56 protein-coding genes, 1 tRNA gene and 1 other RNA gene (1 of these 58 running past the window's edge) are annotated in these 57,671 nt (G+C 44.2%); 5 read left to right on the top strand and 53 right to left on the bottom strand.

All coding sequences use genetic code 11. The annotated features are described in order from the left end of the window. The 14 genes from REC12_RS04250 to pth all read right to left on the bottom strand — a co-directional run. Positions 1-1,340: the 5' portion of a SpoIIE family protein phosphatase gene (locus tag REC12_RS04250; protein ID WP_308892566.1), read on the bottom strand. The gene continues 760 nt to the left of window position 1, outside the view; 1,340 of the gene's 2,100 nt are visible here — the first part of the coding sequence; it begins with the start codon at positions 1,338-1,340; its stop codon lies beyond the left edge, outside the window. A gap of 203 nt (positions 1,341-1,543) precedes the next feature. Beyond that, positions 1,544-1,933 carry a S1 RNA-binding domain-containing protein gene (locus REC12_RS04245; protein ID WP_308892565.1) on the bottom strand — a complete coding sequence of 130 codons (390 nt, stop codon included), beginning with the start codon at positions 1,931-1,933 and terminating at the stop codon, positions 1,544-1,546. Positions 1,934-2,035: 102 nt separating this feature from the next. Further along, positions 2,036-2,341 carry an FtsB family cell division protein gene (locus REC12_RS04240; protein WP_308892564.1) on the bottom strand — a complete coding sequence of 102 codons (306 nt, stop codon included), beginning with the start codon at positions 2,339-2,341 and terminating at the stop codon, positions 2,036-2,038. Then, positions 2,316-2,558 carry a sigma factor-like helix-turn-helix DNA-binding protein gene (locus REC12_RS04235; RefSeq protein ID WP_308892563.1) on the bottom strand — a complete coding sequence of 81 codons (243 nt, stop codon included), beginning with the start codon at positions 2,556-2,558 and terminating at the stop codon, positions 2,316-2,318. Before REC12_RS04235 ends, REC12_RS04240 begins: the two co-directional genes overlap by 26 nt. 147 nt (positions 2,559-2,705) lie before the next feature. Continuing rightward, the gene (yabQ, locus tag REC12_RS04230; protein WP_374214169.1) at positions 2,706-3,212 is read right to left on the bottom strand and encodes a spore cortex biosynthesis protein YabQ; all 507 of its coding nucleotides are present in this window, start codon (positions 3,210-3,212) and stop codon (positions 2,706-2,708) included. 38 nt (positions 3,213-3,250) lie between these two features. Continuing rightward, entirely contained in the window at positions 3,251-3,529 is a 279-nt protein-coding gene (gene yabP / locus REC12_RS04225) for a sporulation protein YabP (protein ID WP_308892562.1), read from the bottom strand. Positions 3,530-3,716: 187 nt separating this feature from the next. Further along, on the bottom strand, positions 3,717-3,983 hold the full coding sequence (locus REC12_RS04220; protein WP_308892561.1) for an RNA-binding S4 domain-containing protein: 267 nt from the start codon (positions 3,981-3,983) through the stop codon (positions 3,717-3,719). Between the two features lie 104 nt (positions 3,984-4,087). Next, a complete protein-coding gene (gene hbs, locus REC12_RS04215; RefSeq protein ID WP_308892560.1) occupies positions 4,088-4,363 on the bottom strand; it encodes a non-specific DNA-binding protein Hbs in 276 nt (91 codons plus the stop codon). Between the two features lie 83 nt (positions 4,364-4,446). Next, positions 4,447-5,904, bottom strand: a complete 1,458-nt coding sequence (gene yabN, locus REC12_RS04210) for a bifunctional methyltransferase/pyrophosphohydrolase YabN (RefSeq protein ID WP_308892559.1) — start codon at positions 5,902-5,904, stop codon at positions 4,447-4,449. Between the two features lie 124 nt (positions 5,905-6,028). Beyond that, a complete protein-coding gene (gene spoVT, locus REC12_RS04205; protein WP_308892558.1) occupies positions 6,029-6,595 on the bottom strand; it encodes a stage V sporulation protein T in 567 nt (188 codons plus the stop codon). Between the two features lie 158 nt (positions 6,596-6,753). After that, positions 6,754-7,722: a peptidyl-prolyl cis-trans isomerase gene (locus REC12_RS04200; protein ID WP_308892557.1), complete on the bottom strand. Its 969-nt coding sequence runs from the start codon at positions 7,720-7,722 to the stop codon at positions 6,754-6,756. 37 nt (positions 7,723-7,759) lie between these two features. Beyond that, positions 7,760-11,290, bottom strand: a complete 3,531-nt coding sequence (mfd, locus tag REC12_RS04195) for a transcription-repair coupling factor (protein WP_308892556.1) — start codon at positions 11,288-11,290, stop codon at positions 7,760-7,762. 159 nt (positions 11,291-11,449) lie between these two features. Beyond that, positions 11,450-11,626 (bottom strand): hypothetical protein, encoded by a 177-nt coding sequence (locus tag REC12_RS04190; RefSeq protein WP_308892555.1) that lies wholly within the window; start codon positions 11,624-11,626, stop codon positions 11,450-11,452. A gap of 56 nt (positions 11,627-11,682) precedes the next feature. Then, positions 11,683-12,240, bottom strand: a complete 558-nt coding sequence (gene pth / locus REC12_RS04185; protein WP_308892554.1) for an aminoacyl-tRNA hydrolase — start codon at positions 12,238-12,240, stop codon at positions 11,683-11,685. Between the two features lie 92 nt (positions 12,241-12,332). Between pth and REC12_RS04180 the strand changes: the two genes are divergently transcribed. Further along, positions 12,333-13,073, top strand: coding sequence for a PRC-barrel domain-containing protein (locus REC12_RS04180; RefSeq protein WP_308892553.1), 741 nt, complete (start codon positions 12,333-12,335; stop codon positions 13,071-13,073). A 16-nt stretch (positions 13,074-13,089) separates the two neighbouring features. On the opposite strand, the gene REC12_RS04175 is transcribed toward REC12_RS04180, so the two are convergent. The 8 genes from REC12_RS04175 to REC12_RS04140 form a co-directional block, all read right to left on the bottom strand. Then, positions 13,090-14,031, bottom strand: coding sequence for a ribose-phosphate diphosphokinase (locus tag REC12_RS04175; RefSeq protein ID WP_308892552.1), 942 nt, complete (start codon positions 14,029-14,031; stop codon positions 13,090-13,092). A gap of 2 nt (positions 14,032-14,033) precedes the next feature. Next, positions 14,034-15,407 carry a bifunctional UDP-N-acetylglucosamine diphosphorylase/glucosamine-1-phosphate N-acetyltransferase GlmU gene (gene glmU / locus REC12_RS04170; RefSeq protein WP_308892551.1) on the bottom strand — a complete coding sequence of 458 codons (1,374 nt, stop codon included), beginning with the start codon at positions 15,405-15,407 and terminating at the stop codon, positions 14,034-14,036. Between the two features lie 226 nt (positions 15,408-15,633). Continuing rightward, positions 15,634-15,888 (bottom strand): septation regulator SpoVG, encoded by a 255-nt coding sequence (gene spoVG, locus REC12_RS04165; RefSeq protein WP_014825186.1) that lies wholly within the window; start codon positions 15,886-15,888, stop codon positions 15,634-15,636. A gap of 114 nt (positions 15,889-16,002) precedes the next feature. After that, positions 16,003-16,833: a pur operon repressor gene (purR, locus tag REC12_RS04160; protein ID WP_308892550.1), complete on the bottom strand. Its 831-nt coding sequence runs from the start codon at positions 16,831-16,833 to the stop codon at positions 16,003-16,005. A gap of 5 nt (positions 16,834-16,838) precedes the next feature. Then, entirely contained in the window at positions 16,839-17,531 is a 693-nt protein-coding gene (locus tag REC12_RS04155) for a GntR family transcriptional regulator (protein ID WP_308892549.1), read from the bottom strand. A gap of 23 nt (positions 17,532-17,554) precedes the next feature. Beyond that, the gene (gene ispE, locus REC12_RS04150) at positions 17,555-18,415 is read right to left on the bottom strand and encodes a 4-(cytidine 5'-diphospho)-2-C-methyl-D-erythritol kinase (RefSeq protein WP_308892548.1); all 861 of its coding nucleotides are present in this window, start codon (positions 18,413-18,415) and stop codon (positions 17,555-17,557) included. A gap of 151 nt (positions 18,416-18,566) precedes the next feature. Further along, complete coding sequence (gene cphA / locus REC12_RS04145) at positions 18,567-21,224, bottom strand: cyanophycin synthetase (RefSeq protein WP_308892547.1); 2,658 nt, start codon at positions 21,222-21,224, stop codon at positions 18,567-18,569. A 90-nt stretch (positions 21,225-21,314) separates the two neighbouring features. Next, positions 21,315-22,115: a cyanophycinase gene (locus REC12_RS04140; RefSeq protein WP_308892546.1), complete on the bottom strand. Its 801-nt coding sequence runs from the start codon at positions 22,113-22,115 to the stop codon at positions 21,315-21,317. 132 nt (positions 22,116-22,247) lie between these two features. Between REC12_RS04140 and REC12_RS04135 the strand changes: the two genes are divergently transcribed. Beyond that, entirely contained in the window at positions 22,248-22,586 is a 339-nt protein-coding gene (locus tag REC12_RS04135) for a L,D-transpeptidase (protein WP_308892545.1), read from the top strand. 65 nt (positions 22,587-22,651) lie between these two features. Here REC12_RS04135 and yabG read toward each other — a convergent pair whose 3' ends face one another. Then, positions 22,652-23,488 carry a sporulation peptidase YabG gene (gene yabG / locus REC12_RS04130; RefSeq protein WP_308892544.1) on the bottom strand — a complete coding sequence of 279 codons (837 nt, stop codon included), beginning with the start codon at positions 23,486-23,488 and terminating at the stop codon, positions 22,652-22,654. Between the two features lie 279 nt (positions 23,489-23,767). Here yabG and REC12_RS04125 point away from each other — a divergent pair, with 279 nt between their 5' ends. Beyond that, entirely contained in the window at positions 23,768-24,685 is a 918-nt protein-coding gene (locus tag REC12_RS04125) for a glycosyltransferase family 2 protein (RefSeq protein WP_308892543.1), read from the top strand. A 21-nt stretch (positions 24,686-24,706) separates the two neighbouring features. Here REC12_RS04125 and REC12_RS04120 read toward each other — a convergent pair whose 3' ends face one another. The 9 genes from REC12_RS04120 to metG all read right to left on the bottom strand — a co-directional run bounded on the left by REC12_RS04120 (position 24,707) and on the right by metG (position 34,345). Beyond that, positions 24,707-25,300: a DUF8453 domain-containing protein gene (locus REC12_RS04120; protein ID WP_308892542.1), complete on the bottom strand. Its 594-nt coding sequence runs from the start codon at positions 25,298-25,300 to the stop codon at positions 24,707-24,709. A gap of 202 nt (positions 25,301-25,502) precedes the next feature. Next, positions 25,503-26,345 (bottom strand): 16S rRNA (adenine(1518)-N(6)/adenine(1519)-N(6))-dimethyltransferase RsmA, encoded by an 843-nt coding sequence (gene rsmA / locus REC12_RS04115; RefSeq protein WP_308892541.1) that lies wholly within the window; start codon positions 26,343-26,345, stop codon positions 25,503-25,505. Next, the gene (gene rnmV, locus REC12_RS04110) at positions 26,329-26,880 is read right to left on the bottom strand and encodes a ribonuclease M5 (RefSeq protein ID WP_308892540.1); all 552 of its coding nucleotides are present in this window, start codon (positions 26,878-26,880) and stop codon (positions 26,329-26,331) included. The genes rsmA and rnmV overlap by 17 nt, the downstream gene beginning before the upstream one ends. A gap of 163 nt (positions 26,881-27,043) precedes the next feature. Then, complete coding sequence (locus REC12_RS04105; RefSeq protein ID WP_308892539.1) at positions 27,044-28,213, bottom strand: glycosyl hydrolase family 18 protein; 1,170 nt, start codon at positions 28,211-28,213, stop codon at positions 27,044-27,046. Between the two features lie 110 nt (positions 28,214-28,323). Further along, on the bottom strand, positions 28,324-29,031 hold the full coding sequence (locus tag REC12_RS04100) for an N-acetylmuramoyl-L-alanine amidase family protein (protein WP_308892538.1): 708 nt from the start codon (positions 29,029-29,031) through the stop codon (positions 28,324-28,326). A gap of 285 nt (positions 29,032-29,316) precedes the next feature. Beyond that, positions 29,317-30,486 carry a resuscitation-promoting factor gene (locus REC12_RS04095; protein ID WP_308892537.1) on the bottom strand — a complete coding sequence of 390 codons (1,170 nt, stop codon included), beginning with the start codon at positions 30,484-30,486 and terminating at the stop codon, positions 29,317-29,319. A gap of 76 nt (positions 30,487-30,562) precedes the next feature. After that, entirely contained in the window at positions 30,563-31,579 is a 1,017-nt protein-coding gene (locus REC12_RS04090; RefSeq protein ID WP_308892536.1) for a G5 and 3D domain-containing protein, read from the bottom strand. 64 nt (positions 31,580-31,643) lie between these two features. Then, positions 31,644-32,408 (bottom strand): TatD family hydrolase, encoded by a 765-nt coding sequence (locus REC12_RS04085; RefSeq protein WP_308892535.1) that lies wholly within the window; start codon positions 32,406-32,408, stop codon positions 31,644-31,646. Further along, complete coding sequence (gene metG, locus REC12_RS04080) at positions 32,405-34,345, bottom strand: methionine--tRNA ligase (protein WP_308892534.1); 1,941 nt, start codon at positions 34,343-34,345, stop codon at positions 32,405-32,407. Before metG ends, REC12_RS04085 begins: the two co-directional genes overlap by 4 nt. 213 nt (positions 34,346-34,558) lie before the next feature. On the opposite strand from metG, the gene REC12_RS04075 reads away from it, so the two are divergent. Beyond that, positions 34,559-34,837: an AbrB/MazE/SpoVT family DNA-binding domain-containing protein gene (locus REC12_RS04075; RefSeq protein ID WP_308892589.1), complete on the top strand. Its 279-nt coding sequence runs from the start codon at positions 34,559-34,561 to the stop codon at positions 34,835-34,837. Between the two features lie 148 nt (positions 34,838-34,985). Here REC12_RS04075 and rsmI read toward each other — a convergent pair whose 3' ends face one another. The 21 genes from rsmI to REC12_RS03970 form a co-directional block, all read right to left on the bottom strand. Further along, positions 34,986-35,816, bottom strand: a complete 831-nt coding sequence (gene rsmI / locus REC12_RS04070) for a 16S rRNA (cytidine(1402)-2'-O)-methyltransferase (protein ID WP_308892533.1) — start codon at positions 35,814-35,816, stop codon at positions 34,986-34,988. A 34-nt stretch (positions 35,817-35,850) separates the two neighbouring features. Continuing rightward, the gene (locus REC12_RS04065) at positions 35,851-36,156 is read right to left on the bottom strand and encodes an initiation-control protein YabA (protein WP_308892532.1); all 306 of its coding nucleotides are present in this window, start codon (positions 36,154-36,156) and stop codon (positions 35,851-35,853) included. Beyond that, positions 36,153-36,965 carry a PSP1 domain-containing protein gene (locus REC12_RS04060; protein WP_308892531.1) on the bottom strand — a complete coding sequence of 271 codons (813 nt, stop codon included), beginning with the start codon at positions 36,963-36,965 and terminating at the stop codon, positions 36,153-36,155. The genes REC12_RS04065 and REC12_RS04060 overlap by 4 nt, the downstream gene beginning before the upstream one ends. Beyond that, entirely contained in the window at positions 36,958-37,836 is an 879-nt protein-coding gene (locus REC12_RS04055) for a DNA polymerase III delta subunit-related protein (protein ID WP_308892530.1), read from the bottom strand. The genes REC12_RS04060 and REC12_RS04055 overlap by 8 nt, the downstream gene beginning before the upstream one ends. Continuing rightward, positions 37,833-39,263 carry an aminotransferase class I/II-fold pyridoxal phosphate-dependent enzyme gene (locus REC12_RS04050; protein ID WP_308892529.1) on the bottom strand — a complete coding sequence of 477 codons (1,431 nt, stop codon included), beginning with the start codon at positions 39,261-39,263 and terminating at the stop codon, positions 37,833-37,835. The genes REC12_RS04055 and REC12_RS04050 overlap by 4 nt, the downstream gene beginning before the upstream one ends. Positions 39,264-39,424: 161 nt before the next feature. Next, the gene (locus REC12_RS04045; RefSeq protein WP_308892528.1) at positions 39,425-39,682 is read right to left on the bottom strand and encodes a sigma factor G inhibitor Gin; all 258 of its coding nucleotides are present in this window, start codon (positions 39,680-39,682) and stop codon (positions 39,425-39,427) included. A 30-nt stretch (positions 39,683-39,712) separates the two neighbouring features. Beyond that, positions 39,713-40,942 carry a Ger(x)C family spore germination protein gene (locus REC12_RS04040; RefSeq protein WP_308892527.1) on the bottom strand — a complete coding sequence of 410 codons (1,230 nt, stop codon included), beginning with the start codon at positions 40,940-40,942 and terminating at the stop codon, positions 39,713-39,715. Then, on the bottom strand, positions 40,939-42,030 hold the full coding sequence (locus tag REC12_RS04035) for a GerAB/ArcD/ProY family transporter (protein WP_308892588.1): 1,092 nt from the start codon (positions 42,028-42,030) through the stop codon (positions 40,939-40,941). The genes REC12_RS04040 and REC12_RS04035 overlap by 4 nt, the downstream gene beginning before the upstream one ends. Positions 42,031-42,032: 2 nt before the next feature. Further along, positions 42,033-43,604, bottom strand: a complete 1,572-nt coding sequence (locus REC12_RS04030) for a spore germination protein (protein ID WP_308892526.1) — start codon at positions 43,602-43,604, stop codon at positions 42,033-42,035. Between the two features lie 298 nt (positions 43,605-43,902). Further along, a complete protein-coding gene (locus tag REC12_RS04025; RefSeq protein WP_308892587.1) occupies positions 43,903-44,367 on the bottom strand; it encodes a CBO0543 family protein in 465 nt (154 codons plus the stop codon). A 47-nt stretch (positions 44,368-44,414) separates the two neighbouring features. After that, a complete protein-coding gene (locus REC12_RS04020; protein WP_308892525.1) occupies positions 44,415-45,293 on the bottom strand; it encodes a hypothetical protein in 879 nt (292 codons plus the stop codon). Between the two features lie 271 nt (positions 45,294-45,564). Beyond that, on the bottom strand, positions 45,565-46,518 hold the full coding sequence (locus REC12_RS04015; protein ID WP_308892524.1) for a DUF2935 domain-containing protein: 954 nt from the start codon (positions 46,516-46,518) through the stop codon (positions 45,565-45,567). A 173-nt stretch (positions 46,519-46,691) separates the two neighbouring features. Continuing rightward, positions 46,692-50,219 (bottom strand): pyruvate:ferredoxin (flavodoxin) oxidoreductase, encoded by a 3,528-nt coding sequence (gene nifJ / locus REC12_RS04010; protein WP_308892523.1) that lies wholly within the window; start codon positions 50,217-50,219, stop codon positions 46,692-46,694. A gap of 255 nt (positions 50,220-50,474) precedes the next feature. Then, positions 50,475-50,729, bottom strand: a complete 255-nt coding sequence (locus tag REC12_RS04005) for a pro-sigmaK processing inhibitor BofA family protein (RefSeq protein WP_308892522.1) — start codon at positions 50,727-50,729, stop codon at positions 50,475-50,477. A 299-nt stretch (positions 50,730-51,028) separates the two neighbouring features. Beyond that, a complete protein-coding gene (gene recR, locus REC12_RS04000; protein ID WP_308892521.1) occupies positions 51,029-51,625 on the bottom strand; it encodes a recombination mediator RecR in 597 nt (198 codons plus the stop codon). Between the two features lie 7 nt (positions 51,626-51,632). Beyond that, on the bottom strand, positions 51,633-51,980 hold the full coding sequence (locus tag REC12_RS03995; protein ID WP_308892520.1) for a YbaB/EbfC family nucleoid-associated protein: 348 nt from the start codon (positions 51,978-51,980) through the stop codon (positions 51,633-51,635). A 51-nt stretch (positions 51,981-52,031) separates the two neighbouring features. After that, positions 52,032-53,705: a DNA polymerase III subunit gamma/tau gene (dnaX, locus tag REC12_RS03990; protein ID WP_308892586.1), complete on the bottom strand. Its 1,674-nt coding sequence runs from the start codon at positions 53,703-53,705 to the stop codon at positions 52,032-52,034. A 248-nt stretch (positions 53,706-53,953) separates the two neighbouring features. Further along, an RNA gene (gene ffs, locus REC12_RS03985) (signal recognition particle sRNA large type) lies at positions 53,954-54,219 on the bottom strand. 59 nt (positions 54,220-54,278) lie between these two features. Beyond that, positions 54,279-54,370, bottom strand: a tRNA-Ser gene (locus tag REC12_RS03980). Positions 54,371-54,675: 305 nt separating this feature from the next. Then, complete coding sequence (gene spoIIR / locus REC12_RS03975; RefSeq protein ID WP_308892519.1) at positions 54,676-55,464, bottom strand: stage II sporulation protein R; 789 nt, start codon at positions 55,462-55,464, stop codon at positions 54,676-54,678. A 549-nt stretch (positions 55,465-56,013) separates the two neighbouring features. Next, complete coding sequence (locus tag REC12_RS03970; protein ID WP_308892518.1) at positions 56,014-56,481, bottom strand: DinB family protein; 468 nt, start codon at positions 56,479-56,481, stop codon at positions 56,014-56,016. Between the two features lie 548 nt (positions 56,482-57,029). Between REC12_RS03970 and REC12_RS03965 the strand changes: the two genes are divergently transcribed. After that, a complete protein-coding gene (locus tag REC12_RS03965) occupies positions 57,030-57,533 on the top strand; it encodes a hypothetical protein (protein ID WP_374214167.1) in 504 nt (167 codons plus the stop codon). Positions 57,534-57,671: the final 138 nt, after the last annotated feature.

The raw sequence follows: 57,671 nt of genomic DNA, 5'->3' as shown, positions 1-57,671 counted from the left end.
GACAAAGCCTCCTGGTTGAGAACTAAACGCCGTCGCCAGGTTTCCTGATTCTTCTCTTGTTCAAGGATAAACTGCACTCCCAATAGCATTTCCTTCAAGCGGCCGCAGTGCCGTTTCCACTCAACTGGCAAAGCCTGTAACTTCACATCCGGCTCATTTTCGACCAGTCTGAAAAGCTCGAAAAAAATATGATAGGTTTTGTAAAATTCCCGGTTCCAACAGGTATCGACTGTCGGACAGGTATGGCATACCCGTTCCACCAGAACATTCATCAGTTCCGGGACCTCCTGCCGCGCCTCAAAGGACTCAGCCTCTGCCGCCTGATAACTTAAAGCAATCTGATCAAAGATTTCGGCCAAGGCCTTTACTTTGGAAACGGTTGTTTCCACTACCGGTATGGCTTTGGGCTTTAAAAAATTTTTCTGGGGAGTGATACCTGGCCAGAGAAGAAACAACAATAAGCCAACAACCGAAGAGATAAGCTGGGAATAAACGTCTTGCTGACGCAAAAAAACGGTCAACATTAACATCACGGCTATAAAAGCGGTTCCAATACCTATTTTCCCCAAACGACGAAAAGCGCCGGTACAAAAGCCTGCGAGTCCATAAATACCAGCTGCCATTAGGTTTTCGTTGTTTATGGCTAACTGAGGTAAAAAGCCAAGAATTGCCCCTACTCCTGCCGAAGTACCGGCTCCATATCGTTCAGATACAAAGAGGGTGAAAAAGCTCAACAGGACGATCGAAAAGTTTATCTCCCTTATTTGGACACCTTGAAGCCCGCTAATGATCCCAATAAGAATCAGCAGCCAGGCTATCCCCTGTTCACGTTGAAATTCTCCCTTCCAAATTGCCTCTTTATGCCCCAGAGCAAACCAAATAATAATTCCAACCCCCCCTGCCAAAATACTTTGGAGAGCTACCAAAAAAAAGGCATAGGGATCAGGCTCGGACAAACTGATGGCCAGAGAAGAGACTACTGCCACCATCAGTCCAGTAAAGATTACTAAATAAATTCCTTCATGCTTTTTCCTGCGAATAAAGGGTAAAAACACAGACAGAGCAGCTAAAATTACAGTTACTTGAATTACAAAGGATAATTCGTTCAACGATCTTACGCCCAGTGAAATCGTTCCCAGGACAACCCCTAATAAGCCAAAAGAAAATCCGCGTTCACCATTTAAGATCAGAGCTGCTCCAAGAGCGACTCCAAAAGGATGGAGACCTAATATGGTACCCCGAGCTAAAAAACCTCCTAATATCAGGGGAAAGAACGTATTCTCCATCGAAACCCTGCTGCGCAGGCTTTGGTCTGCTTTTAACGTTGCCCATTCAGCCACAATATCACCTCTTACCTTTTTATGGTAACATTATAGCTTAACAGGATAGCAAAGCTTGTCTAGTAAGGTCATTTATGCGCAACAACTTTCGACGCCATTCATTTTATATCTCTGTAGGGCGCCGTCATCAGCCTATGATCTTTTAAATGTACCGGCATTTTCAAAAAATGGGCATAAAAAAAACCGCCTTAGGGCGGTTTTTTTTAATATCTGCTTGAGCCTCTTCCTCCACGTTTAGAATCTGTAGCCCGACGGAACTCTGTTTGACGCTCATCACTGTCTTTTATAAACTTGGCCAATTTATCTTCAAAGGAGACAGTTGGTGGAACCCGACGTTCACGGCTCGTATTGCGAACAGTAGGATTTGCCTGTTTAATAGAGAGTCCGATCTTTCCCTTTTCATCGACGTGAATAACCTTTACCTTAACATGATCCTGCTCCTTTAAATAATCTCGAACATCCTTGACATAGGCATCAGCAACTTCTGAGATATGTACAAGTCCGGTTACCCTATCCGGCAATTCGATAAATGCTCCAAAGTTCGTGATCCCAGTCACGACTCCTTCAACAATACTGCCAACGTCAATGGCCATACGAAGTAAACTCCTCCTTGTGATGATGATCTATCTATACATAGTTATATTATATGCAGTAAATTTCGTGCCTGTCAAGGTTTAATAAGACATTGTCTCGTACTAATTCTTGGGAGAAATAAGAATTTCTCCATGCTTAACAAGTCCCAACTGTTCACGGGCCAATTGTTCAATATAGCTGGGCGTATTAAGTTGAGCAATTTCCTCATGCAAGGACTTCTGTTGTTGCAATAGGGTTTCTTTTTCTTGATTCAATTGAGCCAGCTGCTGTTCAACTGAGACGTGGAGCTTCCATAGCTGCCAAGCAGAACTGCCAGCCCCTGCAAACACAAGACCAAGAACGAAGATGACACCGGGACGAAACCTTAACCGCTGTTTTGATTTAATCTTCTGATGAGATTTCTTCATCCCATTCCTCTCCCCCTAAACCAAGTTCTCCACTTGGAATGATACATACAATCTCGTACCCTTTACTTCTGGCACGATTTAACAAAGTAGCTACAGAGCTTGTACTCAGCTTAAGCTGCTTAGCGATGGTTTCTAAAGACTTTCCGCTTTCCTTAAGAATTACTGCCTGACGTTCCCGGAAGCTGAGTTTTTCCAAACCTCTAATCTCAATTTGCACTATGGCACACCCTTGCTCAGTAGTTATACACAACCTGTGTATAACTCTGTGGACAAAATATGGACAATTTATCTACAAAGACTCTACAAACAGTTATGACATCATTATAGCTACTCCCCCAAAGGTAATCAACCCCTTTTGTAAATTTTACCCATTGGTCCTAGGCGGCCAGCGTTGTCTCAACCATTCCTTTACACTAGCCTTCAGCCTGGAAATCGGTCTATAGACAACATGTTCTCCAAGGCGATAAAGAAGTAAACTCAACCAGCGCAAAATTGCGTAAGGCGGCCGCATCAGAAGGACAAGTCCCCGTATGGGAATTAGAATCCCTCGATAAAACAGTTTTAAGAGATTTGTAATCAATTGATACAGCTCAAAATAACATCGTATTAAATAACGGCTAAAAAACTTCAGATAAAGTATCAAGCCTAACAAACTGCCCCAGATATTATAAAAGCGAAAGGCAAGGGCATTGGCCCTGGCGAAAAGGCGATACAAAATAAACATTGCTATGAGCGAAAAGAGGATATCTCCGCCAAACGTTACAACCGGCCCCCACCCTTGCCAGCGTCTAAACGTTCGAAAAAAATCAAAGACTATTCCAACCATCACTCCCGCGGCAATAACCCAAAAAAATGTTACGAATTCTGAGATTGTTCTTCCTCCTTTCTTTAACTTAAGCTTTATTAATATTAACGGAAAATTCGCTGCATTAAACCCTGGCGAGAGCTCCCGCCTGCACGGCGATGGTAAATAAGCGCACTCACATATCCTTCGATGTCGACCATGCTTTCTTCAAGGTTGAGTTGTTTAATCCCTAGCTGTTCTCCCTTGATGCTTAGGATTCCAAGTTCTGTTTCGAGAATAATCTCCTTCGGATCAAAAGATTGAACCTTTTGGACCCCGGTGAGTGCAATCGTTTCTCGGTTTTCCATGACAAGGCGATGTCCTTTGCCAACTTTGTCCACCATGCCCTATCCCTCCAAAACATAATTCTTCTTAAACCCTATTCAGGCAGCCTATTCTTTAGACATTCGAAAAGTCCAATATGAAGAAAAGTTGCCTAATCTTCCTGAAACCAAGGAAGACGAGAGGAGCTTGCAAAAACTATTAACGAGATTGTACTTCCCGACATTAAAAACGAAAGACAGAGTCTTTTCAATCAGACTCTGTCTTTCGTTCATCTCTAATTAATTCATAGAGGGTTTGAGCTTCATTAGCCTTTATGCTATTAGGTGTTGCTAAGACTTTTACTTCGACAATGCGGTTCGCCATTTCCAGAATAATTCGGTCCCCCACTTTGACTTCCGCTGAGGGCTTAACAATTCGGCCATTGATGCTAATCTTCTCTCCCACACAGACATCTTTGGCTACTGTGCGTCGTTTGATCAAACGAGATACCTTTAAGTACTTGTCAATACGCATAGTTTACTGTCGCTAATCCTCCCTTTTGGCTGCTGGAACGATAATTTGTATAAAAATCAGGTCCCAGAAAACCCGGAACCTGACTTTTCACAAAGTCCAAAGCCTTACTTTTGGACTGCGTCCTTTAGAGCTTTCCCTGCCTTGAAACCCGGAACTCTAGCGGCAGGAATTGTAATTGTTTCTTTCGTTTGGGGGTTTCTTCCCGTTCTTTCGGCACGCTCTTTGACATCAAACGTACCAAAGCCCACCAATTGGACCTTTTCATTTTGTGCCAAGGACTCTTCAATTGTGGCGAAAACGGCACTTACGGCCTTTTCTGCGTCCTTCTTGGACATTTCCGCCTTCTCAGCAACTGCACTAACTAACTCAGCCTTATTCAAAATAGTCCCTCCTAAATAACAGATCTTATCTCGTAAACTATATTTCGCGATAAAAAATCAATCTCCTGCTTATTCAGCTAATATTACATGAATTTGCCACCTTTTTCTTGAGACTTTGCCATTTCCCAAAACACGTCCATCTCCTGGAGTGATAGTCTTGCGAACTCTCGACCTCCCTCGCGGCTTAGTTCCACCATTTTGAGAAAACGTACTTGGAACTTATGTACAGCGTCCCTTAGAGCTTCTTCGGCATCCAGTTTAAGAAATCTTGATACGTTGACAACCGCGAACAACAAATCCCCTAATTCCTCACGAATGCCTACCCCAGTCTTTGTGGCAGCCTGTAATTCGAGCAGTTCTTCCTGAACCTTGCGGTAAGGCCCTTCAACATCAGCCCAGTCGAACCCTACTCCAGCCGCTTTGCGTTGTGTTGACGAAGCCAACATAAGAGCCGGCAACTCCCTAGGATCGTTAAAAAAGGCTCTGTCCTCGCTTCTGTCAGCTTTCTCCTTTTGCTTGATCTTATCCCAGGCCTGAATCACATCATCTGCCGTTTCGGCCTTTTCCTCCCCAAAAACGTGGGGATGCCTGCGAATCAGCTTTTGGATAATCCCTTGCAAAACATCCTGACTTTGAAATTCTCCATCCTCCGCAGCGATTTGAGCATGAAATACAACTTGTAATAATAAGTCTCCCAACTCTTCACACAAATTATACATATCTTGTTTCTCGATTGCTTCTAATACTTCATAGCTTTCTTCGATCAAACAAGGCTTCAATGTCTGATGTGTCTGCTCACGGTCCCAGGCACACCCATCCGGAGAACGCAATACGGCCATCACCTGAACCAACTTTGACCAAGAGATAACCTCGGAACACGGCGGAAGAACAATGGTTGAGAGATGATCAAAAGTACCGTGATCCATCTCATAAAGCGGCAGCTTGTCCACCCGCTCATCTGAGGTACCCAGGGCTTGAACCACAAACACATCCGCATCATCAGGATATGAAGTCATCAGGTCAAGCTTAACTTCGGAAGCAATTAATTGATTATAAACCTGGGGAATAATCAGCCACTCCAGCCCGGATAATTCTGCGTTTCGGAGAGCGTCATAATTGCGGATAAGCACTCCCTCAATCGGGTCAAATTTTAGTACTCGGAAAATCTCATCCACAAAACTCATGGCCGGATGGACGATCACCTCATAGTCCTGCTCCAATTTTTCACAGATAAGTTGAATTGTCTTTTCCGCAACCATAGGGTGCCCTGGAACAGCATAAACGACTTCTGAACTCTTCAGCAGCTCTGTTCTCAAGTGTTCCACAATTTGCTGATACACTTCTTCGAAAGAAGACTTTGTGCTATAGACCTCATCAAATGATTCTACCTGAACCCCTTCGGCAATCAATTCTTGAACACAGGGATGCTGAGATGTTCTCACAAAGACTCTCTTAGCTTTACAGAGACGCCGGTAGTTTCCCACAGTTAGTTGTTCAAGCCCCGAGGGACCTAGTCCGATAACATGAAGACACGAGGACATTTTTTCACCTCCTTAAGCTAGTTTAGCATAAAGTAAAATAAAGCGGGAGTACCGCTTTATTTCATTTGCCAGAAAGTATGAACCAACCAACGTTTATGACCTGCCGGAGGCATCGGGGCTAACCCTATTGTTCCATCTGTTTGGCTAAGAATACAGCCGCAGTCTCGACCAGCTTGACCTCCAAGTCCCCCATTTTCACCGTAGGCTCTTTAGAAATGATCATAACGGCACCGATAGGATCTCCTTGAGAAATTATCGGTGCAATGACCTCACAGGTGGTTTTCGCTTTATCCTCTTCGTCATTGTCACTGCTTTTCGGCAAATTGTTCTCACCGGTACCGTTAATCCCGATTTGAATCGTTCTCCGTTCTTCCATAGCCTGTTCCACGGAGTGCCCTATGGGCTTATTTAAATATTCCTTCTTCGAAGCTCCAGCAACGGCTATGATTGTATCCCGATCCGAGATGCAGGTTATATGACCTGTAGCTTCAAAAAGCGAATCAGCATATTCTTTGGCGAATTCCCCCAACTCTCGAATGGGAGAATATTTCTTAAGTATAACCTCCCCTTCGCGATCTACAAAAATCTCTAACGGATCTCCTTCCCGGATACGAAGAGTCCGACGAATTTCCTTCGGAATAACGACACGACCAAGGTCATCAATTCTTCTCACAATACCTGTTGCTTTCATAGGCGCACATTCCTCCTTTGTTCCCGAAAACTCATTACATCCTTTTCTCTTGCTATTTAAATCAATGATAGTATATATCTAGAGATTGCCAATTATTCATTATTTTCCAAGGCAAAACAAAAGAAGGCAATAAATTTTGCCTTCTTGGAAATTAACAATTAACTTGCGGGCTGATAGGCTTTAGCATACTCAATCTTAGCGTTTTTACGCAAATTGTCAAAATAGGTCTGAAACTTGGCATCTTTGGCATCATTAAGAGCATCCTGGGCTACCTGGGCCTTTACACTTTCAAAATCCGGTGTGCTGGCAGGCGTGTGTGCCTGAACGTAAATGACATGGTATCCAAACTGCGTCTTCACCGGAGTTGTTGAAAAGGTCCCCACTTTTTGGGCAAAGGCAGCAGTTTCAAATTCCTGGACCATTTTCCCTTTGGTAAACGTGCCCAAATCTCCGCCGGAATCTTTTGCTCCCGGTTCGATCGATTTTTCTTTGGCAATTTGTTCAAACAAGGGAAGAATTTCTTGTTTATTTTTCTCTGCGGTTTGAAGCTGGGCAATGACCGCCTTAGCTTCGTCTTCCGTTTTAAGCAGTATATGATGGGCAGTGACACTTTCAGGCTGACCGTAGTTGGCTTTGTTTTTGTCAAAGTATGCCTTAACCTCACTGTCTGAAGGTTGTTTGACATCTTGGGTTTCTTTCGTATAGACGGCTAAAAAATTCTTTAATTCCGGTTCTGTCATCCCTTGTTGGCTTAGAGTATTTTGGAACTGGGTATCCGTACCCATATTTTTCTTGACAGCATCTTCCTGAGATTTTATAGAAGCATCATCCGTTTTCAGCTTAAGGTTCTTAACCTCTTGGGCCAGAAGCTTGCCTTCAATCATGCGGTCAAGTATTTGGCTTTTGAGCTGGGTCAGAGCTTGCTTACCTTGATCCGTGTCAAACTTCATCCCCTGAGTCTCATAGAGTTTTTGGGCCGCCGTCACACGATCATCATAATCCTTGATTAATATTGAGTCTCCATTGACCTTAGCCGCCCATTTGCCATCCACCAGCGAGGAACAGCCCATGGTTACAAGCATTAGCATAAGAACGCCCATTAATATCCCTATCCGGGACTTTTTCATTATGACACACCCTTTCAATTCACCTTAGTCCAGTATATCAAGGAGTTGTCCGCGAAGCAATATTACCAAAAATAACAAGCACGCGTCTTACTGCCCCAATTACTTCTTCTTGATCAAGGGTTCGGACACGAATCCTGCATTCCAAATTCCCGTTAGGCATGGTTTTAAAAGATAAAGGCAGGGGAGAGGCAGACGCTACGGCCATTAAACGCTCACCGCTAATTCCAAGGTCCGCTCCGAAACGAAGGCTTACATTTTGCTTTTCTTGTCGGATTAATTCCAGATGAATTGAGCTGGCCAGCAACTTGATCCTGATAATTTCAATGAGGTGTTCAACTTCCCGGGGCGGAGTTCCAAAGCGATCTACTAATTCGTCAACCATCTCTTCAAGCCCCGCTTCATTCCCCACCATTGCTAAGCGTTGGTACAAAGAAGCCTTAGTCTGCTTATCCGCCACGTAAGAATCCGGCAAGAAGGCATCCACTTGAAGCTCTATACTGGGCTCTTCGACCTCCTCAACCTTCTCTCCCCGCAATTCCTGAACAGCCTCTTTGAGCATCTGGCTGTAAAGTTCGAAGCCAACGGCTGCTAAATGTCCGTGCTGCTGAGCACCGATTAAATTTCCCGCGCCACGAATTTCCAAATCCCGCATAGCAATTTTAAAGCCCGCGCCAAATTCCGTAAATTCGCGAATGGCAGCCAAGCGTTTTTCGGCAACTTCCGTAAGAACCTTTTGCGGCTTATATAACAGATAGGCAAAGGCTTTGCGATTAGACCGCCCCACCCGACCGCGCAATTGATAAAGCTGAGATAAGCCCATTCTATCCGCTTCATCGATAATCAGAGTGTTGACATTCGGCATATCCAAGCCTGTCTCAATAATCGTTGTAGATATTAAGACATCTGTCTCTTGTTCCAGAAAATCAAGCATGACGCGTTCCAGCATAGTTTCACGCATCTGCCCGTGAGCCACTCCCAAACGCGCCTCAGGAACCAGTTGGCTTAAGAAATTCGTGACTTTGTCCATATCCTCAATGCGATTATGGACATAAAACACTTGGCCTCCGCGTTGAATTTCGCGGCGTATGGCATCTCTAACCACATCGGGACGAAATTCCGTAACATAGGTTTGAACCGGATATCTTCCTTCCGGCGGAGTCTCTATCACGCTCATATCCCGAACTCCCACCAAAGACATATGCAGAGTTCTGGGAATGGGGGTCGCTGACAACGTCAGAACATCAACATTTCCTTTCAAAGTCTTGAGCTTTTCTTTATGGGCAACTCCAAAGCGCTGCTCCTCATCGATGATCAGTAATCCTAAATCTTTAAATTTAACGGCTTCAGCCAGAATACGGTGGGTACCTACAATAACATCAATCCTGCCTTCTTTAAGACCCTGGATGATTTCCTTTTGTTCCTTAGGCGAACGGAATCGGCTCAACATATCAATGGTTATCGGATAACCTGTAAATCGTTCGCGCAGGGTGTTGAAATGCTGTTGAGCCAAAATAGTCGTCGGAACTAAGAAGGCCACCTGTTTGCTGTCCATAACCGACTTAAAGACCGCTCTAAGAGCAACTTCCGTTTTTCCATACCCCACATCCCCGCAAAGCAAGCGGTCCATGGGACGAGGAAGCATCATGTCCCGTTTGACATCGACGATACACTGAAGTTGATCCTGAGTCTCAACGTAGGGGAACTTCTCTTCAAATTCGATTTGCCAAACGTTGTCCGGAGAAAAGGCATGCCCTTTAATGGCCTCACGCTGAGCATAGAGTTTCAGAAGATCAAACGCCATCTCCTTAACGGCGGAACGGGTTCTGCTCTTAACCTTATGCCAATCTGTCCCTCCGAGCTTATACAGTTTGGGCAAAGTTTCCGCAGCACTTCCCAAATATTTTTGCAGGAGATGGAGTTGGTCCAAAGGCACGTATAAGCGGTCTTCACCGGCATAGCGAATTCCAAAGTAGTCTTTGGCTATTCCCCCAACCTCCAGCCGTTCAATCCCGACAAATTGTCCAATCCCATGATGGACATGGACGACATAGTCACCCGGCTTAAGATCCGAAATAAAAACACTCTTGGTTGAGGGAGAGCTCGGTTTCTTGACGGCTACCTTACTCTCTCGTTTGTAAATCTCAGTTTCCGTAAGGATGACAAGTTTTCCGAGAGGCAATTCAAATCCTTGATCTAAAGAATAAGGATACACATAGACATGTCCCTCTTCAACAGGATCTTCGAGCTTTTTGCGATTGGCGCCAACCCCGCGGTCCTTCAACCCCTGGATTAAACGATCCGTATGTTCCTCATCCCCGACGAAAAGGGCGACGATATTTCCTGCGTTTTTAAGATGTTCGATTTCGTCAACTAACTTGCTTGTCTTTCCCATGAATCCCGTCAAAGAGCGGGCATTCAAGTTGAAAACCCGCTTGGGGGTGATTCCGGGAGCTTGTCTCAGCAAAGTTGAGAGCCCCATTAAAGGATGCTTCAACCCGTGCATTAATAAATCCTCATACCTTATAAACTGAGTCTCAGGATGGACAAATCCCTCGCCCTGTTCTAACTGCTGAGTGAATTCCAATAATCGCTCATTGGCTTGAAACTCAAGCTGTTCTTTCAAACGCATCGGCTCATCTAAAATAAGAAAATGATTTTCCGCTAAATATGAGAAAAATGGAACGAGAGGCATATTAACCAAACTCAAAAAAGGGTAAACATTTTCGTCGAGAATTCCTTGTGCCAGACCTTCCTCCAGAAAAATAACTTTATTATGCAAACGTTCCGCCGAATCTGCTCTCCCGGCTCTTTGCAGCCGGCCTGTCGCTTTACGGGCTTCCGAGCGGATTGTGAAGCGAAGCTGCTGGAGCTCCTCCTTGGTTATCACGTATTCCATAGCCGGCGAGATCAAGACTCTCTCCTGCGCTAAAATTGATTTCTGGGTTTCAAGATCAAACGTACGGATGGAGTCAACCTCGTCATCAAAAAATTCAATCCGCACAGCCTCACCATCCAGAGGAGCGATATCTAATATTCCTCCTCTCAGCGCAAACTGACCCTTTCCTTCAACTGTCTCGACACGTTCATATCCTCCGGTTGTTAAGGTCAAAAGAATGTCTGTTAAGACATACGCTTTTCCCGTTTCCAACACAAGCGTATAATCTTTCCAGCGTTGAAGCGGAAAAACGCGCCGTTCAACTGCCAGAACGGAGGCAACCACGGTACAATTCTGATCTAAAGCTAAGCGATTCAAAACACGAATTCGTTCCGCTGTCGTTTCTCTGCTCTTTCCTAAGACTTCAAAGGGCAGCCATTCTGTAGCCGGCAAATGCAAGATAGTCCTCCGAGGACACCACGTCTTTAAATCCTCAGTCCACTTTTGAGCCTGTTCCTCAGAATAGGTCAGTATCAATCCGGGTCTCGATTTCTCTAACAACTGGGAAATGAGCGCTGCCTTTTGACCACCTGTTAAATCATAAATCATTTGCGGCCATTCCCTACGTTCAAGCGACTGCTCGATTTCTCGAACGTCCAATCCCTGTCGAAGGTAATCACTGATTGTATTCAAAAAACACTCATCCTTTCGGGCGGCAAAAAAAGATGAACGTCCATGACGGGACCCCCACTTGCCTACTCCTCATACTGATTAAAGGGCATGGCGTTCACCGGCATGCCCATTTTAAACCAAACTCAATCATCCGCCCCAAACCCAAGGTTTAGAATCTCCTTAATGGAAAACACCTTTCGGCTCTGTTTCCATATCATTCAGACAACCCGGACAAAGCGTATAGGAAACATTTCCAACGATATCCATTATAGGGTCCGAGTTCGCGTTGGTCAAGTCATCAAGCTCAATCTCACCGATGATTCTGTCACAGGCCCGACACACTTTAACAACTCTCATCCCTAAATCACCTCCCTAGAAGTAGAATTGCCTCTAGGGCGAGAGGTTATACTCATTTAGCGATGGTACAAATTCATAGCCCGCTCCGTTTCTCCTTTAAGCCAGAGATTCGCCACTTTATAAGCCCGCTCTAATAAATCTTCGACTGTTGGCAGCTCACTTTCGGCAAAGGATGAAAGAACGTACTGGGCCGGGTCCCACTCTTTCGGCGGCCGCCCCACACCTAGTTTAAGCCGCCAAAACTGTTCTGTCCCCAGCTCCGTTAAAATTGACCGTATTCCATTGTGCCCTCCGGCACTCCCCTGGCTACGCAAGCGCAGTTTGCCCAAGGGCAAATCCATATCATCCTGTACTACTAAAACATCTTCAGTTGGGATTTTGTAGAAATGAACAAGTTCTTTTACAGAACGGCCACTTAAATTCATAAAAGTCTGGGGCTTCAAAAACAAAAGACGTTCTCCTTGCACCATTCCTTCTGTCCATAAACCTTGAAATTTAGTTCGGAATTGCAACCCCAGGGCCTCTGCCAGACCGTCTATCAACAGAAAGCCAATATTATGGCGGGTCTCAGCATATTGAGGTCCCGGATTGCCTAGCCCGACAATAACCTTCATTCTAAATACCCTCCCAAGCATATTCATTCCATATTCTGAATACATTCATATGGATAAGCAACGAATAATCATCACCATAAGGGGGTGAACCTATGAAACCAAGTCGAAAATTTTTATCTCTCCCCATTGTCTCTCTTCAAGAAGGGCAGCAAATAGGTTATGTAAAAAATTTAATCCTTGATGCCGGCACAAAATCTCTCGCGGCAATTATCGTAGACCCCAAAGGGTTTTTTAAGGATCAGCGCATTATACCTTATACCAAGGTTGTTAGTGTCGGTGACGACGCCATCACCATTGACAAAGAGTCCCATGTGGAAAAGACCTCCAACCTTCCCGAGCTCTTGGAATTAGTCAAAGACAAGTTAACAATCATCGGTACTAAAATGATCACTGAAAGCGGGAAAACTCTGGGAATTGCGGACGAATATTATGTCGACCCAGGATCGGGAAAAATAACCCAGATCGAAATTTCTTCCGGGAAGCTCGACGGTTTTTTAAGCGGAAAAGCCTGGATGCCTGCGGAGTATATCACAACTATTGGGCATGACGTTATTGTAACTCAAAAAGGAAGCGAAAGTGCCTTAACTGTTGCAGATAAAGGGATCAGCGAATCGTTCAAGAATTTTTTACACTCAACGTCACATCTCGCTTCAGAAACCACTCATACCCTCAGCAGCTATTTTAAAAAGCAGAAGCTCGCTAATGAGGCAGAGTCTTCCGAAGAAAAACAGCCTATTGCCTTAAGCGAACTTCAAGCCATCCCCAGCGATGAAGAAAATCCCGATGAACAAAGTCCTCCTGAAAACCCTCAAACCAAAGAACCCCTGGGGTAATACCCCAGGGGTCTCATTAACTGAAAAGTTTACTAACGGAAAGATCTTCGTGAATACGGACGATTGCTTCACCGAGAAGAGGGGCCACAGACAATACCCTAATGCGAGGGAGTGTTTTTTCCTTGCCTAAAGGAATTGTGTTCGTGACCACAAGTTCTTGGATGACTGAGTTTTCCAGACGCTCAATGGCCGGCCCCGATAAAACAGCATGGGTGCAACAGGCGTACACTTCTTTAGCTCCCCGCTCCATCAGAGCATAAGCACCTTGAGTAATCGTCCCGGCAGTATCAATGATGTCGTCAATCATAATCACCGTTTTGCCTTTTAAGTCCCCTATAACATTCATTATTTCCGAGACATTGGGTTCCGGCCGGCGTTTATCAATAATAGCAATGGAAGCACCGATTCGCTCCGCAAGATTGCGGGCTCGCGTAACCCCCCCTAAATCCGGGGAAACTACGCAGAGATTTCCCAGACCCTTTTCGCGGAAATACTCGGCCAGGATCGGAACACCCGGCAAATGATCGAGGGGTATATCGAAAAAGCCCTGGATTGCTGGGGCATGCAAATCCATTGTCACGACGCGATCCGCTCCCGCGGTTGCTATAAGATTAGCCATTAATTTTGCAGTAATTGGGTCACGGGCCTTTGACTTGCGTTCTTGCCGGGCATAGCCATAGTAGGGCATTACGGCGGTAATCCGACGTGCCGAGGCTCGACGCATGGCATCAATCAAAATGAGCAACTCCATAATGTTGTCATTTGTAGGATAACAAGTCGGTTGAACTACGTAAATATCCGAGCCCCGAACACTTTCATCAATGGCAATTGAGATTTCTCCGTCTTGGAAACGTTTAATTTTAGCCTCTCCAAGCGGGACTCCCAGATAATCCACAATTTCCTGAGCCAATGGACGATTGGCATTTCCACAGAAAATCTTAAATTCTTTCGCTGCCATGCCTATTTTTGCCCCCTATTTCTCGTTTCGCGGTGCCAATGTTCTTTTACAATTTGTTGACTCCGTTCGACCGCCAAAGCATTTGCAGGTACGTTTTTGGTAATTGTCGAGCCTGCGCCTGTCACAGCATGGTCTCCTATTTCTACGGGAGCCACTAAATTTGTATTGCTGCCTATGAAACTATAGTCCCCAATTTTCGTCGGATGTTTATTGATACCGTCATAATTACAGGTGATAGTCCCTGCACCGATATTTGCAGACTTTCCGACATGGGCATCCCCGATATAACTTAGGTGGGGAACCTTGGCCCCTGTTTCAATCCTGCTGTTCTTAATCTCTACAAAGTCACCGACTTTTACGTTCTCCTCCAGACGGGTTCCCGGTCTCAAATAAGCAAAAGGTCCAATATGACAACGGTCTCCAATATCCGCATCTTTCCCTACGGTATAAGTTACTTCAGATGAACACCCTACGTTGCAATTTTCCAAACTCGTTTGAGGCCCGATAACGGCATCTTCTTTTATGCGAGTTTTTCCCAGAAGTCGGGTGAAAGGCAAGATCGTGACATCTTGCGCCAGTTCTACTCCAGCGTCAATGAACGTTGAAGCAGGGTCAACAATTGTAACTCCGTCCGCCATCCAACGCTCAAGAATACGCCCGCGAAAAATCCCTTCAGCCTCTGCCAGCTGACTTCGGCTATTTATTCCCAGGGCTTCATGAGAATCTCCCGTGCAATACGTCAGCATCCGTTCCCCCTGCTTAAGAAAAATATCAAAGATTTCAGTCAGATAATACTCTCCTTGAGCATTTTGGGGAGTAATTTTCCTTAGAGCATCCTTAAGCGCCGGCCCCTTAAAGCAGTACGTCCCGGTGTTAATTTCCTTCACTTCCCGCTCTTCCGGTGTAGCATCTTTTTCTTCAACGATCCTGACCAGACGTTCCCCGTCTTTAAGAATGCGGCCATACCCAAACGGTTGATTCATATAGGCCGTCAATACGGTAGCACAGGCTTCCCGGTCTTCGTGCATTTTTATGAGGGCTTGCAGCGATTCAGTTTTAAGTAACGGCTGATCTCCGCTTAGGACAAGTACCGTTCCCGCATTTTCAAGATAAGGCAGAACTTGCATAACAGCATGTCCTGTACCCAGCTGCTCTGCTTGAACCACTATCTCAGCGCGTTCGTGAATTCTGGCCGCGACAACCTCACGGCCATGCCCGACAATCACTAACGGTCGTTCAATCCCAACTTGGTTGGCCACGTCCAAGACATGTTCAATGAGCGGTTTCCCGGCTAGTGAATGCATGACCTTCGGCAACTTCGATTGCATTCTTGTCCCTTTTCCGGCAGCCATGATCACCGCTACCAAATTAGGCATAGTTTTCTTCGCCTCCAGTTTAGTTTAACCTGTACTTATTTTTACATCCCAAAAGTTCTTTATTCGTCAAATATGCCCAAAATCCTTTTTTAGTACAAGGATAATATCTAAAAGAAAACTTGCTTGGCCAAGTGTCCCTGAAGGCTGTCAGAAAGTATTAACAAAGTTATCCTTTTCAAGGGTAAAAAAAGGAGACCCTTGCAAGGTCTCCTTTAAGATTAGCAAATTACATGGCTTCTTGATACGCCTTTAAAACAGCTGTTTGGATGACTTCCCGTGCCGCAGCAGAAATAGGGTGAGCGATATCACGAAATTCTCCCTCAGGTGTCTTCCGGCTAGGCATAGCAACAAAAATACCATTCATGCCTTCAACAACTTTGACATCATGCACAACAAAGGCATTATCAAAGGTCACAGAAACCACTGCCTTCATCTTTCCTTCCGTGTTAATCTTCCGAACCCGCACATCAGTAATATTCATTATGAATCACCACCCTTCCTTTGCTTTCCAGGTCTGTCCATAATGATATTCTCTGCATGGTAAAAAAATCCTGCCTGGGATTCGGGAAAATTTTGACTTGGTTGGATAATTCTTTTATAACCTTTTTAAAAACAAAGCATCGGGAACAACGGACGACCTCCCGCCGCTCAAATCGAGTTCACGCAGCTGCAAAAGGGACAAATATCCTTCCACAAGTTTAGGCTCCAAGGTTAGCTGAGCTTCAACCAATACCCCTGTGCCTACAACATCCGCCTCAAATTCCGCCATTAAATTCTTGATCCCTAAAGCAGTTCCTCCTGCTTTCATAAAATCATCGATAACCAGAACCCTGCGTTTTGAATCCAAAGCTCTGCGCGAAAGTGACATGGTTTGGATACGCCGCGAAGAACCTGAAACGTAATTGATGCTCACGGAAGAACCCTCGGTAACCTTATTGCCCGTACGTATAACTACCATGGGCAAGCCAAGAGCTTCGGCAGTCACCAGAGCCAGGGGAATTCCCTTGGTTTCTATCGTGACAACCACCTCAGGCTCTTCTTTCCTGAAAGCACTCGCAAAAATGAGGCCGAGGGGCCGAAGTATGGAGGGGTCATACAATAAATCCGTCATATACAAGAAACCACCCGCTAAAATACGCCCCTTCTCACTAAGACGTTCCGCTAACTTACTCAGAAACCGGGTTGCTTCTTCTTGGGAGATTTCAGGGATATAACGTACTCCGCCTGCTGCTCCGGAAATAGTCTCCAGTCGCCCCTGGCCGGAAAGCAGCAAACTCCCCTTGACCGCCATCAAATCTTCACTAATTGTCGATTTTGCCGTACCGAACCGTTCGGCAAATAAGGTCAGTGGAGTCAGGACATTGGGATTTGACATCAACATTTGAGTGATGGCTACCATTCGCTCTGCTCGTTTCATCTTTTCCACAATCATTAATCCGCCTTGTTGGGATCATTCTTCATTCTTAGCGTCTCAAACATAACATTCTCAGCGGTCACAATATGGGCCATCGCTAATGATTGTGCCTCCTCACTGTTGTGATTTCTTAAAGCCTCAACGATCATGCGGTGTTCTTCAATAGCATCCTTGTTCCGTCCGGGAACAGCCAGGGACGTGGAGCGAAAGCGCTGGATCTGTTCGCGCAAATTCGCCAGGATCTGAATCAAACGATCGTTGCGGCTCGCTTTATAAACGAGAGCATGGAAATCCGTATCGGACTTGACAATTTGCTCTAAGTCCATTTCACCCTCATTGGCCCGGTAAAATAGAGCCTGCTCCATTTGTTCCAGCTCTTCATCCGTGACACGTTCCGCGGCGAGACCCGCGGCCAAACCTTCTAAAGCCGAGCGAATCTCAAAAACGTCCGCCACATCCTTCAGGGAAACACCGGCAACGTAAGCACCCTTGCGCGGAATCATGACTACGAAGTTTTCCAGCTCCAGCTTCCGAATAGCTTCACGTACCGGAGTCCGGCTAACCCCCATTTCTTCCGCCAATTGAATTTCCATTAAACGTTCCCCGGGCTCAAGCACCCCGCTGAGGATAGCCTCGCGCATAGACTCAAAGACAATCTCCCTTAGCGGTTTATAGCCATCAAGTATAACCGGCATTAATCGTTTTTCCATTGATGTATCTCCTTTCATTAAACTCACATATGCCCAACTGTTTTAGTAACCCAAACATTGGCGCAGCCTTTCTTTTTCAGTTGTTCTGAGACCTTGCAGGCATGATCTCTGCTCTGAGCAATGCCAAAAACGCACGAACCGCTGCCTGACATTAAAGCTCCATAACAGGCTTCGTCCAAAAGGTATTGCTTAAGATTGGAAATCTCCGGCACCATCGTCATAGAAGCAATCTCCAAGTCATTATAAAGCAAGCCGGCGATGTGCTGCGGCGACGCCTCCCTTAAAGCTGTTTCCCAAGCCTCTTTGGAAATATATCCCTTTTCCCCATACTTATCAAACTGTCGATAAGCTTCACGCGTATTGACGCCTGCCGCCGGTTTGACCAAAACCAGGTCCATTTCCAAATTATTGGGCAATAAATCCAAATATTCTCCCCGACCGGTAGCCCACATAGTTCCGCCCTTAAGACAGAAAGCCACATCTGCGCCGCATTTTCCGGCAAGCGTTGTCAGCTCTTCCCCGCTCAAGGGGGTATCGTAAAGTTGATTTAATAAACGGAGGGTCGCTGCGGCATCGCTGCTGCCTCCTGCCAGACCTGCCTGAAGCGGAATATGTTTCTCAATCTCAATCTCTGCTCCTCCGGATAGACCCAGCTCTTTAAAAAATAATTCAGCGGCAATAAAAGCCAGGTTCCTTTGGCCACTTAAAGCTCCACAGTTGCAAATCACTGCTTCCTCAGTGCGCCTCACCCCAACAACATCATGCAAAGCGATTGATTGCATCACACTTTGGAGCTCATGATATCCGTCCTCCCTAATTCCCAAAATCGCTAAAGCAAAATTAATCTTGGCATAGGCGAACGTTGTAAGAAATGTTTGTTTCATTGGCAGAACCATCTCCGAACGTTATGAATACATTTCCTTTTATTATACATATTTTTAAGAGGGATTCCAGCACTTCTCCCGGCAAATCCTAAAACAAAAGGAACGAAGGTAGTCCCTCGCCCCATTTTCTGAAGATGCTTTTCTTTGAACTCTAGTATTCTCCGCCAACCGCCCATTCCTTTGCCGTGAGTTTACCGGAGATTTCCTGCTGCGCCGCCAGCCTGCGCTGAATTTCTTCTTCGATCGGCTCTATGTGTTCATAAAACATAACAAAGGTATCTCCGGGCCTGCAGCTCTCCAAACCTTGGCGAAAGGCCTCAATCTCCGGAAGGACGATCATGATCTTGTTTTTTTCCATCCCGCAGCGTACCGCTTCCTCATAAAGAAGACGAGCTATTTCACCCGGTTCGCGCCCCCGTAAATCCCTGTCCTCGCGAATAACAAGGCGGTTAAATCCCAGAGCCGCAACTTTACCCACTTCCCGAACCAGTTCATCCGGACGGTCTCCCGGAACCGTTATGCACCCTACCAGAGAATTGCTTTTAAAATGCCGGAGAGTTTTAGCCACTTCTTGAATCCCCGCGGCGTTATGTCCATAATCGACAAACACTCGAACACCGTCAAGCTCATAAAGATTTAAACGTCCTCGGTTATTCTTAGCATCTGAAGAAAAGCCCTGGAGAGAATTTCTTATGGCCGGAGCCGTTAAACCCAAAGCCCATCCTGCCGCAACCGCCGCCAAGGAATTTTGGATGTTATGTTTGGCCTTGCCATTCCAAGTTACCGGAATCTGTTTTACGGAACAAATTCGAAAGCTTTCCGAACCTTGACAGAGCAAAATCATGCCACGCAGAACAAAAACCGCCGTTCCACCTAACCCCAAGTGCTTGCGAATATGAATGTTGTCATTTTCGGTGCTGAAAAAAATCACTCGTCCTTGAGTTCGTTTAGCCATGGCAACAACCTTAGGGTCATCCGCGTTTAAGACGACATAACTATGCGGCTTGACCATCTCTGCAACCAGACTTTTGACATGCGCCACATCGTCAAGGGTCTCAATGCCATACTGGCCAAGATGGTCTGTAGAAACATTTGTGATCACTGCTACATCGGCATAATCATACCCTAAACCCGCCCGCAGGATTCCGCCCCGGGCAGTCTCTAAAACAGCCACCTGAACATCAGGATGTCTTAAAACAATTTTTGCGCTCTCAGGTCCTGTCATATCTCCTTTAATCCATAGTTTTTGCTTAAGATAAATCCCATCTGTGGAGGCCATACCTACATGAAGCTGTTGGTCACACAGCATTTTGCTGATCATACGCGTCGTAGTGGTCTTGCCGTTCGTGCCCGTAATCGCCACAATGGGAATTCTGCCATTTCCTGTGGGAATTACTTGTTCAAGGATGGCTTTGCCAACGTCCCGTGCTTGACCCACACTTGGAAAATGGTGCATGCGAATTCCCGGCGCAGCGTTGATTTCAATAATATGTCCATTTTTTTCCCGGTAAGACGACTCAATGTCTTCTATCACAAAGTCAACGCCGGAAACATCCAAGCCAATCAGTTTAGTGGCATACACGGCTAATTCAGCATTGTCAGGATGAATTCGATCCGTTACATCGAGAGCTATTCCTCCTGTACTTAGATTGGCGCTATCCCGCAGATAAACAATCTCTCCAGGTCCGGGAACGGAGGACATAGTCAGCTGCTTTTGCGAAAGCGTCAACAGAACCACAGGATCAATTTTTATTTTAGACAAGGCCTTCTCATGATCCTCCCCACGCTGAGGATCACTGTTTGCCTTGTCCACCAGCTCGGCAATGGTCGATAAACCATCGCCAATGACATGAGCGGGAACCCTCTGTGCCGCCGCAACCAAACGATCACCGACTACAACCAGACGATAATGCTGACCGGAAATATATTCCTCAATAATAACCCATTCTCCATAGGCTTGAGCAACCTTAAACGCTGCCCTGACTTCGCCGACATTGGAAAGCTGCAAAGTAACCCCTTTTCCTTGATTCCCCCGCAAAGGCTTGATCACTACGGTGGTATTCATCTCCAGGAAGGCCTGCACCGCTTCTTCTTCCGTTTTAACGATAACTCCCCAGGGAACGGGAATTCCCCCCTCATTTAAGAGTTTTTTCGTCAATTCTTTATCACAGGCAATGTCTACGCCTATACTCGAGGTTACATCGGTTATTGTAGCCTGAATCCGCCGTTGATTTTTGCCGTATCCTAACTGCAGCAAGCTGCCCTCATTGAGACGATAGACGGGAATTCCCCGCTCCTGACAAGCATTTACTATGACTTGAGTAGAAACCCCAAGCTTATATTCATCCAGCACTTGTTTAATTTGCTCAACTGCTTCTGAAACATCAAACGATCTCCCTTGCAGAAGAGCCTGAACTAGAGCATAGCCTTGGCGAAACCCTTCCATTGCCCCTTCTTTGACTTCATAAGTAAAAATAATCTCATAACAACCCGGCTCTTCAAGAATAGCCATAGTTTTGCCGTATTTAACAGTTTGCCCTGCCCGGGTCAATAATTCAATAGTTACATGTTCAATAACATGTCCAATTAAGGTTCCTTCTTCCAAGCGCTCTAAGAATCCACCGGGTTTACCTTTAGAACAATAATGCTCAACTAAAGATGGCAAAGTTTTAACAAGACGAAAACGAAAATCCCCTAACTCATTGCTGAATCGCTCCGTCCATTCTTGGAGATCAACAATCGCTCGAATAATTGGCCTATGGCAATAAACATTGGCCCCTTCGACCGCTTGGATTTCTCTTATCTCCATTATTTTATTGTTCTCCCTTCAATAGCATGGATCGTACTACAATAGTTTTAACCTTTTTCCCATTTGGTATTCTTCTTTTTGGCAGCAGGCTTAAAGCAGAGATTCTCTCCGTTTCAAATCAAAACCATAGCCGTCGGATAGAACGTGCATTAAAACCGGGCTCAAAACCAAGGACTGACCCTGGTCGGTCTCTGAAACGTTGGTCGTAGTAGAAGAGGATGCATCGACGACGGTCACCGTATTACTTCCTACCACCAAAAACTTAGCATCCGCCTGCACCAAAATTGCCGTATCCTCATCAATCCCCACACCGAGAACATAAGGATTATGAGATATTGCCGACAAAAGCCGGCCAATTCGCCCGCGCTGGGCAAAGTGCTGATCAATGACCACAGCACGCAAAAAACCCAATCCGGGTGCCATCGTCAAGGAACTTTTTTTGGCCGTCCCCGCTTCCCCACCTACAATCATTGTATCCGACATGACAGAAGCCCCGGCACTCGTACCGGCAATAATAACTCCACGCTCATAAAGCCGTTGGAGAGTGCTTCCCAAGATCGTCCCACCTAAAAGCCCGGTAATTCTTAATTGGTCTCCGCCGGTAAAGAAAACTCCCGTTGAATTTTCAAATTCTTTCCCAATCCCTATTCTATTGGCCTGCAAGCGATCGGACACATCAAGGACTTGCACTTCTTGTGCTCCTAATTTAAGAAACAGAGAATGATATTCATTCCCCACTTGAAGCGGGAGCTCTGTTGCGGCTGTCAAAACCGTGATTCGGCTCTCTTTTCCACCCGCCTCCTGCACAAAGCGTTTTAGGACCCTGCACTCCCCTTTTTTATCCTCTGCACCGCCAATAATAAGCAGTTTGCCTTCCACATGTTCTGTCAAATGAATCCCTCCATTCCTTATAGTTTCCGCCTAAAGAGGGTTCAATTATGCAACGAACATTCAAGAATCCCATACATACCATGTGATATACCCTTTAAATGAAATGTAATCAGAAAGGAGGATGTTAGATCCATGTCCGATTCTTCTATTGTTATTTATACCAGCCGCCGTCAACTTGAGCTTTATGAAGGAAACCGCCTGATCAGGCGTTATCCGATTGCTGTCGGCAAAAAAGCAACCCCTACACCCCATGGTCATTACTATATTGCAGCAAAACACCTTCACCCCGGTGGAGTTTTTGGCAGCCGCTGGATGGGACTTTCTCTTCCAACTTACGGAATCCATGGAACGAATAGCCCCTCCAGTATCGGGCAAGCCATATCCAAAGGATGTATCCGCATGCATAACCACGACGCCGAGGCACTTTACCAACACGTCGTCATCGGTACACCCGTAACCATCCAGCCATAAACCGGATTTTGAGGGCAGTCCTTTTAGCACTCTTAACGTGCTAAAGGACCGTCCCCAAAACATTTTTAATAGGGACTTCTCGGGTATCCCCGCCGCATCTGGCCTCGCGTCTCCACACCGCCAACCCCATCCGTTCCCGTGATCGTATGCATTAAAATATCTTTGACTGCGACGATTTGATCCATAGGCGTAAAAGCAATTCGTTCCACAACAAAAACCGGGTCAAAAGCATGAATCAGCATACGCTTAGGAGATGAGGCAAAATTGGCGCCTGCTGCCAGGATAGCCTCGTAGTTTGATTGACAGGCCCCGGCAAAAATCACCAAACTATCCCTGTTAGGCTGAAATCGTCGCGCCTCAAGGACTGACTCTACAAAATAGCGGGAACTCCGATAGCTGTCCATACTATGGAAATCCTTTTTCCCACTCAGAAAGCCATCATGCCCTGTTAAAACCAAAATATCCGTCGGGTTTTCCTGCAGGATTTTGCGGATAACTTTTGGCTGCTCGGTCTCACTTTTACAAATTCCTCTGGCTTCAATTCCCATTTGCCGATAAGTTCTAATACATTGGTTTAAATAATCTTGATCGCCGTCCAGCTGCAGCACCCTGCCGGGTATCTCAAAATATTCCTTTAGATCATCTTGCTCAGCCTTTCTCTGACTTGTAAGTCTGTGTAACTTCTGATAGATCATCTTATTATCTTCCCGTTCGTAATTCATAATTTCTGCCGGACTTTTCGGAACGAGATCTGTAAACGGAGCATCCGCCAATAGTCTTAAGTTAAGCCCTTTAATCATTGCTGAACGCTCCCCATTATTGCTAATGTTAATATTCACAATATGAAAATAAATATCTTGCTGATGAGAGAGTCTAGCTACAATATCTCCGACACGAAACATAGGCTAACCTCCTTTCCCTTTTCGCTATATCTTATGTCGTGCAACATCAAACGGCATATACTATAGCGATTAAGTAAAGAAAACCTGGCTGGCTCAGACGGCCTCCTGGTTGCCCTTATGCGGAAGGAAAGCAGTTAGCCGAAAGCTGCTTTCCGACTGTATAAAGAAAACCCGGCCTGTGCCGAGCTTGCGGGAGCAGAAACCGTTAGTTGCACTCATGCTGCAGAAAGTATTACTGAAGTCATGCTTTCTGACAAGTATCAAAAAGGGGGACCAAAGATGTTCGCAGCAGTTATACCCGCAAAAAACGAGGAAAAGAGCATCTTGGCAGTATTAACGACAGTTTTGCGCCTTCCGGTTGATTATATTATTTTAGTTCTTAACGGGTGTACGGATCGGACTTTAGAGCTGACCCGTTCTATTCATGACGCTCGCATCCACATATTATTCTTTTCCGATTCTTTGGGCATCGATATTCCCAGAGCAATAGGTGCGCTTTACGCCCATCACTTAGGAGTCGACGGGGCCCTCTTCGTTGACGGCGACATGTCCGGCGACATTTACCAAAACCTCCAAGCTCTCATCTCAACAGTAAACTCCGGAGTGGATGTCGCTTTAACAAATTGTTATCCCTATATTACAAACCGCCAAAAGCTTGCCAATCTCGTCCTAAAATTTCGTGCCAAGCTCAATCGCGAACTTGACCTTTTTAAAAGCCTTGGTCTCTCTACTCCCACCCACGGCCCCCATGCCCTTTCCAGACGGGCCTTACAGACTCTCCCTTCGGAAGCTATTGCCATTCCGCCCCTCACCTTGTACTGGGCCAAAAAAAATGATCTTCTGATCAAAGTGGCCACATCGATTCCTCATGAAGGCCTGCGCTCACCCAGAAAACACCGGAGTCATGCCCGCCTGATTGCTGAAACGATTATTGGTGACTGCCTTATGGGAATAACTCTCAGCCAAAACCAATCCGCGGCCCGCTCCCTTGGCAAACATCAATTATCAGGCTATCATCCGGAACGGCGCTTTGACCTGCTGCAAACATGGCAACAAGCTCTAAAAGCCCAGGACATTTTTTATGAGCAGCATATTATTATTCCCAGAATTCCGGCTGCTCCTGGCAACTCTCCGGAATCTATGTTTAAAGCTTGTGATCAACAACTTAAAGAGAAGCCTAACGAAAGCAAGTACTGACGAAGGTTAGAAAAACTTCTCCTAGCTCCTCACTTTAGGATCTATCCCTTGCTCTTTAAAATACTGTAATATTTTCGCTTTTTCCTCCACACGCACATGGACAGTTGGTTGAATTTTCCCTTTCTCAACCCCGTTCCATTTCATATAGATAGTTTGGCTGTAAACCTTATTTAAAATAGGATCACCATATTGTAAATCAACCACCACATAATGGGGCTTTATATCATTTTGCCGGAAATCAAGAGCATTGTCCGGAAGTGTCATTACCAGGCTGGACAGAGCATCTTTAGGGATCTCGTTGACAATCGCCGATTCATCGTGGTGAATCGGTTTGCCGGCTAACTGCTCATCAAAGACAACCGTTTCACTTGATAAATTTACCGCAGGATGGACTCCAACATTATTAAACTTCAGTTCAAAATTAATCTCCTGCCCCAAATCCACCTTAGGCGATTCCATTAAAACAAAATAAGGCCTTGCTGCTTCCTGCTGTACTTTCCAGGCTGCAACAGTTAAATATACCGTTATTAAAGCCGTTACTGCCAATACAGTCGTTGCCAAGGTAGCAATAATATTTGACCATTTCATTAAACGACGGTTACTTGCCTTACCCAACCATTTTCTCCCCCAATTTTAGTCCGCAAAAATAGTTCTCCCTCAGAATTTGCGCTCTCTTATAATTCGAAAATTCCTCCAATTTTATGCCTGATGCGGAAAGTATTAAAAACCTTATGCTTTTCTGACAGCAAAAAAAGCCCTCTGCAGAGGGCTTTCGCTTGTCACAGGCCTAAATGAGAAACAGGCATGCCTAGTCTTTTTAGTTTAAACGAAGGAGCGGGGCAAACTCCTTCGTCAGAACTTGAAATTCCTCGATACTCAGGGATTCCGCCCGCCGTCCCTCTGAAATTCCCGCATCACGCATTCGCTTGACAACATCTCCTTTACTCAAGGCCAAACCTGCCGCCAGAGAGTTGCCTAAGGTTTTGCGCCGTTGGCCGAAGGCAGCTTTAAGTACTCGGAAAAACTCCTTTTTGTCCGCATCAAACCCCGGATAAGGGCGCAGATCTAAACGAAGCACAGAAGAAGTCACTTTGGGGGCCGGCCAAAAATCGGCAGGCTGGACATCCATCACCTTAGTAACCTGAGCTGAAATCTGAACAGCTACGGACAAAACTCCATAAGTTTTACCGCCGGGCGGTGCGGCAATCCTATCGGCCACTTCTTTCTGAACCATAATTGTCATGCCGCTCAACACGTCTTCTTGCTCCAGAAAGTGCATGATGAGAGGACTAGTAATATAATAAGGCAAATTCCCCACCAGGTATCCTTTTTTCTCTCCCCATAATTCCCTTAGATTGAGCTGAAGAGCGTCTTTGTTTACAAAATCAATAGCCAATCCCCTCAGTTCCTTAGTTAGAGTCTCAATTTTTTGACAATCCAATTCAACGGCCCACATCTTAGTGACCTTTGGAGCCAAAGCCCTCGTCAAGACTCCCAATCCAGGGCCGATTTCCACAAGGGGCGTGTCCGGCTCTAAGGTACTGGCTGAAACAATCCCTTCAATCACTTGATCACTAATAAGAAAAACCTGTCCTAATGCTTTATAAGCACGTGAACCACTTTTCACCAGACGATGAATATAATCAGCTGCGCTCTCCATAGGTAACCTCCTCTACCGCCTGAAAAAACAACTCCCGGGATATGCCAAAGCGATTTAAGCGGTGGAGAAATTGTTTGGCATTTGTATCCCCTAACCCTAATTTTCTCCCTAAGACCGCTCGTAAATCACTTGCCCGTCTTGAACCAACGAGGCCGGCGGACCATAAATCCCCAATTGTAAAAGTTTCTCCGGGGCTCTCCTGTTCCTGCTGGATATGAGCAAAGGCACGACGGATTTCTTCGATATCCGCATTTTCCACGCCGACATCTCCTTGTTTCGTCGCCACTTTTTTGTTTAGATACACATGCTTGGCTTGAGGAACATGTTTGCATATCCGACCGCGGATTTGCTCCCCGACGGAATCAGGGTCCGTAAAAACAATCACTCCTTGGCGCTTGGCCATTTCAGCTATATACTCCAATTTTTCCTTGCTGAGACCATAGCCTTCCGTCCAAAGGATATCGACGTCTCCCAAGGCAAGTCGCACCGCATGTGCATCGTTTTTTCCTTCAACCACAATTAATTCTTTAATCATCTGCGTTTCCTCCGTTCCAACTCTTTTATCTTAACCGAGAATCTCTCAAGACTCAAATTAAGTTCTTTAGGTCTTTATAAAAGAGAAAGAACGAAAGAAAATCTTTCGTTCTATACTAAGCCTTTTCCAAGGTATTTTATTCAAACTTCTACACCTATGATCTCTATTTCTTCGCCGTTGACTGATTGGTTCCAAATGTCTTCATAAGCGATGTCCAGATCGTAGGATCTTCCATTCCCAAGCGCCAAATAGCTACGCCATGCAATTTGTGTTTGAGAGCATAATCCATTTTTGTTCTTAAACTAGCCGTGTTTTCAAAATAAACTTCGTGGCGAACTCCGTTAGCCGTATAGGTAAATTGAGGTACTTTGGCGCTGGGATCTGTAAGAATTTGCACCCCATGCTTTTTAGCCCGGTCTATTGTTTGACTGTGGGAAAGATAATCCGGCATTAAGGGCTTGTTTGATCCCCAATCATAAGAATAGACGGGAAGGCCCATAATAATTTTTTCTTTCGGAATTTTTCCAACAGCAAATGTGATGACACGATCTACCCATCCTTGAGAAGCAATAGGTCCTTGGGTTGTTCCCATTCCGTGTTCGTCATAGGTCATAAGAATAACTTGATCGGCCGCTTTGCCAATTGCCGCATAATCGTATGCACCGGACCACAAATCCGAAGGATAATCTACAAACTTGGCCGGAATGGAGATATTTAAAACTTTATCTTTGGCTTTCAGCGCCTTGCCTAATTCAGCGACAAAGGCGGAAAAATTGTTACGGTCTCCAGGTGGTGTCTTCTCAATATCCACTGAAATTCCGTCCCAACCATCCTTAGTCGTCAGATTGACAAGATTCGTGACCAATTTTGATCTTGTGCCGGCATTGGAAAGAACGCGATGTGCTAAATTAGCATCAAAACCCACACTTCCGCTTAAGTTCATATTGTGGACTAAAGCATAGGCTTTAGAGCCATTTTTCTGGGCAATGCTTTTAGCATTCATATCAATTTTTCCCGCCGGGATAACTTTACCTGATCCATCAAAGGAATACCAGAAAAAGGCTACTTCATCAAGCATCTTCCCATTTTTAACCATGGATTCTTTAGAACCGGGTGTCGGTCCTTCCGGATCGGTGTAAAATCCCATGACAACTCGTTTTTCGGCCCCAATGACAGAATCCCGGGTTGCACCGGCCTCGGCTTTAGGAGGCTCTGAGCTTTGCGTCGTTTTTTGATTTGACGGTGGAGTAGGATTCGGCACATTGGAACATCCCGTTAAGGCAAGCCCTAAAATAAGGGTACTGCTCATCATAAAAGTCAGAAACCGTTTCATGCTGCGCTTCAACTCCTTTGAATAGATTCGGTTACTGACTTTATTCTCCCCGCTTCAAACAACGTTATGTATCATAATCTCAGCAGTCATATTTAACCTTTATTTTATAATTATGGCATTTTAAAATAATTGGCGATACCTTTAGCTATTGCCCGGGACAACTGTTCCTGATACCAGGATTGCTGAAGTTTTTTTTGCTCTTTAATGCTGGATAAATAACCTACCTCTACAATAACGGCAGGCATACGCGTATTTTTAATAATGTAAAAATCACCCGGTTTAGCAATTCTTCGATTCATCCCTGGTATTTTAATCAGTTCTTGTTGAATCAATTCGGCAAGTTTTTTTCCTGAATCGGATTTATAATGATAAAACGTTTCCGCGCCGGAATTTTGGCCTGAAGCGGTGGCATTTACATGAACACTGACAAAAACGTCGGCTTTAGCTTGGCTGGCCATTTCAATTCGATGATTAAGATCAATTTGTTTTTTGGTTGTTTTTCCCTTTACTCCGTTGGGCACATAGTCAATATCTTCATCTCGGGTAAGAAATACCTCGATTCCACAAGGACGAAGCATTTCTTTTACTTTTTGGGCAATTTGCAGATTTATAGACTTTTCATAAACGCCTTGAGAAGAAATTGCTCCAGGATCGTATCCCCCATGCCCGGGATCTAACATCACAACATGACTGACGTCCAAATGGCCGACTACGGCCGCAGAACCTTGCCAAAATACCGAGATTACCAGCAAGCTCATAACACCCAGCACAAAACCAATCGCGGCTTTCTTTCCCAGCACTGCCATAGGCTGACGCATTTCTTACTCCTCCGTTTCCTCGTTACCCTAAAGATTATGACTTGAGCCCGGAAGTTATACTTCCCAGCAAGTACAAGAAAAGCCGGCTGATAGCAATAATGCTGCCTGCGCATTTACATTGATTACCTTCTGACAAAAGCAGCCGCCGTATTGCTTATATGCCGCAAAAGATATTTGGCAAAATTATATTAAAGGCAGAATAAAACAAGCCTCTGCACTGTTGCAGAAGCTTGTTTTTGGGCCGGATCAATTTTCTAGAATGACGTTGATTTAAGCTTAACAAATTCACTGAACATAGACTAAAACATTTCGGACTCCCCAGGAAGCCGCAGCGTCTTCCGAATCCATATACAGATCAATTCGGTTTCCCTGAATTGCTCCCCCTGTATCCAAAGCGCGAGCGCTTCCATAACCGTCGACATAAACACTGGCCCCTAAGGGAATCACTCGGGGATCAACAGCCACAACTCCCCAGCGAACAGGCGCTCCGGTGGATGTTGTTCCGGGAATAGAGTACGCCGATGCCCGCATTACATAGGCACGTTTAAAATTGATTGTTTTACCTCCCCGTGAGACCGAAGTTTGTGCTCCGCGTGAGACCAATTGATTAGTCGGAGCGACTAAGACCCGCTGCCCAAGGATTTCCCGGTTAACCTCTTTTCCGTCTTCCAATGTCAAGCGCACTGTCTGTTCCTGTAATCCATTGGAACCGCGGCTGATTACCTTGTCAGGCAATCCTACGGGATAATCTCCCGGTTGAGTAACCGTCTGATAGGGGATCTCATCTTGAATTGTCTCCATTTGTTCCGCCACCCGTATGACTCGAAGCTGATCATTGGCCGCTAAAACGTGATTCAAAGCTAAAGAAACCTTATCTTTGGCCCCCAAAACGATATTAAGCTTTTTCAAAGCTTCAGCAACCGTGCGCGGTGCCAGATACGTATCCATCGTCTTCCCATCTGCCTGCACGACAACCGGAACAGTTCTGCGCACTTTAATATCCATTTGACTGCTTAGAGCCTCAGAGCGAGGTTCATTCACTTCGTCAACGTCTTTTATCTGAAGACCATACCGTTCCGATAATTCCTTAATCGCTTCGCCCACGGTCTTCGCCGTAGTCCTTGTCGACAACGTTTGTTCGTCCACAGTGAGACGAACAGGTATACTGCTCGTTACTGTTACTGTCATTCCATTGGTGATTTTGGTATCCCGCCCAGGAACTACGACATCTTCCGGATAGAATTCGTATTTCGAATGAGCGAGGGCCTTCCCGACAGTATTAAAAATCGTTGTTACCCGTACGGTTTTGCCATCAATACTGGCATTAATTGTCTTTACATTGCAAGCTAAAACTATGGAACCAATTATGAAAAAAGTAACAAACACAATCAGCAGTTTCGTGACAGGAGACTTACGAACTAAGGATAAAACCCAAGTTCGAGTATTCTGAAACATTGAATCCCTCCAAAACCCTTATAATCTTCCAACCTCATTTTAATTGATAAGTAGTCTGTTGTCAAAATAATTTACATTATATGGGTTTTAGAACGTGAATGCGAACAGGTTTCCGCCCCCAGTCCAGACATTGACGTAATGTGGAGAAGAAGACGTCTATTCTATTCCCCCGGATATCCCCGCCCGTATCGGCAGCTATAGCATAGCCATACCCTTCAACGTATACTTTACTCCCCATAGCAATAACCCTTGGATCTACGGCAATTAAACCTTGCCGGGGAGGCAGACCTACCGCCGTTTTGTTTCCGGTATAAGTATAAGCTGTTGATTCGACAGTTATTGTTTTACTGACATTCAATTTGTCTAAGTCGAAGTGCTCTCCTACAACCGGTTTGGAATTTTGAATCACAACTTTTTTCTTAGGACTTTTAAGCTCAAAGGAAAGCTGTACTTGTTGATCTACAGGTTGTCCCCCAACTTCAAACGTCTTGACAAACTGCCTCAGAACACCATTCTCTCCCTCCTCCTGGACTTGGGTCATTCCGGGAAGAAGCTTATCCGTCTCAATAACCTGCGTATCAAAAGGAATTTCTTTATCTACAATTTCAGTGACATTTGTCATAGCGGTACCGGAACTTTGAATCGCAGTTGAATTTGCTCCCTCTCCAAGCTCCTCTTGAGTCAATGCGTCTGATTGATTCTGTTCTTGGCTCGCATTAAGTTGTTTGGTCTTCTCCGTATTGTCTGTAACCGGATTTGAATCGCTATCACCAGGCACCTCTCTGCTGTCCTGGTCAAGACTTGGAGCTTTTAAACTGCCCTCGTTCAGATATGAGGCTCCCCGGCTAATATTGCCGACACGGGGAATCGTTTTCCGGGAATCCAAAAAACTAATTTCAAGCTTTGGCTTTGGGACATTTTGCGGCTGCTTGAATTGTTGGTAGGACACTTGTGAGATTTGAGTTACATCGGGGGTACTCAGCGCCGTATACCTCGTACCGGCCGCAAACACTGCCAAGCCGCCCAAGTAGGAGCTCCAAGTCTTCGTTGCCCGCCAATAGTCGGAATACGTAGTAATCGGTAGCGAATACATTTCATCCCTCCTTAACAGAAGGTATGAGGCTGAGATCAAAAAAAGAACCTTCCGTCGGAAGGTCTTAAGTAAGCCCGAATAACTTTTCGGCATTATGCATTGTCTGCTGCGCCATATCTTCCAGACTTAATTCTCTGATTTCGGCAAGTTTCTTAACAACTTCCCGCACATAAGCCGGCTCGTTCCGCTTTCCTCTGCGCGGCTCAGGAGATAAATACGGCGAATCTGTCTCAACAAGAATACGATCCAGAGGAGCATTTTTAGCGACTTCAACCGTATGGCGGGCATTTTTAAAGGTTACCGGACCGGCAAAGGAAAGATAAAATCCTATGTTTAATAAAATTTTAGCCATCTCCCAAGACCCGGAATAACAGTGAAAGACTCCCCCAAATTTCGGGGGATGAGCTTTTACAATCTCTAAAACATCCTGGTGAGCATCCCGATTATGGATTATAATGGGCAGGCCAACTTGGTTGGCCAATTCGATCTGGCGGACAAAAATATCCTTTTGCAGAGAGCGCGGAGATAAGTCACGATAATAGTCGAGTCCAATTTCTCCCCAAGCCAAGACTTTAGGTTGTTTCGCCATATCTTGTAGCTGATCCAATACTTCATTGGTTACCCCCTCGGCATTGTGAGGATGAATGCCAATGGCAGCATAAATAAAGTCATGGTTCTGAGCTAACCGAAGTGACCGTTTGGAAGAGGCAAAATCATAGCCCACATTTGTCACTCGGGAGATTCCAGCCGATTCCATTCTGCTCAGAACGTCCTGAAAATCTTCTTCATAATCTTGGTCATCAAGATGTGCATGTGTATCCCAAATCATTTCACTTGCGCCCCACCCGGAAGGTCTTTGGCAGCCATAAGCACTTCCAGCACTTCCCCGTGGGATGCAGCTAAAATCATGCCTTGAGAAGTAATTCCCCTCAGCTTTGTGGGCTTTAGATTCGCTACAACCACCACGAATTTATTAACCAGTTCCTCCGGAGCGTAGTGTTTGGCGATACCTGAAACGACAGTGCGCACTTCTCCGGAAATTTCAATCTCTAATTTCAAAAGCTTTTCCGTTTTGGGAACCTTTTCAGCGCTAAGAACTTTGCCGACTCTTAAATCGAGCTTGGAAAACTCCTCGATACTAATCTCTTCTTTAATGGGTTCAAATTCTAAAGCCGTAGCTTGCTCTTCCTGTTTAGGTTCAGGTGTCATCGGTTTCGTCTCCTCTGCTGTAGAAAACTGAGACACATCAATGCGGGGGAAAAGTTGCTCACCCTTTTGAACACAAGTTTCCGGATTGATTATTCCCCACTGATCTGCCTCTTCCCAACGAATAAGCCCCGCATCGCCGCCCAGCAAAGTACAGATTCGAGGAGGGATACCCGGCATAAAAGGAGCAGTCAAGATTCCCAAGATTCGAACACATTCCACAAAGGTATAAAGCACCGTATTTAAGCGCTCCTGCTGGTCACCTTGTTTCGCCAAGGCCCAGGGAGCTGTTTCATCCACATATTTGTTGCAGCGCGCCACGAAACGCCAAATTTGTTCCAAAGCACCCGCGGGATCACATCTTGACAAACTTTCATCTACACTCTTTTTGACCTCGGAACTTAAAGCTCTTAATTCTTGTTCCAGGAGGGTATCTTGACCCGGGCGAGGTACAATTCCCTCTCGAAACTTAACGACCATTGCCAAACTTCGCGAGACAAAATTGCCAAAATCATTAGCCAAATCGCTGTTCAAACGATCTACCAAGTTATCTTCAGAGTACGTACCATCCGTTCCTACTTGCATCTCACGCAGTAGGAAATAGCGGATGGCATCAGAGCCATACCTTTGAATCAACTCGAAAGAATCCTGGACATTGCCACGTGATTTGGATATTTTCCCCCCATCTTTAGTCAAATACCAGCCATGACCGTAAACAACCTTCGGGAGGGGTAGGCCAAGCGCCATTAAAATTATTGGCCAAATCACCGCATGAAAACGCACAATATCTTTACCCATAATTTGTACATTAGCCGGCCAATACTCTTTTAAAAGCTCCCCGTCAGGATAACCCAGGGCCGAAATATAGTTAATTAAGGCATCCAGCCAAACATAGACGACATGCTTAGGATCAAAAGGAACCTTAATTCCCCATTTAAATGTCGTTCTGGAAACACACAGATCCTCTAACCCGCTTTCAATAAAGCGAATCATCTCATTACGCCGGGAAACAGGCTGAATAAACTCAGGATGTTCCTGGATATGTTTAAGCAGCGCATCTTGATATTTCGATAAACGAAAGAAATAGCTTTCTTCTTTGAGAAGTTCTACCTCTCGCAGGCAATCGGGATTAGGGCATTTTCCTTCAACCAATTTGCTTTCCGTCCAAAAAGTTTCACAAGGAGTACAATACCAGCCTGAATACTCAGATTTATAAATATCCCCTTGATCATATAACTTGGAAAAAATTTGCTGAACAACAACTTCATGGCGTTGTTCAGTCGTCCGGATAAAATCGTCATAAGAAATATCCAGGGCATTCCATAACTCTTGGAAACGCAGGACGACACCATCAACATATGCTTTAGGGTCCATTTGGTGTGCTTCCGCAGTCCGCACAATCTTTTGGGCATTCTCATCCGTTCCGGTTAAAAAGCGAACGTTGTCCCCCAGCAATCTATGATAGCGAGCCAGTGCATCTGCTGCGACTGTCGTATAAGCCGTTCCAATATGGGGGCTTGAATTGGGATAAAATATGGGAGTAGTAATGTAATAATTCACGATTCGAGTCTCCTCTCAATCTTAAATCTTTAGCATATAAATTCATATCCGTCAAGTATAACCATAATAAAAAATTAATATGTACTGTATTATGGCGTTTACAAAATTTAATTCCTAACAACCTCAAAAACGGTTGACTTTAATTGGAACCGTTGGTATCATAAGGTTGTAGTTTTCTGTCGAATGTTGTTGTAAAGGGAGCGAGTGAAAATGATGAAATCAACGGGAATCGTGAGAAAAGTAGATGAACTTGGTCGTATTGTTTTACCCATTGAACTTCGCCGTACATTGGGAATTGACGAAAAAGACGCTCTGGAGATTTATGTTGATCAAGAAAAAATTATCCTGAAAAAGTATGAACCTGCTTGTGTATTTTGTGGTAATGCCAGCGATAACCAACTTTTCCATGGTAAGAATGTTTGCCGTGAATGTGCCGTGGCGATGGGTGAAGCTATCCTTGGCAACGTAGAGTCCGGTTCCAAAGCTGTTTAATTCCATATCAAATACATAGATATCATCCTTCATTACTTTTGAGCAATGAACTCTGCGAAGGCCTTAGGCCTTCGTTTTTTTCTGTCAGAATATCTAAACTTTGTTCGTACTTTTTTCCGGCATAAGTGCAGCTAGGCGGCCGTCTGCACTATGTCTCCAGTAAGGCTTGGTAAACCTCCGACTTTCTCACTCCATAACGCTTTGCCACATCTTTCATTGCATCCTTCTTAGTCAAACCCTGCTGAATTCCCTGATTCACTTCATTTCGCCATTCATCGGGACCTCCGACCAATTTTGTCGGAATATAGGGCGCAATCACTATGCAGCATTCTCCACGAGGGGAGGTTCTTTCAAACTCTTCTTTCAGCTTAGGAAGACTATTTTTGTGAACTTGCTGATGGACTTTGGTTAATTCCCGGACCACTGCGGCCTCACGCTCGCCAAAGTATTCGGCTAATCCTTGCAGTGTACTCACCAAACGATGGGGGGCCTCATACAAGATCAAAGTCTCTTGACAATTTGATAGATGCTCCAAGCTTCGTTTCCTTTCTCCCGAAGCTTGCGGCAAAAATCCATAGAAAAGAAAATGTTCCGAGGGCATTCCCGATAAAACCAAAGCTGTTAGCGCGGCATTAGGCCCTGGCAAGACATCCACAGGGATGTTTTCTTCCAGACATAAGCGAATAATTTCACTCCCCGGATCAGAAATGCCGGGCAGCCCGGCGTCACTGATAAGGGCAATTGTTTGACCGGCTTTAAGCCTCTCTATTAATTCTAAGGATTTCTTCTTTTCATTGTGTTCATGATAACTGGTAAGATGCGTCGTAATCTGATAGTGCTGCAATAGTTTGCGCGAATGGCGTGTATCCTCGGCAGCAATCAAATCAGCATCCCGCAATGTATCCAAGACTCGTAACGTGATATCTCCCAGATTACCGATTGGGGTCCCACATATATACAAGGTCCCTTTCGCCAACATGTAAGACCACCCACCCTTTAAAAATCTTATGATCTTAATCTTTCCTTAAAAACCCCATGCAAAACAAGCAATCCCCTTCTAACGGCTGCCCGAAATGGAGGTGGCAAACGTGAAATCCCTCCTGATAAAGACGCACCAAGTTGTCATGGGCAACCCCTTGAATGTGTTCGGCATTGGCAATAACACGTTCCGTCTCCTTTTCCGGAAGAGTACATTCCCGTTTAAGCCGGACGTTTTCTTCTTCTAAAGCTTTGACATAGGGCTTGAGATGGTTAACTTCTTCCAAAAGAGAACGCAATTTTTCTTCTACTTCTGTAAGGGCCTGAGTTAACTGGCTCATACCTTCTCACTCTTTCCTTTGGGCTTTTCCCCTTTCCTGGGACAACGCTGTTTAGCATTTGCTTTTGGAGAATAAACATTTTCAATCTGAAAATTTTGTTCGTCCAAAATCTCTATTAACTTATCTCCTTCTAAGGCCTGGGAATTAAAGCAATGGTCTTTATCGTCAGGCTTATAACAACCATTTTCATACTTAAGACAACACATAAGCCGGCCACAAATTCCGGAAATTTTTGTAGGATTAAGGGAAAGTTTCTGATCTTTGGCCATACGGATCGAGACCGGCTCAAAATCTCCTAAAAATGACGTGCAACAAAGTATTCTCCCGCAAGACCCCACTCCCCCGAGCATTTTAGCTTCATCCCGCACCCCAATTTGCCGCAATTCAATACGCGTGCGGAAAATAGCCGCCAAATCCTTAACCAATTCCCTGAAATCAACGCGGCCTTCCGCTGTAAAAGAAAAAATAATTTTATTGCCGTCAAAGGTATATTCAACATCTACTAATTTCATAGGTAATTGATGTTCTGATATTTTCTTTAAGCAAATTTGAAACGCATCTTTTTCCTTAGTTCTATTCTGTTCGACAAATTGTTCATCAACAGGCGTTGCTTTCCGAATGACTTGCTTTAAGGGGAGAATTACTTCTTCGTCTGCAACTTGTCGGGGGGGAATGACTAATTCTCCGAATTCGATGCCTCTCGCCGTTTCAACAATTACTTTATCAAAAGCCTCAAGCTTAAGGTCTCCCGGGGAGAAATAATATATTTTACCCGCGTTTTTAAAGCGAACGCCGACAACCTCAATCACAGAGAACCCCTCCTTGCTGAAATAATTCTAAAGCTAATACTTCTATAACCAACCTTGGATTCACTTGTTGTCTTAAGGCATCACTTGCTTTGCCAATAGCCAAAAGTTCAAACGGATGGTTTGTGCCTATGGAAATGCCTTTTTGAGTCTGTACGGCTAAAGTCTGCAAATAAATAGCCGCCTGATTTTTTTCCAGGGGGAAAAGAGAATTTAAACTTAAAAAGTCCTTGCTCCGGACAGCCTGAGAATATTTTTCAAGCCATTCTTGAAGCGGGAAAACGCCAAGCTCCAAAATTGCCGTAGCTAAACTTTGGTTATTGCCACTTAGCTCAAAGGCCAATTTAGCCTCTGCTTGATCCACCTCTCCCAGTCCCTGAAGCCAAATTTCCGCGGAAGGATCAGAAAAATAAATCAGTTGGGCCCGGCTTTGTATCGTAGGCAGTATTCCTTCTACATTTCCGGCACTTAAGATGATCACCGAACGATCCGGCGGTTCTTCAATAACTTTGAGAAGGGCATTGGCTGCCGGCAAGGTTAACCCTTCTGCTTGTTCAATAACGGAAATCTTATATCTTCCCTCATAATGCTTTAAGTATACTTTTTCCTGCCAGGTAAGGACCTGTTCAATCCCAATAGTCGTTTTGAGGGGTTTTAGCCATAAAACATCTGGATGGTTACCACCGGAAATTTTATGACAGGCTCCGCAGGTTTGGCATGGACCTTCCGGTAACGGTGAGATACAATTTAAAATCTGGGCTAAACGCAAGGCCATGCCCCGTCGATAGGAAGCACTGCCTCCGTGAAAAAGCAAAAGGTGCGCCAAATGTTCTTCTCGGGCCGCTTTTTCTAAAAGCGTCAGCGGTAGATTCATGACATTCTTTGTTCCTCCTCGACAATCCAAATCGTTTGGCTTTCAAAGCCTTGCCATCCTTGCCAACGTCCTTTTTCAACCGCAAGAAGGGTCTCGAGAACCTCAGAAGTCATTTGTTCACCCATGACAATGATGGGAATTCCCGGCGGATAAGGTGAGATAGTTTCTCCTACAATACAACCCAGACTTTCCCGCAGGGCAATTTGTCGTTTTGGAGCTAAAAATGCTTCCCGCGGCGTTAGAATCTGGGGCGGCAATGCGGCAGCAATTCCCTTGTCTTTTCTGTCCTGATGTTTAAAATCCTCAAATCCCAACGCTAGAACTTTGTTCGACAAACAATCCAGTCCTTTTCTAAGTCTCCGGATGTCTTCAGGAGTATTGCCAATTCCTATTAAGAATAAAATATTTTCTTCATCCCATAATTCAGGCTCTAAACGAAACTCCTTGCGGAGAAATTCAACACAACGAGAAGCCGATACTCCCAAGGGCAACGTATTAATCAGGATTTTAGACCAATCTACACTGTGAATCCCATACGTCCCCACATCTTTCTGCGAAAGAATGCGGAACCTTCCCCCGACAGTATGATGGAGCCGCTCAACCTCTTCCCGCAGAATCTCCCAGCGGCCGACTTCCAGGGCATACTCTGCGGCTCGTTCCAAGGAAGCAAGCAATACGTAACTAGGGCTGGACGATTGTAAAAGTTCCAAGCTTTGTCTTAAACGAGTACGTGAAACCTTTGTCCCTTGAACGTGAAGCATAGCTGATTGGGTTAAGGCGCTTAACGTCTTATGAGTGCTGTGCAAAACGAGATCTGCTCCAAGCCTTAAAGCACTCGGTGGAAATAATGAGTTAAGAAAATGAGATCCGTGAGCTTGATCAACTAATAATGGTGTATGAGGTGCCAGGTCTGTTCTTTCCGTTGACAAGCCCTGCAAATCTATACCTGTCCCATAATAACTGGGATAGGTAACGTGGCAGGCGGACACCTTTGACCAAGAAAATTGTCCGGCTGCATTAAAGCCCAAGGGAAGATTAAATTCCGGATGAATTACAGAATTTAGATATTGGGGCCGAAATCCACTCAAGACTAAGGCGGACATAACCGAACGATGCGAACTTCTTTCTACGACAACCTGTTTGGTTGTATCCGTAAGAGCAAGAAACATCGCTTGGTTGCCAACGGTTCCTCCGTTAACTAAAAAATAGGTCTCATCTGCCCCAAAAATTTGAGCCGAACGCCTTTGGGCTTGAGCAATAATTCCGCTCGGGGAATGCAGCATGTCGAGTCCCGGCAGCTCAGTTAAGTCAAATCCACAGAAATCCAGGCCATGAAAAAACTCCTGTCGCCCTTTATGGCCAGGAGTATGGAAAGAGCAAAATCCTTGCCTTTGATAATGGCTCAATCCTTCTCCAAGATCACCCACCAACGAACCTCCATTTACCTGAGGCCCTTACCTCAAGGCATAATTGACACATGGTATTCTACCTATTTTATCACATGTTAACGAATATTTCATCTACATTGGATAACCCGAGATCCGGTCATATCTCGGGTTATCCAATGTAGATGCTCTTGATAACCTGCTCAAAAAAGGAGACCTTGGATTAAAAAAAGAAATTCCTGATACTCCGGTGTGCCTTGTTCTGCTGAGCACAACTCTTGCTGACAATCTGAGCAGAAAAACATCCCCCGCACGCGAAAACCATCATAGAGACCATTCTGGGGAACCTGAGCGCAGCGATAACATACCGGAAGGACTTTTCCTTTCGGTAGGGCAATTTCTTGATTACTATCTTTTTTAGTGTTTTCAAAACGGTTAAGTGTATGTATTGTTTTAATCATTGCTAACTTCCCCCTAATTACTTCTCTTCCTTATTCTTTCCCTTCTTCCCTTGAATTAGTCGTCGCACTGCTATCCGACATGCCTGAGTGATGTATGGATACCTGCACATTCAGAGAAATTGGAAAATAGGCGATTTTCCCCTCCCACTGGTCCTTGATTGTTTTCCAGTAGACAGGATTTCTCTCTTCAATATGCCGCCCAATGCCTAAGAAATCCAGGCTTAGTTCTCTTTCCTTCTGAATAGAACTCTCACATTCCTTTTGAATTACTTGCGCAAAACTATTTTCAGCGTCATTCATAAGACTAACCCACTCCGTCTCTGAGAATTGTTTTTTCATCCCCATCACTTCATCGACAGCAATGCTTGCTTTAATCTGGTATTGCATTCCTATTGTTCCCTTATTATCGTAGACTCTATAGTTTGTCGTAGATTTTAGCACTTGTCCGCCAAAATTAATGTCACTGTCCTGATTATCCATCGTGTTTATCAAGCGGTTATCAACATTGTTTTCAAGCCACATATATCCTTTGGTCTCTTTATCTGAGAGGTAATCCGCCAAATGATCCCCGCTAAAGACACCTGCACCTTGTATTTGTATCTCTTCACCTTCCTTACCGCCATTATATTCAATGCCTTCGGTTCCTGACTTAACAATTTCCACTACAGGAACAATCGGAGCCGTACTTTCTTCACCCAAAACTGTTAAATAATGCCCTAAACGAACTGTTGGAAAAACCGACAGCTTATTTCCTTGCTCCATGTGATTCTTAATATTCATCGCCGGCAATTCCCCATTGCGCAATTTCACATTTAAAATATCTTTAGCCTGGCCTTTGGCTAAAACTAAGTACATTGACCGGCGAAACTCCGCAAAGCGTTGGGCGAAATCTATAAGATCATTAAAACCGGCTTTTGCCGCATCTTCGCCAATAACAATCACCTTCAAAGAGCCCATAAATGGTATACGGCTTGAGATCTTATAAACCATCTCCGTCGCTTCTCGAACACTTGAAACCTCTAAACTAAACGTCCGATTGTCAATCTCTGTCGTCGTTCCTCCAGTTTGCTTAGGTCTGGCCAATTGAAGGGTAATCAGATACGTCCCCGGTTTTTGGCCCAGATCAAGCCCTATTCCCATGAGAGGCGCCAATTCTTCCACCTCTCGTTTTCCCCAACATCCCGGCAAAAGTAGAAGACAGGCAATCAGACCTAAGACAAGCCCTATTTTAAACTTCTTACGCGCGACTATCCCCATCATACATTTGCCCCCTTCTTCCAATGCGCAACTCCCCAAAGAATAAAGATCCAAACAGATGTAAACGGCAAAATAAGATAATTATCAGTAAGTCCAATTTCTAAAATTAAAGAAGAACCCCCAGCGAACCCAAAAGCGATTGCCAAAAATGCGCCGCAAACCACCAGGTTCCATTTGAAGCCCTTTACATGGAACACTGTTTCCAAGCCCCAAATCGCCATAAAAAAGAACGCGGCACATTTTATAACTAAGGCGCCGAGCCAAACCCCCAGAAAGAGCGATTCTACGCCCGAAACTGTACGACTTACTTCAACCATCTTTCCTAAAACAAGTATGCCATAGACTATGCGGGTAGTTTCTACCGGTCCAAAAACCAGAATTTGCATCAGAACGACAAGCATGTCCAAAATCCCCACTAGAAATACAGCCCGCCAGACCCCTACCTTTAATTGATTGATTTCTTTGCCGCTGCTAGGTAAAAAAGTAAGAATTCCTCCCAAAAAAAGAATGTACTCCATGGGGAATGGCGCTACTTTAATTCCACCCCAAAAAAGCGGCATTAGACCATCACTCAAGATGGGCAGAAGTTCTCCCTGCTCAATGCGCGGAATGGAAAAACCTACGTTTAAAACTAAAGCAATCACGACTAGGGGAAAAACTACTTCAGCAAAACGCGCAAACACTTCTATTCCATTTTTTACTATATGTATAATGAGCAATAATCCGCCTAGGTAGAACAAGCCTATGGGAGTTAAAGGCATAATCGAACGTTGATAGATATCCCCGATCTGTCCTAACAATAACCCGCCAAAATATCCTGTAATGGCGATATACAGAATGCCAACAACCTTTCCCGCCCACTTGCCAAACACTATTTCCGAGACCTGCAAGAGGTTTTTGCCGGGATATTGGGATGAAATAGCAATAACCATTAAACCATAAGGCACCCCCAAAACAAATGCCGGTAAAACACTGATCCAGCCATCCCGTCCACTGGCTCCACTGACGATTGATGCTACTGGGAGAAATGTCGTACCCATAAGTACAGCAGCCCCTAAGATCATAAATTGATGCGGAGAGATTCTTTCCATTGTCACCTTTTTCCTCCCGATCGGGGCTTTTCGTTGTCCATTAGATGCGGGCGTCTTTTCATCGCCCACCATGGCGCCCGGACAAAGGTATCTTGCAGAAGGGCTCGAATTCGCATTGGAGCGATCGGACTCATATAAGGAACCCCAAAAGAGCGAAGGCTCAACAAGTGAATTAAACCTGCATAAAGCCCTACAGATACCCCAAAAAAACCAAGGCTTCCCGCTAAAATCATCAGCGGAAAGCGAGTGAGTCGAACCGCAAGACTTAGATCATAGTAGGGAATTGCATAGCTTGAGACGGCGGTAATACCAATGACGATCACCATCAAAGGACTCACCAAGCTGGCTTTCACTGCTGCATCCCCCATAATAAGCGCTCCGACGATCCCGATAGTCTGCCCAATTGGCCTCGGCAGGCGAAGCCCTGCTTCTTGTAAGATTTCTAAAACAATGGTCATTATTAAAGCCTCTAAAAGAGCCGGAAAAGGCACCCCTTGGCGACCTGCCGCTATATTCATCAGGAGATCTGTCGGTATAATTTCCTGATGAAATGTCGTGACGGCAATATAGGCACTTGGGGCCGTAACTGCCACGAAGGCTCCTACATAGCGAACAAAGCGAAACAAAATTGCTGTCATAGCCCGCTGGTAATAGTCCTCATTGACATTTAAAAACTGAGTTAATATAGCAGGTACTACAAGAACAATGGGGGTTCCGTCAAGCATAATCCCGACTTTACCTTCCAGAAGTTTACCGGCCAGAACATCCGGGCGCTCCGTATAGGCGATCTGCGGAAAAGGCGAGTACGGAAAGTCCTCGATCATCTCTTCGATATATCCGCTTTCTATCACCCCATCCAGTTTGATTTTACTCAGCCGTCTAAAGACTTCAGAGACAATTTCCGAGCAGGCAACTTTATCAATATAAGTAACTACAAGATCAGTTTTTGTTAAGTCTCCAAGTTTTAAAGAGATCAAGCGCAGGGAAGGGTGTTTAATCTTTCTCCGCAAAAGAGATGTATTGATTCGCAGAGTTTCTGTAAATCCCTCGTGGGGTCCTTTGATAACCGATTCGGCAACCGGCTCATTAATGCCGGCATTAGCCCATCCTTTGGCGCCAATGATAATAGCCTCTGAACAATCTCCGAAAAAGATAACCGAATCACCTGATAAAATTGCGTCAATAGCCTCTCCCATTTTACGTATTTTTTTAACTTCCAAGCCCGGAATTAAGCTCTTAAGTGTCATATCCACGGCATTTGCCGTTGTTACTTTAGCCAGTTCCGGATGACCGACTAAATCCACCATGAGGGGTTTGAGAACGAACTGGTCAAGCTGAGTTTTGTTAACCATTCCATCCACTGCAGCAACCATACAGGAAATATGCTCTTTTCCCTGAAGAATGAATTCCCGAAATACAACATCGCTGCTTTTGGATAGAATCTCTTTCACGGCGGTTCCGGATATAGGTTTATTTAAGTCTTCATCAAAAGAATACGCAGGTGTCTTGCGTATCTGGCGTACCCGTTTGGGGCGAAGAGTGAGGTCTTTAATCATTTTTACCCAACTGCGCACCTTTCTCCCTCCTAACAGGCTTATTTTGTCCTAGAACGAGTTGATTATTCGCAAGCCTTTAATTCTCGTCTCGTTTGGGCAAAACGCTGAGCCTAACCCCCTCCCCGTAGATTCAGAGCTTTTTAGCGGCAAATTCCTAATTAATAACAAAAAACTGCAACCATACTTAATTGTTCTAAGTCTGCTGCAGCCCCATCTTAAAATTACTGTTTTGCACCCTGAACTCTCAATCAAACTGTCAATCCTTAACCCGCCGCTTTTTATTTCTGACTATATTAAGAAATAATTTCAAACAGGCCTACAAAGATATTTTAAAATAAATTATAATAAAAAGCCCCGTGGCGATGGAAATCAACCAGGCCCAACGCGGCTCCTTGTAGTGTATCCGGAGCAGTGTGAACATGCCAAAATTGAAAAGGACCGAATATATTAAATTCCAGCCGTTGAAATGAACAAAAAGATGTATATTTAAGGCCCACCATTCGATGAAGGAAAAAATAAATGTCCATAGACAAATGTACAGAAGTTTTTTTAGGATATGTCCTTGAGGAAAATAGGGTAAAAACAAGAGGCAAACACAAGGAAATATCACTAAAGCCATTATTATGTTTGCCAAGGTTGAGGGAAGAATCGTTGTAAAAGTCCAAAGAGGCTTATTAACAGTGAGGTAGCAATAAATTGTATTCCCCAAAGCCCAGAACAAAATAGTGGGATAATACTGCTTCCATTGCCTCCAATCACCCCAATACCAGGTAATTGCCACACAAATTATAGTAAGTAGAGCGTCCTCCACGCTTAAGCCTCCTTCGTTTATGTATCTAGAGAAGTTAAGCCAGCAAACAGCGGTTTGTTTTTATACATGCGGTCAAGAAAAACAATTGACAAATACATACAGAAAACAGATATGGTTGAAAATGTGAAAAACCAACCTTCTTTTAGATAAATAACTTTCTGCAAATATGCCAAATAGTTAAATCCATAAATAAATAATATAACCAAGGCTTTCCATTCCCATCTCAATTTAAAAAAGTAAGCTGTCATTAACGTTATTGATAAAAAACAATAATAAAGTAACGCCATGACATAAGGGCTTCCTAAGGAATCCGGGAAAAAATCTCTAGTATAATTTTGCTTTCCGGAGAGCATAAATCCCCAAAGTACTGTAATTACATCCAGTGAGAATAACCCTAAAAAGATATTTAAATAATGATAACCTGGTTTAATTGCACTAAAAATTTTCAAATAGTACTTTTTGGCCACCCAGAAAAGCAATGGCAGCGCAACTAGCGTCATCCAAGTGCTATACCAGTAATGTTTATAGATACCTAACATCAAAAACAACTCTTCAATCAACCCGTAAATTCCGGCAAAAATAAAAATCCAATAATTTGGCAGATTTAAAACCGCTACTAATAGGGCTGTCGCTGCCAGAGAAAACTGAGAAAAAAGATTACCTGCAAGTGCATCATCGAAGGAAGAAGTTTGAATAATCATCGGATAATAATAATAAGCTCTAAATATTATGAAAAGTACCGTCTCCGCAGAGAGTGTCACTCCAGTCAAGGTTAAATAAAATGCGGCTACAAACTTTACCCGGTCAGTTTTAAGAAAAATAACAATCAATTCAATAACAGTTAAAACCCCAAGCAATATATACCATATTGTGTTAGACCAAAAGAAATCCTTCATTCTGAAACCCCGTCCTCCAATCCTCCGACGCACCTTAGCCCTAGCGGCAAAAATATTCAGCTTTCATTGGGCAACCCGTATCTCTATTTTCGGGAGCTGACCATTATTTTATACTCGTTATTTCTTTTCCTGAGCTAAACAGACCTCTGCCTTGTCCTCTGCTTAATCTTTCTGGCTATACAAAAAAGCGAACGCAGAGAAAGAATTCTTTAATTCCTCTTCGTTCGTTTTGCTTCCGGGTATAATTATTTTCTAGTTGCTCTATTATTATTTACCCTCGGCCAAGATAAACTAATTTCAAGGTTTTTAAAATCCTCAAATAATAATAAGCCTCTCTAAGCGTATGGTCAGTTAACAGCGGGGAGAGCAGAGATTTTATTTGACAATCTAAAAGAAGCTCTGTATTTGCGGCTTTAAATTCCGCGATAGCCTTTGTCGCCTGAATGTTTTCTCTTCTCAGCCCTTCAAGGCCAGAAGCCGGTATTCCTTCTCCCTTCAGTTTTTGTTCCAACTTGGTAAACTGGCGGGCAAAATCCCGTGCCCTGTGACAAAGTTTCTTTTCTGCAGGGTCTAATAGATGAGCAATAATCTGGGCATGTTCGGCCATTATTTCATCCCAAAATAGTTTTTGTTCATATAATTCAACGCGCGCATCAACAAACCGATTGTTTTGCAGTCGGCTCATGAGTTTTAGATAAAATAAAGCTTCTCTGTGAATATGCGCATACTGAGAGGGAAACAAATTTGTAAATAAACAGCATTTTGTGACTTGATCCCAGACTAGAGCCTTAAACTGCGCAAAGGAAGTTGTTAAAATCATGGATTTCTGATTCAAGCTCTGAACACAGGCAGCAATGTCCTGTGGCAGCGTTCCCGGATCAGGCTTTAAACGCAACTCTTCCGATGTCAAAGCAGAATCGATGCATATTCCTGTCAACTCCTGCGTTTTCGCCTCTGCTCCAAATGTTTTATCCGTTACCAGTTCTCCTGAACTCAAGACATCCACTGAGGCCGTGCAATCACTTAACATTATAGCCTCTTTAAGAATTTCGTCGTACTGACATTTAAACTGCTCTGCTTGCTGAGCATAAGTAACATCCTTAGGCAGAAAACCGGCTTGCATAAAAATAGCATGTTCCCTCATGATTCGAGCCATAAACAAATGCAAATCCAGCGACTCCCTTACAAAATCCCCAACCATCGGCACACTGCTCGTTTTAAACACCTCCTTCTTTCCTTCGCCTATTTTATTCCTGAATTCATTATTGTGTTCTTATAGGAATCGAGTTTCCAAGTAACCAGCCTCGCACTTGACGACAATAAAAAAGAGAGCAGAATACTCTCAAATACTCTGCTCTCCGGGCTAATGAATCTTTTGTTAAGGCAAGCTAAGTTAAATTAGTCTTCCCATTTTTGTTCTGCTAAACGTTTGTAAGAATCATAACGCACTTTAGCGTATTTTTCCGCACCCGCAAAAAGTTCTTCGGCTGTTTCCGGGAAGGTATTCAGCAGAGAGGTGTAACGAACTTCACCCATGATAAAGTCGCGGAAGGGCAATGAAGGCTCTTTAGATTCAAGGCTGAAGGGATTCTTTCCTTGATCCGCCAAATCGGGATTAAAGCGATAGAGGTGCCAGTAGCCGGAATCCACGGCCTTTTTAGCTTCCTGAACGCTCTTGGTCATGCCGGCTTTAAGCCCATGGTTAATGCATGGAGCATAAGCGATGATCAATGAAGGTCCTTTGTAAGCTTCTGCTTCTTTAATAACTTTAATCGTTTGATTCATGTTGGCGCCTAGAGCAATTTGGGCGACATAGACGTAGCCATAGCTCATAGCCATCATGCCTAAATCTTTCTTGCGAATCTTCTTACCGGCGGCAGCAAATTTAGCAACTGCAGCACGCGGGGTTGATTTTGAAGACTGACCACCAGTATTCGAATAAACTTCAGTATCGAGAACAAGAACATTGACATCGTCCCCTGATGCTAAGACATGGTCTAAACCGCCGTAGCCAATATCATAGGCCCATCCGTCTCCGCCAATAATCCACTGGGATTTCTTAACAAGCTGATCTTTTTTGCTCAGAATCTCCGCTAAGACTTTGTTATCTCCGGCATAGCCTTCTAAGGCTGCCAGAATCTTAGCAGTTGCCGCCTTGGAAGCATCGGCATCTGTCCAGCCTGCGAGCCATTCTTGGAAGGCTCCTTTCAGTTCAGTACTGATTTCCATCTCAAGAGCCTGATTCATCAAAGCCGCTAACTTTTCGCGTTGTTGACGAACCCCTAAATACATACCATAACCAAACTCAGCGTTGTCTTCAAACAAGGAATTAGCCCAGCTGGGTCCTTTGCCTTCGTGATTCGTGGTATAAGGAACGGCAGGAGCGCTGCCACCCCAGATGGAGCTGCAACCTGTTGCATTGGATATCATCATGCGGTCGCCAAAGAGTTGGGTAAGGAGTTTCACATAGGCGGTTTCTCCGCAGCCTGGGCAGGCGCCATTGAACTCAAGCAACGGTTGAACAAACTGGCTGCCTTTAACTGTTGTAGTATCAAAGAGCTGGCCGCGGTTTGGCAAGGAAACGGCATACTCCCAATTTGCAGCTTGGCGTTGCATTTGTTCGGCGGCAGGTTTCATAACCAAGGCTTTCTCTTTGGCCGGGCAAACTTCAGCGCAGTTGCCGCAACCGGTGCAATCCAAAGTGCTTACTTGAACACGGAATTGTAACCCGGCAGCTTCTTTACCAATGGCTTTTTTACCGACAAAAGTTTCCGGAGCATTTTTAGCTTCATCCTCATTCATCAGGAAAGGACGAATTGCAGCATGGGGACAGACATAAGAACATTGATTACATTGAATACAATTGTTAACTTGCCATTCTGGAGCAACAACACCAATACCGCGTTTTTCGAAAGCAGTCGTTCCAACAGGGTAAGTTCCATCTTCACTGCCTAAGAAAGCGCTCACCGGAAGGTTATCCCCTTCTAAAGCGTTCATGGGGCGAAGAATATTTTTGACAAAGTTAGGTTCGTCAGAAGCAGCGGCGGCTTCAGCATCCTGTGCATTAGCCCAAGAAGCCGGGATCTCAACTTTAACAAGAGCCGAAACTCCTTGATCAATGGCAGCATTGTTCATGTCTACAATGTTTTGACCTTTTTTACCATATGTTTTTTGAACGGAAGCCTTTAGATAATCTACAGCCTCTTCCACAGGAATGACATTGGCAAGCTTGAAGAAAGCTGCCTGCATCACCATGTTAATACGGGACCCAAGACCAATTTTACGGGCGATCGAAACTGCATCTATGATATAGAAATTGACTTCATTGCGGGCAAGAGCTTGTTTCATAGACGCCGGAAATTTTTCGTCTAACTCCTCGGGTGTCCATTGACAGTTTAAGACAAAGTTTCCTTTTTTCTTTAAGCCCTTCAAGAGATCATATTGATAAACATAGGTTTGGTTGTGACAAGCTATATAGTTAGCACCAGTGACATAATAAGGAGATTTAATTTGTTTTTTCCCGAAGCGGACGTGAGAAACGGTGATACCGCCGGATTTCTTGCTGTCATATTGGAAATATGCCTGAGCATATAGCTTAGTATGGTCACCGATAATCTTAATTGCCTGTTTGTTAGCACCGACTGTACCATCTGCACCAAGACCCCAGAATTTACAAGCAATAGTCCCTTCAGGAGCAGTGTCGATAATCTCATCTTCTGGCAAGGATTTGAAAGTTACGTCATCAACAATGCCAATAGTAAACCCATTAACAGGCTTTTCAACTTTAAGGTTTTTATAAACCGCTAAAACTTGAGACGGCGTAGTATCTTTAGAACCTAAACCATAACGTCCTCCCACAATCACGGGTTTTTGGTCATGATTGTAGAATATTTCCTTAACGTCTAAGTACAAAGGCTCTCCCAAAGAACCAGGTTCTTTCGTTCTTTCAAGAACCGCTATTTTCTTGGCTGTTTTGGGCATTGCATCAAAGAAATACTTGCTGGAGAAAGGATTGAACAGATGAACCTTAACAACCCCAACTTTTTCTCCCTTAGCCATAAGGTAATCAACAGTCTCTTCAATAGTGTCGCAGATCGAACCCATGGCTACGATAACGTATTCGGCATCTTCGGCACCATAATATTGGAAGGGATGATATTCCCGGCCTGTGAGTTTTTTGTACTCTTGCATATAATGTTCAACGATATCCGGAACCGCATCATAAAAACGGTTTGCTGCCTCACGGCCCTGGAAATAAACATCCGGATTTTGAGCTGTTCCACGTAGAACAGGGTGTTCTGGGTTTAAAGCCCGGGCACGGAAGGCCTGAACTGCATCCATGTCCAATAATTGACCTACTTCCTCATATTCCGGAATTTCAATTTTTTGAATTTCGTGGGAAGTACGGAACCCATCAAAGAAATGAACAAAGGGAACTCTCGCTTTAACCGTGGCTAAGTGAGCGATGAAGCCTAAATCTAACGCCTCTTGCACGTTATGTGAAGAAAGCTGAGCAAATCCGGTGGCACGAACGGACATAACGTCCTGGTGGTCTCCGAAAATAGAGAGCGCATGGGTTGCCAGAGCCCGGGCACTGACATGAAATACGCATGGAAGCAGCTCGCCAGCAATCTTGTACATGTTAGGAATCATCAAAAGTAAGCCTTGTGAGGCTGTATACGTAGTGGTTAATGCTCCTGCTTGGAGGGAACCGTGTACTGCACCTGCAGCGCCTGCTTCGGATTGCATCTCCACGACTTTAACAGTTTGCCCATAAATGTTCTTCCTTCCATGAGCAGCCCATTCATCGACCAATTCGGCCATTGTCGAAGAGGGGGTGATGGGAAAGATAGTAGCGACTTCGGTAAACGCGTACGAAGCATGAGCCGCCGCTTCATTTCCATCCATGGTTTTCATTTTAGCCATTTTTTGTATCCTCCTAATCATGTGATAAATTTAATTTAGACCGCTGTTTTCCCTGTTCTATTTCCCTCGAACTTTCAGAAAATGAACTATTAGTCTTAGAGGAAGAAATAGAATTTTCATAAAACTACTGTAAAAACGGACTTAGGGAACTACTTCGCATTTAAGTCGAATAGTTCCCCTTAGTATGTTAAGTATACCTCCGAGTTGTTTTGCTAGTCAAGAATAAGTTGTTAAAAAACCTTGTGATTTTTATCATTAAATCCCCAATAACTGCAATATTGATAAAGTTAATACTCCAGGAAACCCTAAAAGACCTACAATTATTATTGTAAAGAAATTAATTGGAATGGAAAAACCTAAAATACTTAAGAAAAAGTTCAACAACCAAAGTCCGACAATTCCACCAAGACTATGAATTAGGACTTTTAAGACAATATTAGGTTTATTTACGGTGGAGCGAACTACTAATCCGATAAGTAAAATAAGCAGTGCCAGAAAGACCAGAGTCATAGGCATTTCCCCCTCGTCTGTGCTAGTCCATAAATATGCACATATCAGGCAAAGAAGAACACTGTTCTGTTCTTGAACTTTAAAAACCTACGTTTAAAAATCATCCGGCAGCCGCTAGCCGCATTTATGCTGAGAAAGCATGCAAGCAAAGTCATACCTGCTCATTTATCCGATGACTAACCCGCTCTAAGACTCCCGCTTCGGCAAGCGGTGAGTCAAGAGCGGCTAAGTCCCCTTCTTTATCTAAAAACCGTGCTCTCCTTAATATTAAATCGGAGAACACGGTTAATAAAACATTTTTAAAGCTGCCGACGCCCTTCTAAAGCCCGCGCAATAGTCACTTCATCGGCATATTCCAGATCCCCACCCACAGGTAAACCATGGGCAATCCGGGTCACCTTAATTCCCAGCGGCTTTAAAAGCCGTGCTAAATATAAAGCCGTAGCCTCACCTTCCACTGTAGGATTCAAAGCCATTACTACTTCTTGAACCCCTTCCAAGCGCTTTAACAGCAGGTTAATCGTTAATTGCTCCGGCCCAATTCCTTCCATAGGAGAGAGTACGCCATGCAAGACATGATAGCGGCCTTTAAATTCTTTTGTTTTTTCAAGTGAAACTACATCTCTGGGATGTTCTACAACGCAAAGCTCCGCAGGGTCCCTTTGCGGGTTTTGACAAAGTGCGCATGGGTCCTGGTCCGTAAAGTTCGAGCAAATTGAACACTTCTTAATATTATGATTCGCTTCAGTAATTGCTTGAGCCAAGTCTTGCGAAACCTGCGGCTGTTGAAGCAGATAAAATGCCAGCCTTCCCGCCGTTTTGGGACCAATGCCCGGTAAGCGGGCCAAACAACTGATAAGATCCGCCAAAGGCTGAGGATAATTTAAAAAATCCATAAATCACCTAGAACAAGCCGGGAATTTTTAACCCGCCGGTTAGTTTCCCCATTTCATTGCTAGCCATTTCCTGGGCTTTCCTTAAACCTTCATTCACCGCAGCTTTGACGAGGTCTTCCAGCATTTCAACATCCTCAGGATCAATGGCTTCGGGGTTAATCTTCATTTCTACTAATTCCATCTTTCCGCTCACAACTACCTGAACCATCCCTCCACCTGAAGAAGCATCAACAGTTTTGTTTTGAAGCTCTTCCTGAGCTCTGGCCATGTCTTCCTGCAGCTTCTGAGCTTGCTTTAACATTTGATTCATGTTTCCTCCACCCATATTGCCACCCATACCTTTAAAACCTGCCATATTAACACATCCCATCTTACTTTATTAAGACCATTAGAACTATCTAAACTCTTAGTCTCGTACCGTCACTAGATCCGCGCCGAACATATCCTTGGCTTTATCAACAAGTGTCTGTTCCTGACGCTTTAAATCTTGAAGCTCCGGAGCCTCCCTGGTTTTAAATTCACTTTCCATCAGATTCACTAAACTAAGAGGTATGCCAAAAATTTGTTGCAGTACCTCCTCAATCGTTTGGCGGTTTTCGTTTTGATTAACCTTATCTTTATGAAATGAACAACCTTCACGAAAAACTATGGTCAAAGAATTTCCTTCAATTTGGACAGGCTTCCCTTCTAACAAAAAAGCTTGTGTGGATTTTTTACGCCGTTTAACTTGCTCAAGAACATCATTCCACTGTCCTTGGATTTTCTCAATTGTTAAAAGTTGCTGGCTCTCTGTGTTAGGTTCTATGGCCGCTGTTCTTTCCTTAACCTCTGCGACAGATTTTTGGGGAGGCTTAGTACTCATCGGAGCAGTTCTCTTTGAGGAAGGAATATCCTCTGGCCTATTTAGTGAAGGAAAACCATCGCTTCTCATACGGATACTTTGGATTTCTTGTTCTAACAACGTCAGACGTTTCAAAATTTCTTCCTGCCCACCACTAAGGTTTTGACCTTCATGGATTGTCTGAACAATTAAAAGTTCAGCAGCCAAGCGAGCGTTTGACGCATATTTCAATTGCCCCTCACCTTGCATGAGAATTGAGATCCAATGCAGGAGGCGGGATATTGGAATCTGTTCACTTTGTCTGATTAATTGCGCTTGCACCTCAGGTGCTACCAGGGGAGGCTCCCCAATTGTCAAACTTAAAAGCATTTGGCGAAGATAATCTAAAAGTTCCCGAATAATCTGTCGGGGGTCACGTCCTTGCTGAATTCCCTCAGTTAACGTCGCTAGGCTCTTGCCATAATCCGAGGCCAATAGTCCCTCGACTAACTGAGAACTAAAGGTCTCACCAACCATTCCCAGAACTTGATAAACTTCCTTAACATCTATCGGATCATTCTGAAGAAGGCATTGATCTAAAATACTCAGGGCATCCCGAAGTCCTCCTTCAGATTTTTGCGCGATTACCGCCAATGCATTGGGCTCAACCTGCCGGCCTAATGATTCACAGACTAAACTCAGCCGCTTGCCTATATTCTCAACCGAAATGCGGTGAAATTCAAAGCGCTGGACACGCGAAAGAATTGTCAATGGTATTTTTTGAACCTCTGTTGTTGCCAAGATAAAAACCACTTGCGGCGGGGGCTCTTCCAAAGTCTTTAACAAAGCGTTAAAGGCTTCTGTGGTCAGCATATGCACTTCATCAATTATATAAACTTTATACTTATCTTTAATTGAGCTTAATTTTATATTCTCCCGCAAATCCCGAATTTCATCAATCCCTCGGTTTGAAGCCGCATCAATCTCAAACACTTCAATGGCTGAACCGTGATCAATACTCACACAAGAGGAGCACTGGTTGCAAGGTTCAATCCCCATTAACTGTTCACAATTCAACGCTTTGGCCAGAATTTTAGCGGCCGTAGTTTTGCCTGTCCCTCTAGGACCGCTAAACAAGTAAGCATGAGCTATTTTTTTTTGTTTAAGGGCATTCACCAGTGTTTGAGTAATATGTTCCTGCCCTACGATTTCTTTAAAGGTTTTAGGTCTCCATTCACGGTAAAGTGCTAAATAAGCCATACTATCACCCTCGATAACTAGAGTGTGCCCTAGCGAAACTTGACCAACGCCCGCAGCCACTGTCTTCTCACCTGCAACTGCAAGCACCAATGGGCGCGTCTACGTGCCGGCCATAGATGAACGAATGTCCCCTGCAATCATGAATGAGGAAAAGGAATCTGCTTAGAAGTTATGTAACTCTAAATTATACTTTCTGACTAGTACCAAAAAAGATGGTACTATGACCACCTTTAATTTTATAGTAATAGCCGCACACCCTAGATCGAACCAACGCCTCCGAACGTTACCTTGGCTGAACAGCTCGATTCAGGCAACCTTACGGCACACAAAACGCTCTCCTTAGTGCTGCTTCCGTCAAGACCTGACACGGTTCGGAGTGTTCTGTTGCGTAAGACCAAAATCTCATCACCATCTGCCAAAGACAGCTTCACAGGCGAGGACCTTTCGCAGGAATTCCACCTTGCTAGAGCGGACTGCAAGTTACAGGGAACCGCTACCTCCCCGTCTAGTGCGGCTAAATCAATTATAGCAAAATAAAAAGCCGAAGTCGAATGCTTTGGCTGAAATCTCATATGGCGGAGAGAGAGGGATTTGAACCCTCGACACCGGTTGCCCAATGTACCCGCTTTCCAGGCGGGCGCCTTCGACCACTCAGCCACCTCTCCAGTGCTCTCTAAACTTCGCAAAACTATTCAATTCAATAAATTTAGTGAACAAAAGAAATTATATCGCATAGTGACAAGCGAGTCAATAGCTAAGTTCTATAAATAACTATAATATAAATTTTCATATTAATAAATCTTATTTTAGTAAGTTGCTTCTCTAAATCAAACTGGTTCCAAAAACAACTTTACCAAGCAAGGCGTGAACCCTTTGTGCTCTTAGAAGATAGCAGTGATGCGGTTTACATTTTGGTCACCTTCGTCCAGGTACTGTCCAAGTAGTATTTTTCGTTTGTATATAGGCTTATTTAATGAAGAAGCTTGCTTACCAGATCCCAAAAATAAAATCTCACTTTAGGTGAATTAGCTTTCAAATTATCAGTTTCAGCCTCCACAGTATTTGCCGACCCCTTTATTTCTATACTTTCACCACTTTCTTCTGCCTTTTTTAAAACAGGATAAGTTGGAGCCGCGTCATTAATGGGTATCCCTGGTTTTCCATCCACTTGAACTGCTGTGGAGTGCTCTATATCAATGAAGCAAAGCGGCGGAAACAACACACACCACCAGTTTGACCCTTTTCCTTCTCCGATCACAACTCGTAACGCTTCATAATCACCTGCCGGCAGTATTAATGTTCCGTAAGATTTTGTCGGAAAACTAAAATGTCCATATTCCGTATGAACCGGATAATCCTTTCCCCAAGCTTTAACGACGGTGCGTCCAATATCTTCCATGTCAAAACGGAGGCTTTGTAAAATTTGACGTGATTCTTCTAAAGAATGTGAGGCAGCCAATTTCGGAGAAACTTCTTTTAAAATTGCATCCCGAACCGCTCTCTTTAGAGCCTGATCTTGGTCACTGTCCGAATTTGCCAGGACGTGAAAGCGAATTAATTGATCAGGTAACAATGTTTCCGCTTTTTCAGTAGAGGCTGTTTTTGCAGGAGCTGTATTTTGTTTAGGCTCAATTTCATTCCAAACCAAGCCTCCATCGAGTCTAGCAAGCAAAACTATTGCCATACAAATTAATAATAATATGTAAACTACTTTTTTTGTTCTTTTTTTCTCAAAAAGATTTTCTATTCTTATAGACACTTAAAACTCCTCTTTTCCAAGCAGACCTTATAATTCCCTCCAAAACTTTTCTAAGTACAGTCTACCCAGAATGGGAATTTTTAAGCATTAATTTTATAGAAAGAAATCCTCATTTATAGTCAGCTTCATAAAGACGTTAAGTCCCAGTCCTTTAAGCATAAGCATAAGCGTAAACCTAAGCTTACGTTATCCCTTGTGATGTAAAACTTGAGTAACTAGGCTTAAATTTAAAGAAAACCCGGCTTATGCCGAGTTTTTGAGAGCGAAAGCCGTAGTTGCTCCGCAGGAGGAAAGTATTAACGAAGTCATACTTCCCGGTAGTATAAAGCAGACTTGATTCAGGTGGAGTTTTTAACTCCATCTGAATCTTAGTCGCACTTATCCAGGGACTTAACCGCTCTTAACTCACCGCTTGCCGAAGCGGGAGTCTTAGAGCAGATTAGTCAGCGGATAAAAAAGACTCCGTATATAAGAATTATACGAAGCCCTTCAGTGTTTGTCTCATAGGTATAAACAAGTTTATAAACTATAAAGCATTTATAAGCTGAATTAGGCGCTGAATTTCTTCAGCATTTTAATGGTTTGGACATGCATACCCTCATGATACATTGAGAATGTGAGAAATTCCCGTGCGGTCTTTAATGTTAAGCCGGAAGGCATAGTCCAGGGCTTGGCAAGAACTTCATCTAACCGGTTGCCAAGTTTTTCTTGGATGCGCTTTGTCTGATCTTCCAAAAGACGAAGGAGTTCCGCCACTGTAGGTGGTTGTACCTTCCAATCACTTGGTTTTGTGTCTTTGCCAAATAAATCCATAAACCCCTCAGGAAGCTGCATCGGAATTTCTGTAAAACCAAAGGCAAATCGTTCTTGAACTAAATAAACATGCCCAAGATTCCAGCGAATATTGTTATTGAACCCTGAAGGTACATTGTCCGCCTGGCTTTCGCTGAGATCTTTTACGGCGGCCGTCGTGTTATTGCGTACAATTCTGAGCTGGTCAAATAAATAGTCACTCATTATTATCACCCTCCCTAAATAATTATAGCAAATATTTAGGGAGTCTCAAAATCCTGCTCCGAAGATTCAATTCAGTCTCCTTGAAGATTTCTTTTCTTTCTTGCCTTCGGCGATAACTAAATTAGCAATCGCCGCAAGAATAAAGCGAAAAGCTTTGCAGCTTTAAGAAACGAGAGAATCACGCTCAAAATCAACAACCAATCCCCTCACCTTCACCAGCACAAAGCGGAAGTCCTGGCAGAACCCTTTATAGTAGCTTAGCATCTCTTCTTTACCGTACATCATAACCGTAGCGGATTGGAAGGCTGCCGCGTGAGATTGAAACAGCGTTATGAGCTTGACAGGCGCTGTACGCCACAGCGTTATAAAAACTTTTGACTGTCCAGTAAACACACTGACATATTTTAAAATATTATCAGAGCAACCAAAAAACAAGATTGATCAAAGTCACAAAAGCTGAACTTGTACATATAAAAATACTAGAAGATTATATCTAACAATATATCGACCATTACGACTAAATATAAGGTAAGTTAGGAGAGGAGAAAATGCCCGAACTAACCACCGGATTAATTGAAAATACACCAGTCGGCGGTGTAAGACCATCGGTAACCTTTACCATAAAAATTACGAATGACGACACTGTTGCTTCAACGGTGCAAATTGAAGGATTTTACGTGGTAGGGACTACAAAAATATTGTACGTTTTAGAGTTTTTTGTTTTAGATCCTGGTGAAGTGGCAACGAGAATTTATTATGCGGAATTTGATGAATTTGAATTTCAGTTTTTTACCAGCTCTGATGCAGTTGAGATCTCTGCCTGGGGAAAGGACGCTGCTGGAAATCTAACCACAGCTCACCGTTTGGTGGCCGCAGAGCTTGATCCAATTGGACTGACAGGAATTACAGGAGCCACAGGCGCTACTGGGGATACCGGGGCCACGGGCGCTACTGGGGCTACAGGAGAAGGAGTTGATAGATTTGCAACTGTAACTACAAGGACTAAAGTCACAACTGGGAAAACACTCGCAAATGTACCAACTAGTGAGTGAGGCACTTAATCAGATACAATCACAGTTATACAATCGTTCAATGAATTAGTGGTAGTAGAAAGACGAATTTAACAAAAAACGATATCTAATAAATCTGAATCCACTACAACACCAAAACCATAATAACCAAATCAAGAT

Origin of the sequence: Candidatus Desulfosporosinus nitrosoreducens, from assembly GCF_030954495.1 — a bacterium.
GTDB lineage: Bacteria > Bacillota > Desulfitobacteriia > Desulfitobacteriales > Desulfitobacteriaceae > Desulfosporosinus > Desulfosporosinus nitrosoreducens.
This window is presented reverse-complemented; position numbering and strand designations above follow the sequence as displayed.

What these genes read in the sequence shown, in the direction of transcription:
- REC12_RS04245 (WP_308892565.1), bottom strand. Translation starts at nt 1,933, where the DNA reads ATGGCCATTGACGTTGGCAGTATTGTTGAAGGAGTCGTGACTGGGATC.
- REC12_RS04240 (WP_308892564.1), bottom strand. Translation starts at nt 2,341, where the DNA reads ATGAAGAAATCTCATCAGAAGATTAAATCAAAACAGCGGTTAAGGTTT.
- yabP (WP_308892562.1), bottom strand. Translation starts at nt 3,529, where the DNA reads ATGGTGGACAAAGTTGGCAAAGGACATCGCCTTGTCATGGAAAACCGA.
- REC12_RS04220 (WP_308892561.1), bottom strand. Translation starts at nt 3,983, where the DNA reads ATGCGTATTGACAAGTACTTAAAGGTATCTCGTTTGATCAAACGACGC.
- yabN (WP_308892559.1), bottom strand. Translation starts at nt 5,904, where the DNA reads ATGTCCTCGTGTCTTCATGTTATCGGACTAGGTCCCTCGGGGCTTGAA.
- spoVT (WP_308892558.1), bottom strand. Translation starts at nt 6,595, where the DNA reads ATGAAAGCAACAGGTATTGTGAGAAGAATTGATGACCTTGGTCGTGTC.
- REC12_RS04200 (WP_308892557.1), bottom strand. Translation starts at nt 7,722, where the DNA reads ATGAAAAAGTCCCGGATAGGGATATTAATGGGCGTTCTTATGCTAATG.
- REC12_RS04190 (WP_308892555.1), bottom strand. Translation starts at nt 11,626, where the DNA reads ATGAGAGTTGTTAAAGTGTGTCGGGCCTGTGACAGAATCATCGGTGAG.
- pth (WP_308892554.1), bottom strand. Translation starts at nt 12,240, where the DNA reads ATGAAGGTTATTGTCGGGCTAGGCAATCCGGGACCTCAATATGCTGAG.
- REC12_RS04180 (WP_308892553.1), top strand. Translation starts at nt 12,333, where the DNA reads ATGAAACCAAGTCGAAAATTTTTATCTCTCCCCATTGTCTCTCTTCAA.
- REC12_RS04175 (WP_308892552.1), bottom strand. Translation starts at nt 14,031, where the DNA reads ATGGCAGCGAAAGAATTTAAGATTTTCTGTGGAAATGCCAATCGTCCA.
- glmU (WP_308892551.1), bottom strand. Translation starts at nt 15,407, where the DNA reads ATGCCTAATTTGGTAGCGGTGATCATGGCTGCCGGAAAAGGGACAAGA.
- spoVG (WP_014825186.1), bottom strand. Translation starts at nt 15,888, where the DNA reads ATGAATATTACTGATGTGCGGGTTCGGAAGATTAACACGGAAGGAAAG.
- REC12_RS04155 (WP_308892549.1), bottom strand. Translation starts at nt 17,531, where the DNA reads ATGGAAAAACGATTAATGCCGGTTATACTTGATGGCTATAAACCGCTA.
- ispE (WP_308892548.1), bottom strand. Translation starts at nt 18,415, where the DNA reads ATGAAACAAACATTTCTTACAACGTTCGCCTATGCCAAGATTAATTTT.
- cphA (WP_308892547.1), bottom strand. Translation starts at nt 21,224, where the DNA reads ATGGAGATAAGAGAAATCCAAGCGGTCGAAGGGGCCAATGTTTATTGC.
- REC12_RS04135 (WP_308892545.1), top strand. Translation starts at nt 22,248, where the DNA reads ATGTCCGATTCTTCTATTGTTATTTATACCAGCCGCCGTCAACTTGAG.
- yabG (WP_308892544.1), bottom strand. Translation starts at nt 23,488, where the DNA reads ATGTTTCGTGTCGGAGATATTGTAGCTAGACTCTCTCATCAGCAAGAT.
- REC12_RS04125 (WP_308892543.1), top strand. Translation starts at nt 23,768, where the DNA reads ATGTTCGCAGCAGTTATACCCGCAAAAAACGAGGAAAAGAGCATCTTG.
- rsmA (WP_308892541.1), bottom strand. Translation starts at nt 26,345, where the DNA reads ATGGAGAGCGCAGCTGATTATATTCATCGTCTGGTGAAAAGTGGTTCA.
- rnmV (WP_308892540.1), bottom strand. Translation starts at nt 26,880, where the DNA reads ATGATTAAAGAATTAATTGTGGTTGAAGGAAAAAACGATGCACATGCG.
- REC12_RS04105 (WP_308892539.1), bottom strand. Translation starts at nt 28,213, where the DNA reads ATGAAACGGTTTCTGACTTTTATGATGAGCAGTACCCTTATTTTAGGG.
- REC12_RS04100 (WP_308892538.1), bottom strand. Translation starts at nt 29,031, where the DNA reads ATGCGTCAGCCTATGGCAGTGCTGGGAAAGAAAGCCGCGATTGGTTTT.
- REC12_RS04095 (WP_308892537.1), bottom strand. Translation starts at nt 30,486, where the DNA reads ATGTTTCAGAATACTCGAACTTGGGTTTTATCCTTAGTTCGTAAGTCT.
- REC12_RS04090 (WP_308892536.1), bottom strand. Translation starts at nt 31,579, where the DNA reads ATGTATTCGCTACCGATTACTACGTATTCCGACTATTGGCGGGCAACG.
- REC12_RS04085 (WP_308892535.1), bottom strand. Translation starts at nt 32,408, where the DNA reads ATGATTTGGGATACACATGCACATCTTGATGACCAAGATTATGAAGAA.
- REC12_RS04075 (WP_308892589.1), top strand. Translation starts at nt 34,559, where the DNA reads ATGAAATCAACGGGAATCGTGAGAAAAGTAGATGAACTTGGTCGTATT.
- rsmI (WP_308892533.1), bottom strand. Translation starts at nt 35,816, where the DNA reads ATGTTGGCGAAAGGGACCTTGTATATATGTGGGACCCCAATCGGTAAT.
- REC12_RS04065 (WP_308892532.1), bottom strand. Translation starts at nt 36,156, where the DNA reads ATGAGCCAGTTAACTCAGGCCCTTACAGAAGTAGAAGAAAAATTGCGT.
- REC12_RS04055 (WP_308892530.1), bottom strand. Translation starts at nt 37,836, where the DNA reads ATGAATCTACCGCTGACGCTTTTAGAAAAAGCGGCCCGAGAAGAACAT.
- REC12_RS04045 (WP_308892528.1), bottom strand. Translation starts at nt 39,682, where the DNA reads ATGATTAAAACAATACATACACTTAACCGTTTTGAAAACACTAAAAAA.
- REC12_RS04040 (WP_308892527.1), bottom strand. Translation starts at nt 40,942, where the DNA reads ATGATGGGGATAGTCGCGCGTAAGAAGTTTAAAATAGGGCTTGTCTTA.
- REC12_RS04035 (WP_308892588.1), bottom strand. Translation starts at nt 42,030, where the DNA reads ATGGAAAGAATCTCTCCGCATCAATTTATGATCTTAGGGGCTGCTGTA.
- REC12_RS04020 (WP_308892525.1), bottom strand. Translation starts at nt 45,293, where the DNA reads ATGAAGGATTTCTTTTGGTCTAACACAATATGGTATATATTGCTTGGG.
- nifJ (WP_308892523.1), bottom strand. Translation starts at nt 50,219, where the DNA reads ATGGCTAAAATGAAAACCATGGATGGAAATGAAGCGGCGGCTCATGCT.
- REC12_RS04005 (WP_308892522.1), bottom strand. Translation starts at nt 50,729, where the DNA reads ATGACTCTGGTCTTTCTGGCACTGCTTATTTTACTTATCGGATTAGTA.
- recR (WP_308892521.1), bottom strand. Translation starts at nt 51,625, where the DNA reads ATGGATTTTTTAAATTATCCTCAGCCTTTGGCGGATCTTATCAGTTGT.
- REC12_RS03995 (WP_308892520.1), bottom strand. Translation starts at nt 51,980, where the DNA reads ATGGCAGGTTTTAAAGGTATGGGTGGCAATATGGGTGGAGGAAACATG.
- dnaX (WP_308892586.1), bottom strand. Translation starts at nt 53,705, where the DNA reads ATGGCTTATTTAGCACTTTACCGTGAATGGAGACCTAAAACCTTTAAA.
- REC12_RS03970 (WP_308892518.1), bottom strand. Translation starts at nt 56,481, where the DNA reads ATGAGTGACTATTTATTTGACCAGCTCAGAATTGTACGCAATAACACG.
- REC12_RS03965 (WP_374214167.1), top strand. Translation starts at nt 57,030, where the DNA reads ATGCCCGAACTAACCACCGGATTAATTGAAAATACACCAGTCGGCGGT.